The sequence below is a fragment of the Maribacter stanieri genome, assembly GCF_900112245.1.
GTDB classification, from domain to species: domain Bacteria; phylum Bacteroidota; class Bacteroidia; order Flavobacteriales; family Flavobacteriaceae; genus Maribacter; species Maribacter stanieri.
The window spans coordinates 692,059-749,729 of the sequence record NZ_FOYX01000002.1; the positions used below are offsets into that span (position 1 = coordinate 692,059).

47 protein-coding genes (2 of these 47 only partly in view) are annotated in these 57,671 nt (G+C 35.2%); 17 read left to right on the forward strand and 30 right to left on the reverse strand.

What is annotated here, in order from left to right; all coding sequences use genetic code 11:
• The 5 genes from pta to BM296_RS13535 form a co-directional block, all read left to right on the forward strand.
• A protein-coding gene (gene pta / locus BM296_RS13515) for a phosphate acetyltransferase (RefSeq protein WP_091903647.1) crosses the window boundary here: on the forward strand, positions 1-648 show its 3' end. It extends 1,446 nt beyond the left edge of the window; the window shows 648 of its 2,094 coding nt (coding positions 1,447-2,094); its start codon lies beyond the left edge, outside the window; it ends in the stop codon at positions 646-648.
• Between the two features lie 10 nt (positions 649-658).
• Positions 659-1,843, forward strand: coding sequence for an acetate/propionate family kinase (locus BM296_RS13520; protein WP_091903648.1), 1,185 nt, complete (start codon positions 659-661; stop codon positions 1,841-1,843).
• A 208-nt stretch (positions 1,844-2,051) separates the two neighbouring features.
• On the forward strand, positions 2,052-2,381 hold the full coding sequence (locus BM296_RS13525; RefSeq protein WP_027067647.1) for a YtxH domain-containing protein: 330 nt from the start codon (positions 2,052-2,054) through the stop codon (positions 2,379-2,381).
• Positions 2,382-2,384: 3 nt separating this feature from the next.
• Entirely contained in the window at positions 2,385-2,729 is a 345-nt protein-coding gene (locus BM296_RS13530) for a phage holin family protein (protein ID WP_091903650.1), read from the forward strand.
• A gap of 2 nt (positions 2,730-2,731) precedes the next feature.
• Positions 2,732-2,989: a DUF6327 family protein gene (locus tag BM296_RS13535; protein ID WP_027067649.1), complete on the forward strand. Its 258-nt coding sequence runs from the start codon at positions 2,732-2,734 to the stop codon at positions 2,987-2,989.
• Positions 2,990-3,159: 170 nt separating this feature from the next.
• Here the strand turns inward: BM296_RS13535 and BM296_RS13540 are convergent, their stop codons facing one another.
• Positions 3,160-4,257: a site-2 protease family protein gene (locus BM296_RS13540; RefSeq protein WP_091903814.1), complete on the reverse strand. Its 1,098-nt coding sequence runs from the start codon at positions 4,255-4,257 to the stop codon at positions 3,160-3,162.
• Positions 4,258-4,371: 114 nt separating this feature from the next.
• Here BM296_RS13540 and BM296_RS13545 point away from each other — a divergent pair, with 114 nt between their 5' ends.
• Positions 4,372-5,307 carry a 1-phosphofructokinase family hexose kinase gene (locus BM296_RS13545; RefSeq protein WP_091903652.1) on the forward strand — a complete coding sequence of 312 codons (936 nt, stop codon included), beginning with the start codon at positions 4,372-4,374 and terminating at the stop codon, positions 5,305-5,307.
• Between the two features lie 37 nt (positions 5,308-5,344).
• Here the strand turns inward: BM296_RS13545 and BM296_RS13550 are convergent, their stop codons facing one another.
• The 6 genes from BM296_RS13550 to BM296_RS13575 form a co-directional block, all read right to left on the reverse strand.
• Positions 5,345-6,649 (reverse strand): TolC family protein, encoded by a 1,305-nt coding sequence (locus BM296_RS13550; protein WP_091903654.1) that lies wholly within the window; start codon positions 6,647-6,649, stop codon positions 5,345-5,347.
• A gap of 1 nt (position 6,650) precedes the next feature.
• Complete coding sequence (locus tag BM296_RS13555) at positions 6,651-9,731, reverse strand: efflux RND transporter permease subunit (RefSeq protein ID WP_091903656.1); 3,081 nt, start codon at positions 9,729-9,731, stop codon at positions 6,651-6,653.
• Complete coding sequence (locus BM296_RS13560) at positions 9,731-10,810, reverse strand: efflux RND transporter periplasmic adaptor subunit (protein ID WP_027067654.1); 1,080 nt, start codon at positions 10,808-10,810, stop codon at positions 9,731-9,733. The genes BM296_RS13555 and BM296_RS13560 overlap by 1 nt, the downstream gene beginning before the upstream one ends.
• A 356-nt stretch (positions 10,811-11,166) precedes the next feature.
• Complete coding sequence (locus BM296_RS13565; RefSeq protein WP_027067655.1) at positions 11,167-12,963, reverse strand: ribonucleoside-diphosphate reductase subunit alpha; 1,797 nt, start codon at positions 12,961-12,963, stop codon at positions 11,167-11,169.
• On the reverse strand, positions 12,964-14,238 hold the full coding sequence (locus BM296_RS13570) for a ribonucleotide-diphosphate reductase subunit beta (RefSeq protein WP_091903658.1): 1,275 nt from the start codon (positions 14,236-14,238) through the stop codon (positions 12,964-12,966).
• 418 nt (positions 14,239-14,656) lie between these two features.
• Positions 14,657-16,570, reverse strand: coding sequence for an endo-beta-N-acetylglucosaminidase (locus BM296_RS13575; protein ID WP_091903660.1), 1,914 nt, complete (start codon positions 16,568-16,570; stop codon positions 14,657-14,659).
• A 197-nt stretch (positions 16,571-16,767) separates the two neighbouring features.
• On the opposite strand from BM296_RS13575, the gene BM296_RS13580 reads away from it, so the two are divergent.
• Positions 16,768-17,127, forward strand: a complete 360-nt coding sequence (locus BM296_RS13580) for a hypothetical protein (RefSeq protein WP_091903662.1) — start codon at positions 16,768-16,770, stop codon at positions 17,125-17,127.
• A 2-nt stretch (positions 17,128-17,129) separates the two neighbouring features.
• Here the strand turns inward: BM296_RS13580 and BM296_RS13585 are convergent, their stop codons facing one another.
• The 8 genes from BM296_RS13585 to BM296_RS13620 are packed head-to-tail and all read right to left on the reverse strand — an operon-like array spanning position 17,130 to position 28,233.
• The gene (locus BM296_RS13585) at positions 17,130-17,768 is read right to left on the reverse strand and encodes a Pycsar system effector family protein (RefSeq protein WP_218157889.1); all 639 of its coding nucleotides are present in this window, start codon (positions 17,766-17,768) and stop codon (positions 17,130-17,132) included.
• A 9-nt stretch (positions 17,769-17,777) separates the two neighbouring features.
• Entirely contained in the window at positions 17,778-19,019 is a 1,242-nt protein-coding gene (locus BM296_RS13590; RefSeq protein WP_091903666.1) for a cation:proton antiporter, read from the reverse strand.
• A 10-nt stretch (positions 19,020-19,029) separates the two neighbouring features.
• Positions 19,030-20,979 (reverse strand): thiamine pyrophosphate-dependent enzyme, encoded by a 1,950-nt coding sequence (locus BM296_RS13595; RefSeq protein ID WP_091903668.1) that lies wholly within the window; start codon positions 20,977-20,979, stop codon positions 19,030-19,032.
• An 18-nt stretch (positions 20,980-20,997) separates the two neighbouring features.
• Positions 20,998-21,654, reverse strand: coding sequence for an NAD(P)H-hydrate epimerase (locus BM296_RS13600; protein WP_091903670.1), 657 nt, complete (start codon positions 21,652-21,654; stop codon positions 20,998-21,000).
• A 2-nt stretch (positions 21,655-21,656) separates the two neighbouring features.
• Positions 21,657-22,391, reverse strand: coding sequence for a hypothetical protein (locus tag BM296_RS13605; RefSeq protein ID WP_091903672.1), 735 nt, complete (start codon positions 22,389-22,391; stop codon positions 21,657-21,659).
• A 13-nt stretch (positions 22,392-22,404) separates the two neighbouring features.
• Positions 22,405-24,018: a glutamate synthase-related protein gene (locus BM296_RS13610; protein ID WP_091903673.1), complete on the reverse strand. Its 1,614-nt coding sequence runs from the start codon at positions 24,016-24,018 to the stop codon at positions 22,405-22,407.
• Positions 24,019-24,035: 17 nt separating this feature from the next.
• Positions 24,036-27,542 carry a hypothetical protein gene (locus tag BM296_RS13615; protein WP_091903675.1) on the reverse strand — a complete coding sequence of 1,169 codons (3,507 nt, stop codon included), beginning with the start codon at positions 27,540-27,542 and terminating at the stop codon, positions 24,036-24,038.
• Positions 27,543-27,552: 10 nt separating this feature from the next.
• Positions 27,553-28,233, reverse strand: a complete 681-nt coding sequence (locus BM296_RS13620) for a Crp/Fnr family transcriptional regulator (RefSeq protein ID WP_091903677.1) — start codon at positions 28,231-28,233, stop codon at positions 27,553-27,555.
• A gap of 330 nt (positions 28,234-28,563) precedes the next feature.
• Between BM296_RS13620 and BM296_RS13625 the strand changes: the two genes are divergently transcribed.
• The 10 genes from BM296_RS13625 (at position 28,564) to BM296_RS13670 (ending at position 37,657) form a co-directional block, all read left to right on the forward strand.
• Positions 28,564-29,040, forward strand: coding sequence for a nucleoside deaminase (locus tag BM296_RS13625; protein ID WP_027067661.1), 477 nt, complete (start codon positions 28,564-28,566; stop codon positions 29,038-29,040).
• A gap of 188 nt (positions 29,041-29,228) precedes the next feature.
• Entirely contained in the window at positions 29,229-30,098 is an 870-nt protein-coding gene (locus BM296_RS13630) for an AraC family transcriptional regulator (protein WP_091903678.1), read from the forward strand.
• Positions 30,099-30,185: 87 nt separating this feature from the next.
• A complete protein-coding gene (locus BM296_RS13635; RefSeq protein WP_091903680.1) occupies positions 30,186-31,508 on the forward strand; it encodes an L-fuconate dehydratase in 1,323 nt (440 codons plus the stop codon).
• A gap of 11 nt (positions 31,509-31,519) precedes the next feature.
• The gene (locus BM296_RS13640) at positions 31,520-32,293 is read left to right on the forward strand and encodes an SDR family NAD(P)-dependent oxidoreductase (RefSeq protein WP_091903816.1); all 774 of its coding nucleotides are present in this window, start codon (positions 31,520-31,522) and stop codon (positions 32,291-32,293) included.
• A 10-nt stretch (positions 32,294-32,303) separates the two neighbouring features.
• Entirely contained in the window at positions 32,304-33,161 is an 858-nt protein-coding gene (locus tag BM296_RS13645) for a fumarylacetoacetate hydrolase family protein (protein WP_027067665.1), read from the forward strand.
• Entirely contained in the window at positions 33,158-33,988 is an 831-nt protein-coding gene (locus BM296_RS13650) for an amidohydrolase family protein (protein WP_091903682.1), read from the forward strand. Before BM296_RS13645 ends, BM296_RS13650 begins: the two co-directional genes overlap by 4 nt.
• A gap of 34 nt (positions 33,989-34,022) precedes the next feature.
• Positions 34,023-34,802 (forward strand): L-fucose dehydrogenase, encoded by a 780-nt coding sequence (locus tag BM296_RS13655; RefSeq protein ID WP_091903684.1) that lies wholly within the window; start codon positions 34,023-34,025, stop codon positions 34,800-34,802.
• Positions 34,803-34,850: 48 nt separating this feature from the next.
• On the forward strand, positions 34,851-36,158 hold the full coding sequence (gene fucP / locus BM296_RS13660) for an L-fucose:H+ symporter permease (protein ID WP_091903686.1): 1,308 nt from the start codon (positions 34,851-34,853) through the stop codon (positions 36,156-36,158).
• A complete protein-coding gene (locus tag BM296_RS13665) occupies positions 36,159-36,494 on the forward strand; it encodes an L-rhamnose mutarotase (RefSeq protein WP_027067669.1) in 336 nt (111 codons plus the stop codon).
• The gene (locus BM296_RS13670; protein WP_091903688.1) at positions 36,491-37,657 is read left to right on the forward strand and encodes an alpha-hydroxy acid oxidase; all 1,167 of its coding nucleotides are present in this window, start codon (positions 36,491-36,493) and stop codon (positions 37,655-37,657) included. The genes BM296_RS13665 and BM296_RS13670 overlap by 4 nt, the downstream gene beginning before the upstream one ends.
• 71 nt (positions 37,658-37,728) lie before the next feature.
• Here the strand turns inward: BM296_RS13670 and BM296_RS13675 are convergent, their stop codons facing one another.
• From BM296_RS13675 to BM296_RS13740, 15 genes are all read right to left on the reverse strand, one after another.
• On the reverse strand, positions 37,729-38,925 hold the full coding sequence (locus BM296_RS13675) for a BT3233 family polysaccharide utilization protein (RefSeq protein WP_245787021.1): 1,197 nt from the start codon (positions 38,923-38,925) through the stop codon (positions 37,729-37,731).
• 4 nt (positions 38,926-38,929) lie between these two features.
• Positions 38,930-39,724: a gluconate 5-dehydrogenase gene (locus BM296_RS13680; protein WP_091903690.1), complete on the reverse strand. Its 795-nt coding sequence runs from the start codon at positions 39,722-39,724 to the stop codon at positions 38,930-38,932.
• Between the two features lie 4 nt (positions 39,725-39,728).
• Positions 39,729-40,568 (reverse strand): 5-dehydro-4-deoxy-D-glucuronate isomerase, encoded by an 840-nt coding sequence (gene kduI / locus BM296_RS13685; protein WP_027067673.1) that lies wholly within the window; start codon positions 40,566-40,568, stop codon positions 39,729-39,731.
• Between the two features lie 15 nt (positions 40,569-40,583).
• Entirely contained in the window at positions 40,584-41,333 is a 750-nt protein-coding gene (locus tag BM296_RS13690; RefSeq protein ID WP_143099074.1) for a DUF6250 domain-containing protein, read from the reverse strand.
• Positions 41,334-41,465: 132 nt separating this feature from the next.
• On the reverse strand, positions 41,466-43,322 hold the full coding sequence (locus BM296_RS13695) for an arylsulfatase (protein ID WP_091903694.1): 1,857 nt from the start codon (positions 43,320-43,322) through the stop codon (positions 41,466-41,468).
• 57 nt (positions 43,323-43,379) lie between these two features.
• Positions 43,380-44,798, reverse strand: a complete 1,419-nt coding sequence (locus BM296_RS13700) for a hypothetical protein (RefSeq protein WP_143099075.1) — start codon at positions 44,796-44,798, stop codon at positions 43,380-43,382.
• 40 nt (positions 44,799-44,838) lie between these two features.
• Complete coding sequence (locus tag BM296_RS13705; RefSeq protein ID WP_091903697.1) at positions 44,839-46,371, reverse strand: glycosyl hydrolase family 28 protein; 1,533 nt, start codon at positions 46,369-46,371, stop codon at positions 44,839-44,841.
• Between the two features lie 139 nt (positions 46,372-46,510).
• On the reverse strand, positions 46,511-47,503 hold the full coding sequence (locus BM296_RS13710) for a sulfatase-like hydrolase/transferase (protein ID WP_218157890.1): 993 nt from the start codon (positions 47,501-47,503) through the stop codon (positions 46,511-46,513).
• 21 nt (positions 47,504-47,524) lie between these two features.
• The gene (locus BM296_RS19785; protein ID WP_218157891.1) at positions 47,525-47,950 is read right to left on the reverse strand and encodes a sulfatase-like hydrolase/transferase; all 426 of its coding nucleotides are present in this window, start codon (positions 47,948-47,950) and stop codon (positions 47,525-47,527) included.
• Positions 47,951-47,986: 36 nt separating this feature from the next.
• The gene (locus BM296_RS13715) at positions 47,987-49,444 is read right to left on the reverse strand and encodes a sulfatase-like hydrolase/transferase (RefSeq protein WP_091903698.1); all 1,458 of its coding nucleotides are present in this window, start codon (positions 49,442-49,444) and stop codon (positions 47,987-47,989) included.
• 8 nt (positions 49,445-49,452) lie between these two features.
• Positions 49,453-50,928 carry a sulfatase family protein gene (locus BM296_RS13720; protein WP_091903700.1) on the reverse strand — a complete coding sequence of 492 codons (1,476 nt, stop codon included), beginning with the start codon at positions 50,926-50,928 and terminating at the stop codon, positions 49,453-49,455.
• A gap of 15 nt (positions 50,929-50,943) precedes the next feature.
• The gene (locus tag BM296_RS13725) at positions 50,944-51,666 is read right to left on the reverse strand and encodes an SGNH/GDSL hydrolase family protein (RefSeq protein ID WP_091903702.1); all 723 of its coding nucleotides are present in this window, start codon (positions 51,664-51,666) and stop codon (positions 50,944-50,946) included.
• A 12-nt stretch (positions 51,667-51,678) separates the two neighbouring features.
• Positions 51,679-53,340, reverse strand: coding sequence for an FAD-dependent oxidoreductase (locus tag BM296_RS13730; protein ID WP_218157892.1), 1,662 nt, complete (start codon positions 53,338-53,340; stop codon positions 51,679-51,681).
• Positions 53,341-53,348: 8 nt separating this feature from the next.
• A complete protein-coding gene (locus tag BM296_RS13735) occupies positions 53,349-56,159 on the reverse strand; it encodes an endo-acting ulvan lysase-like protein (protein ID WP_218157893.1) in 2,811 nt (936 codons plus the stop codon).
• Positions 56,160-57,671: the 3' portion of a PDZ domain-containing protein gene (locus tag BM296_RS13740; protein WP_091903705.1), read on the reverse strand. 438 nt of this gene lie beyond the right edge of the window; the window shows 1,512 of its 1,950 coding nt (coding positions 439-1,950); its start codon lies off the right edge, out of view — the gene reads right to left on this strand; it ends in the stop codon at positions 56,160-56,162.

Genomic DNA, 57,671 nt, shown 5'->3' on the forward strand with positions numbered 1-57,671 from the left:
ATGATGGTGTACAAAGGTCATGCAGACGGCATGGTGTCTGGCGCAGTGCATACTACCCAACACACGATTCGACCAGCACTTCAATTCATTAAAACTAGACCAGATGTTTCAATAGTTTCTTCCATTTTCTTTATGTGTTTACCTAATAGGGTAACTGTTTTTGGAGATTGTGCCATTAATCCTAACCCAACAGCAGAACAATTATCTGAAATTGCTATTTCCTCTGCCGCAACAAGCGCAGCTTTTGGTATTGAGCCAAAAATAGCCATGTTATCTTATTCATCTGGTGCTTCCGGAGTTGGTGAAGATGTAGATAGGGTACGTAAAGCCACCGAAATAATTAAAGAAAAAAGACCTGACCTTAAAGTAGAAGGTCCTATTCAATATGATGCCGCGGTTGATGCTAAAGTAGGACTAAGTAAATTACCAGATTCTGAAGTAGCCGGACAGGCAAGTGTATTCATATTCCCTGATTTAAATACAGGTAATAATACCTACAAAGCTGTACAACGTGAAACCGGAGCTTTGGCAATAGGTCCAATGTTACAAGGGCTAAACAAACCCGTTAACGATTTAAGTCGTGGTTGCACCGTAGATGATATTTTTAACACCGTAATTATAACTGCAATACAAGCACAAGGATTTTAAACCAATTTTCATGAATATTTTAATTATCAATTCCGGTAGTTCTTCTATAAAATATCAACTTTTAGAAATGCCTTCGGCAAAGATTATTTGTCTTGGATCAATAGAACGTATTGGGAGTAAAGAAGCTATTTCATCCTATAAAACAGACCACGTTAAAATTGAGAAAATTTATGAAATTAAAGATCATAAAGCGGGCTTAAAACGAATTACGTCCCTTCTACTCGATAGTGAAAAAGGGGTAATAAAAAGTACAGATGATATTGATGCTATTGGGCATCGTGTTGTACATGGCGGTAGTAGCTACACAAAAACTACTTTAATAAATGAGGAAGTAAAGAACAAGATTAAAAACCTTTCTCCTCTAGCTCCATTGCATAACCCCGCTAATTTAGAAGGTATATTAATGGCTGAGGAAATATTTAATACCTCTAAGCAATTTGTTGTTTTTGACACCGCTTTTCATGGAACAATTCCCGTTAAAGCAAAACAATATGCAATACCAGGGGAATTGTATAAAGAAAAAGGAATTCAGGCTTACGGATTTCATGGTACCAGCCATAAATATGTATCTGAAAAAGCTATAGAATATCTAAAACTCAAAAAATCAAAGCTCATATCGATTCACTTAGGAAATGGATGCAGCATAACCGCAATTAAAGACGGAAAAAGTTTAGATCATAGTATGGGCTTTGCTCCTTCTAACGGACTTGTGATGGGTACCAGAAGTGGAGATATTGACCATTCTATCATTTTTTACATGGTAGACACTTTAGGCTATAGCATAGATGATGTTAAGGAACTCTTGAATAAAAAGAGTGGTATGCTAGGTCTTACAGGTTATAATGATTTACGTGATATTGAAAGCGAGGCTAGTAAAGGTAACAATGAATGTATTATTGCTTTAGAAATGAATGCTTACCGCATTAAAAAATATATTGGAGCTTATACAGCTATTATGAACGGTTTAGATGCTATAATTTTTACAGCAGGTATCGGTGAAAATTCAAGCTTAATGCGTCAATTAGTTTGTAAGGATATGAGCTATTTCAATATTCATTTAGATGATGCTAAAAATGATTTAAGATCATCTACAATTCGTGAAATAAATACAGAGAATTCTAAAGTAAAAATATTGGTGATTCCAACTAACGAAGAATTAGAGATTGCAAAGCAAGTTTATAATTTAATAGCCTAAATACCACTAAAATTATCTTTTCGGGTACCATTATTTCACCTCTATTCTTAGGCTTGTCATCAGGTCTATGACACCACAATCATTCTCATAAACAGCAATTTACCTAAAACATAAATTGCTGAATATGATGTATGTCATATCCAAATCGTTTTTTAGTACTTAAATTTATTATGGAATTAGAATTTCATAATAACTAAAAACAAATATCATGCAAAACGATAGTGGAAATGTATTACTAGCTCTTTTAACCGGAGCTGCAATTGGTGCAGGTATAGGTATTCTCTATGCTCCAGAAAAAGGCATTGAAACCCGTCATAAAATCAAAAGAAAAGTAGAAGATACTAGTCATGATTTAGCTGAACGTGTTTCACATGCAAAAGATGAACTTACTAAAACAGCAAATGAAAAGAAGGATGCTTTTGACAGAAAACTAGATGAAGCTATTTCTACTATGAGCTATAAAGCGGATGATATTATTGACAAGTTAGAACGTAAACTTGAAGATTTGAAAGCTAAGAATGCTCAACTAAACAAATAAGCCATGGCTTTTGAAGAATTGAAAAATGACCTCATGGGGCTAAAAACCGAAGTGGGGTCATATATTGAACATAGCGATGAATACTATAGGCTTAAAATTTTTAAAGTCCTATCAAAGAATATCACAGGTTTACTAAAATTTATTCTAATTGGCGTAAGCTCACTTTTTGCATTGCTTTTTGTTTCATTCGCAGCATGTCTATGGCTTTCCGAGGTATTGAACAGTTATTTTAGCGGGTTTATACTAGTAGCTGGCTTTTATATTCTTATCGCTATACTACTCTATCTTTTTAGAGAACAGCTTAATAGACCCGTACTTAAAAAATTATCTAAATATTATTTTGACTGATTATGAGTAATCAATACCATTCTTTTAAAGAAATAGATGAGCGATTGAAGGTTCTTAATCTAAGGCGTCAAATTGACGAAGAGAGCATTAAACTACAATTCAATCAAACCAAAACTGATCTAGTTCCACGTCAAATAAGACAAGGTCTAGGAATCAATTTTTCTCAAAACAAAACTGTAAAAAGTTTGTTAATCACTTTCCTATCAGGTAAAGCACTAGATTTTATTCGTAGCAAACGAAAGCATAAAAATGAAGATTAGCATCTATTCAGTATTTATTTATTACTGAATTTTTTTTTATTAAAAAACTGATAATTTTAAAACAGGAAGATTGAAAAATCTAGGGAAATAATTCTCTTGAGAAATTCTATCCTTTATATTCCATTTATTCTAAAGGTTAATATAAAATAGATTAGTTAGTGACAGTATATTTACTCAACCTTGTCTAAGCTCGAAGTTTTAATTAGTATAAATTCGCTGATATTCGTTGTATCTATAGCTCCAACAAGCAGACCGTTTTCCACTACTGGGTAAAAATTATTCTTTTCTTTACCTATCATTTCCAATACTTTACTAATTTTCATTGAAACATCTACGGTCTTAAATTTTCTCTGCATAATATCACCAACTATCATTGATGGTGTCTTTGCATTTTTAATAACATCTTTTTGGGTCAGAACACCTATAATTTTCTCGTTCTCTACTACTACAAAGTCCTTTTCATTACCTGCTAGTAGAATAGTAATTACTTCTTCTACACTATTGTTAGCTTGTAATTTTGTGATATTAGTTAGTGTAGCCTCTTTTACCAAATGTCCTTTTAGCAAATCTCCCTGTTTTACCATTTGATTCTCACCGTATGCACCAAGAAATATAAAAAGAGCAATTAAAATTAAAAAGGGATTAAAAAATAGACCTAGTACGAAAAACACAAAGGCTAAACCTTGTCCAATACTTGCAGCAATATCAGTAGCAGAAACACGACCGAGTTTAAAAGACAAAAGTGCACGTAAAACGCGACCTCCATCCATCGGAAAAGCAGGAATTAAATTAAAAACTACCAACATTACATTGGCTACAAAAAGGTAAAATAAAAAGTTTTGAAATGTTGCCTCATAAAGCATCTCCTCTAGGACTATTGAATCGAAATTGAAATAACTTCGTACAGGTACAACTAAAAAGAGCAACAAAGCAATAACCACATTTACCGCCGGACCTGCCAATGCTATTAATAATTCTTGAGCAGGTTTTTCTGGCATTTTTTCCAATGTTGCTACTCCACCAATTGGCAATAACAAAATATTCTTGGTATTTATACCAAACTTCTTTGCAGTCAAGGCATGCCCTAGTTCATGAAGTACCACACAAAAGAAAAGGACTAAAATAAGTGCTTCATTTAAAAGAATTCTATTTAGACCACTACCCTTCTGTATTTCTAGAAATGCTACCCAAATAAGTAACAGCGTAAATGTCCAGTGAACTTCTATATCAATGCCTGAAATTTTTCCTATTCTGAAAACACCTTTCATGTCTATTAATTTTAAACTAAGGTATTTGAGAACATGGTTTTTACAAATGATATTTGTCATAGCAGTAGCTAATTCATCAAATTATATTTGATACAAATCATGAATAATATTAGCATGAATAAAATTATAACTCTTACTGTAAATCCCGCTATTGATAAAAGTACCACTGTGCAAGGAATACGACCCAACAGCAAATTAAGATGTAACACCCCTGTATTTGAGCCTGGTGGCGGCGGAATTAATGTTTCAAGGGTAATTCAAGAATTAGGAGGTACATCTCTGTGTATGTATTTGGCCGGTGGACCAACGGGAACACATCTGCAAAATCAACTAACAGATCTGAATATTGTACAGCAAGTAATACCTATTGATGGATGGGTACGTGAAAACCTTGCTGTTACCGATACCATGAATAACGAACAATATCGTTTTGGAATGCCAGGTCCTATAGTTCAAGAAAGTGAGTGGAAAAACACCTTAGTACAATTAGACGCTATACTATCTGAAAATGATTTCTTGGTAGCAAGTGGAAGCCTTTCCCCAGGAATGCCAGCTGATTTCTTTGCACAAGTTTCTAAAATAGTAAAGAAGAATAAAGCCAAATATATCTTAGATACTTCAGGTGATGCTTTAATAAAGGGTGCTAATGAAGGAGTTTACCTTTTAAAACCTAATTTAGGTGAGTTAGCAACACTATGTGGACTTAATGAAATATCATATGTTGAACTTGAAATTGTCGCCAAGAATTTCATTAAGAACAACCCTTGTAAGATTTTAGTTATTTCAATGGGACCTAAAGGAGCAATGATAGTAGCAGATAATAAAATAGATTATATAAAAGCACCTATTGTCTTTCAAAAAAGTACCATTGGTGCAGGTGATAGTATGGTGGCCGGTATGGTCTTAGCTTTAGCACTAGGTAAATCCATACATGAGATGGCTTCATTTGGTGTTGCTTGTGGTACTGCGGCCACAATGACCGAAGGCACACAACTATGCAAAGCAAAAGACGTAAAAGAGCTTAATAGATGGATTCTAGAGAACTCTTGAATGTTAAGTTTCTTTAAATATAACCTCTAGTGTTTTTCTAAACATCTAAATTACCAGATAATTGTTTTAAAATTATCTCCGATAATTTTGCTTGAAACTTAGCATTGCTAAAACGAACCTTGGCATTAATATAATTTAATTGTGCGGTTCTAAACTCTAGAGTGGGTATGATACCAATTCTATATTTTTCAACAGTGATATCTAAGTTCTCCTTTGCAATTGCCTCATTGTTACCTTCTAGCTCAATAAGACTGATGTTCGTTAAATAGGTTTGATAAGTTGTATTCAAAAATGACAATAACTCTTGTTGCTGCTCTTCAATAGCAACTTCTGCATTTTGTAATTCTAACTTGCTAATTTTTTCATTCCTATTTTGTTTGAAACCATCAAAAAGATTCAATGTAGCCCCAAAACCATAATTAAAACCTCTAGAATTTGAACTAGTTGTAAAACCAAGACTAGATTCTGAACTTCCAAAATTATACCCGGTAGTTGCATAAATGGTAGGGTATCTTGCCGCACGTACTTGTTTTAGCTCCAACTCACTTATTCGTTTGCTAATACGTTCTGCATTCAATTCAGGATTATTGGTTACTACCTCCGTTTCCAAATTAGGCAATAGCAAACTATCATCTACAAAAATTTCTGGTACAGCTATGAAATCTGTCTTTAAATCTCTTGCTAATTGTCTATTCAATTCAATCTTGGTATTGGCATACAATTCCTTTTGACGTTGCATCAATGTTTGATCCGTATTTAAATCTACTTGTGCATTTAGCACTTCTAATTTTGAAGCTTTACCAATTGTAAAACGGTTCTGAGCCAGTTCTACACGTTGTTTTGAAATTAGAATAGTACTATCTAAAGCAGATAATTGCTGTTGCTGTTGCACCAAGTCGTAATACGTTATCATCACCTCTCCTACCTTGGTAAGAATCACCTGTTTCAATTCTTGCTCACCTAAATTTTGATTCTGCTTTAGTTGCTCATAATTAGCGAACATACTTAAGCCATCAAATAAAGTCCAGTCTAATGCTACACCATATGAAAGGTTATTATTCTTGGCATTGTCTTGTTCAACTTGCGAACCATCAGAGCGGGTTTGTGAAAGGTTTTGAACACTATTGGTATCATCAATACTAGCTTCTAAAGTTGGTAGCATACCCGCAAAACCAGGACTTACCGATAGAGAATCTATTTTTAGATTATTACCTGCGGTAATTATTTGATAATTATTCTCAACTGCGGTTTTAACTGCATCTGTAATAGTAAGTACCTCTTGCCCAAAACAATTAAAGGCAATTAGACATACTATAATCGTTATGTATTTTAAATTGTTCATGTTATAATGTTTCTAGCGCTTTAAATTCTGGTCTTTCTACTTTCTCTCTTGACCATAACATATAAAGTGCTGGTATAACAAATAAGGTTAGCATTAATGAAAACATGGTGCCGCCAATAATTACTACACCCATTCCTATTCTACTTGTAGAGGCTGCTCCTAATGACAATGCTATAGGCAATGCACCTAATGCAATAGTTAAACTGGTCATTAAAATTGGTCGTAATCTAGATTCTGATGCTTTTAAAATAGCTTCTCTTTTCTCTAGACCTTGCTCTCGTAATTGGTTTGCGAACTCTACGATGAGTATACCATTTTTGGTCACTAGACCAATAAGCATTATGGTACCTATTTGACTGAATATATTCCAAGATTGTCCAAATAACCACAATGAAAATAGTGCGCCGGCAACTGCCATTGGCACTGTTAAGATGATAATAAATGGATCAATAAAGCTTTCAAACTGTGCGGCAAGTATTAAGAATATAAGTAATAAAGCCAAGCCAAAAGCAAACAATGTATTAGAACTACTCTCCACAAAATCTCTAGACTCTCCTCCTAAATCCGTTGTAAAAGATTCATCTAAAACTTTATCTTTTATACGCTCCATGGCTTCAATTCCATCATTAATGGTTTTTCCAGGTGCTAAATTCGCAGAGACCGTGGCAGACATGTAACGATTATTATGGTATAACTGTGGCGGACTACTATGTTCTGATGTTTGTACCAAATTATCTAACTGGATCAATAAGCCATCTTTATTCTTTACGAAAATGGAAGTTAAATCCATAGGTGCATTTCTATCTTCTTTATCAAATTGCCCAATAACTTGATATTGCTTCCCGTTCATTAAAAAGTATCCGAAACGTTGCCCACTTAATGATAATTGTAATGTTTCTGCGACGTCAATTACAGAAACACCTAAAGTCTCAGCTTTTTCGCGATCAATGGTCACGTAAATTTCTGGCTTATCAAATTTTAGATTTACATCTACAAATGAAAAGGTTGGTTCCTTCTCTGCTTCCGCCATAAAAGCTGGGATATTCTCTTCTAGTTTTTTAAAATTTTGAGCTTGTATTATAAATTGTATCGGAGGACCTCCCCTTCTGTTTACTGATATTGTAGGTCGTTCAGATACGTTTGATTTTCCACCCACGTATGCTTTAGCCCATCGTCCTAAATCTTCGGCAATTTCATGTTGTGATCGCTCTCGTTCACTAGGATCTACCAAAGCAATGTTTGCCCTACCACTATTTACAGATGATGAACCAAAACCAGGCGAAGTCAGCACTAAACTTACTTTTTTCTCAGGAACGGAATCATTGATTAATTCTGTAATATCTGTCATTAAACGGTCCATATATTCATATGACGACCCCTCTGGAGCATTTACATTTAACCGAATAAAACTACGATCATCATAAGGCGCCGTTTCTTTTGGTAGTAGAATATAGAATAAAGCAATAAGACCTAGACAACCAACAAGTATCGGAAAACTTAGCCATTTGCGTTTCATAAAAACACGTAACGATTCTGCGTAAGAATGATTCATTTTTAAGAAATACTTCTCCGTTACGTTGTAAAATTTTGATCGCTTCTGCTTTCCTGGCTTAATAAGATAGGCATTCAGCATTGGTGTTAACGATAATGATACAAATGCGGATATGAGCACTGCAGCACCAAGTACAACACCAAACTCCCTAAAGAGCCTACCAACGAATCCTTCCAAGAATATTACCGGTAAGAATACCGCTGCCAATGTTATGGATATAGAAATAACCGCAAAGAATATTTCGTTTGATCCTTTTATAGCAGCTTCAATAGGGCTCATGCCCTCTTCTACCTTCTTATAGATATTTTCTGTTACTACTATACCATCATCCACTACAAGTCCTGTAGCTAAAACAATAGCCAATAACGTCAGTACATTTATAGAATATCCAAATAGCCACATGACAAAAAATGTAGCAATTAGAGAAACAGGGATATCAATTAATGGTCTCATTGCCATTGACCAGTTTCTGAAGAAAACAAAAATTACTAGAATAACCAATATGATGGAAATTAGCAATGTCTCGGCAACCTCTGTTACCGCTCTTCTAACAAATACGGTATCATCTATTACTATATTTAATTTAAACCCTTCGGGTAAGTCTTTTTTAAGCTTTTCATACTCCTCATAAAAGGCATCGGCAATTTCTAAATAGTTTGTACCAGGTTGAGGAATAACCGCTGTGGCCACCATTGGCTGACCAGAATCACTCATTTTGGTTTCCATGTTCTCCCCTTCTAACGAGGCTTGACCAATATCACTTAAACGAACCAATTTTTCATTATCGGCCATGATAATGATATTATTAAATTGTTCTTCAGTATTTAAATTACCTATGGTCTTTACGGTTAATTCGGTATTATCACCAGTTAATTTTCCAGATGGCAACTCTACATTTTGAGCCAATAGAGCGCTTCGAACATCGGCTACCGTTAGACCATATGACGCTAATTTTAAAGGATCGATCCATAGGCGCATGGCGTACCTACGTTGACCCCAAATTTGCACGCTACTTACACCTGGTATAGTTTCTATTCTTTGTGCAATTACATTTTCGGCATAATCGGAAAGTTCCAGTATATTTTTACCGTCACTCTGCACGGTCATGGAAAGTATACGTTGCGCATCGGCATCTGACTTTGAAACCACTGGTGGTGCATCTAAATCATCGGGCAAACTTCTAACCGCTTGGGAAACCTTATCCCTAACATCGTTGGCTGCATCTTCTAAATTCTTGTCCAAATTAAATTCAATACTAATAGAACTTGAACCTTGAACACTTGAGGAGGTAATATTTCTAATTCCATCAATTGAATTAATGGCTTTTTCTAATGGCTCTGTAATCTGAGATTCAATAATATCTGCATTAGCGCCCGAATATGTAGTTCTTACCGATACTTGGGCGGGATCAATGGAAGGAAATTCACGGACACCTAAATATGTATACCCTATAATACCAAATAGCACTATAGTAAGGTTCAATACAATGGTGAGTACCGGTCTTTTTATACTTAAAGTGGATAGATTCATTATTCTGCAAAATGTTTTTCAGGTTGCTCTAAATCTATATTTACCGGTGTTCCGTTTTTTAAGGCCATAACACCATAGGTTAAAATGGTATCGCCAGCCTTCAAACCTGTTAGTACACGTACTTCATTACCTGTACGAGCGCCTATTTTTACGTCTATCTCCTTTGCCATTCCATGGTCTGAAATAAATATACGTTTTCCATTTTGAACAGGTATCAGCGATTCTGATGGTACCATTAATGCATCATCTATACTTTCTAACGGCAACATTACATTTGCATAGGTGCCAGGGTATAGTTTCCCTTCTTTATTCTCTGCTATTGCGCGCATCTTTAATGTTCTTGTTGCTATTTCAACTTCTGGTTCAATAGCATAAACTTCCGCTTCATACTCGGCTGTTGAATCTGAAGTAGTAAAAGTTAATTTAGACCCTATAGTAACTTGAGAAGCGTATTTTTCTGGAATTGAAAAAGTAATTTTTAATTTACTGGTGTTGATCAATTTGGCTATGGGTGTAATTGGTGTTACATAAGTTCCTTTAGAAATGGCCCTTAATCCTATAGTACCTGAGAAAGGTGCCCTAACTATTGTTTTGGATAATTGCGCTTTTATAAGTTGAGACTCTGCACTTGCAGATTGAAAATCTGCGCTAACAATATCATACTCTTCTTGGCTAATAGCTTGTTTTTCTAGTAGTAATTTAGCGCGACGCTCATTTTCAGATGCTAACTTTTGAGCTGTTTGTACCTTAGATAATTGAGCTTGTAATTCAATATCATTTACCTTAAATAATATTTGCCCTTGATTTACTTTAGCACCTTCTTGAAAGTTAATACTTTCTACTACTCCAGATACTTCACTTCTAATCTCTATTTGTTCATTGGCTTCAACGGTACCGGATAGCGAAATGTTATCGTTGAATTTCTGGGGATACAGAACCAATCCTTTAACTGTTGTTGCTTTGGTTGTTTCTGATGATGATTTTGGTTCTCCTATTTCGCTATTTGCATTAACGCGGTAGACAATTAGCGCGATAATTCCAATTAGCAAAACACTGTAAACAATGTATTTTGTTTTCATAGGGTTTGAGGATGGAATTTGGTTGTTTGGTTACTAACAAATCTAAACCTAATCACCAATTTTGGGTATATATTAAGTCATATTTAACAAGGTTTTAGCACCTTTACCCTCTCCTTTAACAGAAAACATGATTTAATGCAAACGAAGCATTTCTATTTGACAACAAAAAAATAAAAAGGATTAATTAAACTGAAAATTTAACATAATCTTCCTATTTAATAGGGTTGTAATAAATTCAATAATTTGCTTGCCTTCCCCATTAAAACAAAAAAATCTGGTGTATTAGAAAAGTAATGATACTTTGCTAATACACCAGATGCACTATATATTACAACTATTTCTAGTTTCCTAAAGTCTTATGCTTCACAACTAGCACAATCTTTCTTTTGCTTAAATTTTTGTGCTGCATTCATACTATGTTGGTAGTACAATGATTTCAAACCTAATTTCCAAGCAGTCACGTGAATTTTATTAATCTCTTTCACCGGCATGTCTGGGTGAACAATAATATTCACTGACTGACCTTGATCAATATGATTTTGTCTGTTTGCCGCCTGATAGATAATATCCATCTGATCAATTTCAGAATATGTTTTAAATACATCTTTCTCCAAGTCTGAAAGGAAATCTAAATGTTGTACAGATCCATCATAATCACGGATACTATGCCATACTTCTGTAGTATTCATTCCTTTTTCCTCTAAAAGCTCTACTAAGAAAGGATTTCTTATCGTAGTTTTTACTTTTGCAATATCCTTCACATATGTATTTGACCAAATTGGCTCTATACCCTGAGAAACCTGACCTAATATGAATGCAGAAGATGTAGTTGGTGCAATAGCGTTCAACGTAGCATTTCTTCTTCCATATCCTTTTAATACTGCAGGCTCACCAAATTTATCGGCTAACTCTTCTGAAGCAGCATATGACTTTTCTTTTATTGTTTTGAATATCTCACTATTCAAGTTATATGCTTCTTGACTATTGAAAGGCAACAATTTAGATTGTAATAAAGAATGCCATCCTAATACACCTAAACCTAATGCACGGTTATCTTTTGCAAAGTTATAAGCACGCTCCATGAACATGAACGTTTGGCGATCCTCACGACTTTCAGAATCACGGTATGCTTCTAATTTTTCACAGAATTCAGTAATTACAGCATCTAAAAAGAATACCATTGTTTCTACAGCATCAGTATCTTTCCATTTATCATAATGAAGAACGTTTACAGAAGATAATACACATACAAACGACCATTCGTCACTTGATGGTAACATGATTTCTGTACAAAGGTTACTTGCATGAATTTTGTGTCCTTTTTCCTTGTATACATCCGAAGCACCGTTGTTCGCATTATCTTTAAAGAAGATATATGGGTACCCCATTTCACCTCTTCTCTGTAATACTTTTGCCCAGATAGAACGCTTTTCATTATCACCATCTACCATTTCTTGCATCCACTCATTGGTAACCGTAACACCATGAGTAAGCTCTTGAATTGGGTTACCTTCGGTACCTATCTCTAAGAATTCTTTAATATCTGCATGCTCTACCGGTAAGTATGGTGAAAAACGACCACGACGAACAGAACCTTGGCTTACTACATCTACCATAGATTCAAAAAGCTGCATAATATGTACAGCACCTGAAGCTTTACCATTATTTTTTACCTCTGCCCCTCTATGTCTAATGTTACCAAAGTAACCAGATGTACCACCACCTAATTTAGACATCATACCTACTTCAGATTGAGTATATAGAATATTACCCATATCATCAGATATGTTAGAACCAAAACAACTAATTGGCAATCCTCTTTCTTTTCCGAAATTAGACCAAACTGGTGATGCCAATGAGTAAAAACCTTCACTCATGTAACCGTAGAACTTGTCTGAAAAACCAGGCATGTTCAATATTTTTTCTGCTCTATCAGCAATTTCACGAATACGAGTTTCTGCAGAAACCCCTGGTGATAAATATCCAGAACCTAGAAAGTTACGGCTATCTTCATTTAACCATTTAAAACCTTCTTCTTTGTCCTTAACTAAACTTTTTAAGGCTTCTTTTCTAGCTTGTACCAGCTCGTTAGAACCATTCAGTTTTGTTTCTTCTTGTATGCTGCTCTCTAAATTAATTTTTGAATCGTTCATTTAAAATAAGTCGTCACTGGTTATACTTTGTGTTCTTTTGCTATAGTTGATAGAGCGTTTTACGAAGAAATCGCCATGTTTTGTTCCGATAATTTCATCATCGAACCATTCTGTTTGCGATAGTAATTCTTCGTCAACGTCAAATATTTTTTCGATTCCAATACTTTCTATAGAATCGTTAAATCTCTTTTTAATGAATTCTTTCACTAATTTCTTAGGTAAGAAATCAATTTCACCTGCCTCAAAAATCCAATCTATAATATCACTTTCCGATAAGAATGCCTCTTTACACATTTCTTGTACCGTACCGTGAAATTCTTTATTAAACCATGTTGGGTTTTCATCCTTAATAATATTTATGATATCAATACCGAAATCTCCATGAATCTGCTCTTCTTTAGAAGTAGCCTCTACTACATTAGAAATACCCTTGAACATATTCTTGTGCTTATTAAAAGCCATGATTATCAAGAACTGAGAAAATAAAGACACATGCTCTATAAATAAGGAGAACAATAAAACCGACTCTGCATATTCTTGATTGTTCTCACTCTTAGAATTCTTAAGAGCTGTCTCTAGATAATGAACCCTTTTCATGATTACAGGCTTCTTCTTCAAGTTTTTAAACTCTTCGTTCAACCCTAAAATCTCTAATAAATGTGAATAAGCATCATGATGTCTAACTTCACTTTCAGCAAAAGTTGCACCTACCGAACCAATTTCTGGCTTAGGCATTTTATGATAGATATCTCCCCAAAAACTTTTAACTGCAACCTCTATTTGAGAAATTGCCAACATGGTGTTCTTTATCGCATTTCTCTCAATATCATTTAACCCTGTTTTAAAATCTTGAATATCACTTGTAAAGTTGAATTCTGTATGGATCCAATATGAGTGTCTTATTGCCGATACATATTCATATAATGCCGGGTATTCATATGGCTTAAGATTAACACGCTTTTCAAAGATATTAGACTTTCTTCTTTGTGCTTGTTCATTTCGATAAAGGATATACCCCTTGGCTACATCGAAATAACCACCTTCCATTAATTTATTTTCCACAAAATCTTGAACCTCCTCTACTGTAGGAATATAATTTGCATCCACTTGCTTTCGTTCTAAAAGAGCTAAATGAACATTATTTGATATTACTTCAGCTTCACCAGGACCACCATGTTCAACAGCCGTCATAGCCTTTAAAATGGCATTAGTAATCTTGTGTAAATGGAAGGGTTTTGTAGTAAAATCCCTTTTAATGACTTCGGATATTTTCATGTTAAAAAAAAGTTAATGATATACTTTATTAGAGAGGTATAAAGGTCAAAAATAAATCGTCTTGATTTCATGTTTTACCAATTAAGCTTTTAACATGGTTATCAACAATTGTATTTTTAGACCAAAAACGAAGAAATCAAAAAAAGCAATAAACCCTTTTTAAAAATTTGATTTTCAACTACTTAAAACCCTATATCTGAAGAAAAATATGAGATCAAGATTAAAAATTATCCTTAAAAATTATTTTGAGAATTATTTTTTTTATGATTGATCATATGAAAATATTAAAAATAACGTACTATTAAACTTAAGCTAAATTTTAACAAATTCAATCTTAAATCTTAACAGGTTTCCTCTCAATTAAATAGCAGAATCTACATGAACCGAAGCATCAGATCTTCACCCGCTTATTCAAGTTTTAGTTTTTAGAAACTACGAGTACTTTACGTACTATTTTTCCTGTTTCACCACCTAAATTGACTGATTGAATTATTAAATTAATTTTTCCATTTTTTGTAGGTATTTCAGGAATATAGAAATCTTGTGACGGTGTTTTACCTAACCACACTTTTTCATTATTGGCATTTAAATAATAGATATTATGATAAACATTTTCTTGAATTTCATTAAAATGAATATACAATTCAGCCTTATTATCTTCTACAAATGTCTCTGCAATAAATGATGAAGTAGTCGGTTTTAATTCTTTCTTATTATATAAAGATATCTCCCCAAGAAATGCACTACCCTTTCCTTTTGTTATTATTCCTATTTCTGAAATTTGTACTTTTTTATTTCTCTGAACAGAATAAGTACCTGTACTCCATGTACTAGTTTTCTTAATTGGAAAAGTTACTATTTCTCCATTAGATAATTTGCAATACAGTTCCAAACTTAAATTGTCGGTGGTTTTTGATACAACCTGAACTTTTACAGATTTGTCAAGTTCAATTTTTGTTTTGTATAATGGAATTTCGGCATCTTGAATACCTTCAAAGAACAAACTGCTACCACCTACATAACTATCATTAAAATTAATTGTAGCCTTAACTTTTGTACTATCTACTTGAAATTGCCATGTTGGCAATACATCTTGAATACTCAGGTTATGCCATTCCTTATTAGAAATGGTTTTCCCATTCTCATTATAGAACTTTCCTAGACCGTAATTAAAATTCGATTTAAATGGCAATTCATTTATTACGCTACGGGGAGTAAAATAATCTGAGAAGCCCAACCAAGTACTTTTTCCAAATCTTGTTTCTTTGGTAGGTCCGCCATTCCAAAACTTTTGCTCATTACTATATACATCTTCCGGAGTCTTTGTTTCTGATATATCAAACGTAGAATTAGACCAATATAACCCAACGGAAGTATTATTAGGTTGTCCATTTTTATATAACATATCCCATTTTACTGGAGTCTTATAACTTTTAGATTGAATATCTATACCTGCAAACAATTCCCACTCACTTCTTCCTAACTGCTGCGCCAGAGCTTTACTATCCTCTAAATTAACTTCGTTATACCGGAAGTTAATAAAGAATACATCAGACATATTGATATCGTCATTCTGGAAATACATTTGATTATGGTTATTTAGCTCATCTTGCCATATTACCCTAGAGTCATCAATCATAGCATCATACCAAACCAATTTTAAGGTGGATTGTTCTCTGTAATACTTTATAAACTGCTGCATTAACTCGCCCACATCTCCTTTTAAATCATATGTTTCTTGATTTATGAACCATCCATCAAAATTATAAGTATTTTCTACTTCAATAAGTTTATCTGCTACAGGAAAGCTGCCATCATCATTTTTCACAAGAAACTCATAAACCCATTCCTCTTTACCTCCATATACATTAGGCGGAAAAAATACAGTACCTATACTCTTCACTCCATTTTTATGTGCAGCATCTGTCCAAAAAGCGGTTGGTGGTACAATGATTCCCTCATTTGCTGAACCTCCCCATTGCACAAAATAATCTATGTATTGCCAGAATGGGAATGCATATTGTTTAACGGTAGAAAAACCTTGAGATGGATGAAAGTTGGTTGTATGTGGCGCCATTAATGCTATGATACCCGGAATCTCTTGAGTATCTGCATTCAAATTAATACTATCATTTACAAAACGATTTGCCAAACCAACATGACTTACATTAAACTTAGCGTCCCTATCGTTTTCAGGTGACCATTTTAAAAGTTCTTCCACAAACCAATAAGAAGAATATGGTTGGTTTTTCTTATACTGTTGTTCTTGTGCCTTGATGTTAAATCCGCACCAAAAAAATAATATTACAAAATACATGGTTACTTTCTTCATGGTCGTTGTCAGTTTAATTTAAAGTCTAAAGATTGTTCTTTTCTGAAGAATCTACAACTCTACTGGAATTATACAAAGTTCAACTTTAGATGAAAAAGAATATTAAAACATATTCGGAACATATAAAGTGTAGACTTTACTATAAGGTGACCTAAAAATGAAATTTTCAATACTTTCGCCATTTAATTGAATGCCATATGAATATTGAAGAATTAGTTGGTTCGTATACTATTATTGGAAGCAACCAAGACGGGGAATCGAATGTATACAAAGGGATGCTGTTATTATCTCTAGATGATAACAAGAGAATTATAGCAAAATGGACTATTAATAAAACGCAGAAACAAACAGGCACAGGATTCTTTAAGAATAATATTCTGGTTATAAACTTTAGATATTCTGGTGAAGATCAAAATGTTTATAAAGGTGTTGCCGTATACCAGTGCCTCAGCAAAGATATTCTAGACGGTTTTTGGTCTGAGAAGCATGGAAATCCGCTTTTCTTAGGAGAAGAGCGTTGTTTTAGAATTAAAACGAATATTGAACTATTAGATTAAGACTACATAGCAAACATGATATGGCAAGCAATAAACCCTATCACCGCCAAAATAATACCTACTAAGAATATATGAAAAGATATTCTTAGTAGTTTAAACTTTCTATCTGTAGTCTTCCCTAAATGAAACGTATCTCTTGCAATGGTTTTGTAAAGTTCGTCTCCCTTATACATTAAACTCGTTAGCCCTTCGGTATACTCTTCTTCATTCATGGTATTAAAATTACCGTAGAACAAAAGGTTATTAGTCCCCTTATCTCCGTGCGTAAGTTCTGGTCTGGTAGCAAATACCGCATATGCTATGGAAATGAGATTAGTTCCCAACATTATAATTGCCGGATATATAAGATGCGGGTCTTTATCTAACTGACTTAATACGGTTCCCAGGATTATTGATAAAATAAGTGCGTTGATGGAAATAAGAATATTCGATTTTCTATCGATCATCGCGTTCAAAGTATACTGATTTTTAGATACCAAACGAAACAAAGTTTCTGCACCACGTTCTGAACGAGGTTCAACTTTTGCTAGTTTCTTCTTCAGTTCTTTTAGTTTCTCTTTATCAATACCCAATTCGGCAATCAATTGCTTATCAATCGCTTTTTCCTGCTTTTTTATTACTTTTTCTGATTCATCCATCATTAAATAGTTTTACTCGCTATATATTTTCTTTGCTACTTTACCAACACTTAATCCTTGTACGAGTACCGACACCAGTACAACAACATAGGTTATGTACAATATTATTTCTGCGGAAAGGTCTTCTGATAAACTAAGTGCCAGCGCTATTGATATACCACCGCGCAAGCCTCCCCAAGTTAAAATAGCCACTGTTTTTATAGGTTTACTTTCTTCATGTTTTAGTAAGCTATACGGTAATAATACCGATATAAAACGAGCCAAAAGTACCACGAATATAGACAAGAAGCCTAATGTTAGATATAACGAATCAAATTTAAGAAGGTGTATCGACAACCCTATTAGAACGAATAGAATAGCATTAAACACTTCATCTAGAACTTCCCAAATATTATTCAGCATTTTGCGGGTCATTCCTTTATTTGATGCTATATTAATTTTATTACCAATGACCATACCCGAAACCACCATAGCCAAAGGTCCAGATACATGAAGTATTGAGGCTATTGCATAACCGCCTATGACAATGGCTAAACTTATTAAAACTGCCAATTGCGGATTTTCATTAATAGATTTAATAACTCTATATCCTATATAACCTAAAATCAAACCGTAGACAATTCCACCAACGGCTTCCATTAAAAATAGCTCGCCAATTGCACTACTTACGGATTCATTGCTATTTTCATCTAAGCGTGCTACAATCAACAAACCAGAAAACACAACAACACCAATACCGTCATTAAACAATGATTCGCCTTCAATTTTTACTCCCAAACTTTTCTGAATATTTGCCTTTTTCAAAATTGACATTACCGCTATGGGGTCTGTTGGCGAAATTAATGCTCCAAAAAGTAAAGCATGTATTAGTGGTAATTCTATACTTAAAGATTGAGCAAGATAATAGGTTAAAAAACCGACTATTATAGTGGAAATAAGTACTCCGAATGTTGCAAACAATAGTATGGATTTCCGCTCTTTTTTTAGATCATCTATATTAACATGTAAAGATCCTGCAAAAAGCAAGAAACTCAACATACCGTCCATTAACAGACTTCTAAAATCTGTATTGATTACCACATCGCAGAAGTAAAGATAAAATGCAGGAAATATATTTTGAGTCAATGTAATTAAAACGACCGTTGACAAAGCTAAAATCATTAACCCTATGGTTGATGGTAACTTTAACCACTTATAGTTAACGTAACTAAAAAAGGCGGCAATTAAGAATATGATACTAAATGATTGAAACATGTTTTCTTATTTAAATCAAACTAGCGTCAGTGATTATTTCCAGTAATGCCGGACCATCGTATGCTTTTAGTTTTTCTAAAGCAGGTATTAATTCTTCTATTTTGGTAACTCTAATACCAAGTGCTCCACAATTCTCTGCATATTTTGAAAAATTAGCATTGTGTAATGAAGTTTTCCAAACATCCAACTCAGCCGCTTTTTGCTCCTTTGAAATTTTACCGATTTCCGAGTTGTTTAAAAGCACATGCTTAATGTTCATATTGTATTTCACCAAAGTCATCATATCACCTAAATACTGACCAAAGCCACCATCACCGGAAACTGACCAAATAGGTCTTTCGTTTCCTTGAGCAGCCCATGCTCCCATTGCCGCTGGCAACGCAAAGCCTATAGAACCTAAGTAACCGGACATTAATACAGATTGATTTTTAGGTTCAAAATAACGACCAAAAGAATAGGTATTGTTACCAACATCTACGGCAATAACAGCGTTTTCTGGCACTACTTTGTTCATAGCATCAAAAACGGCTATTGAACTTAAACCAACTGTACTTTCATCTTGTAACCTACTTGATTTTTCTTCTTGCCAAATCTGCCATCTTTTGGCAATTTCTGGGCGTCTATCTACCGTATTTATTTTTCCTTCGGTTTGTTCTTCTATAATGGTCAAGGTTTCAGAAATCTCTCCCCATAGGGCAGCATCAACTTTATGAAATTTACTTAGAGCTGCTGGGTCATAATCTACCTGTATAATAGGTTTTTTAGGCGTAATACCTGTATGATTAGAAAACGATGCTCCAAAGACAATCAATAAATCACTTTCGTTCATAAACCATGAAGCTATGGGCGTTCCACTTCTACCAAGTACTCCACAACCTAATTCATGATGGTCAGAAATTTGCCCTTTTCCTTTAAAGGTGGTGATTACCGGACATTTTAATTTTTCAGCAAATGCGATTATAGCATCCATTTGAAAACGAGCTCCATGTCCTACTATAATTGCAGGTCGTTCTGAATCTGTAATCATACCTACTGCTTTCGCTACCATTTGTCTTGGCGGTGAAATATTAAAAGGTGTAATTCTATCTTCTGGAGTCTGTGCCTTTTCGTTATCTGGCTTTGGCATAAAGGCTACCTCATCTGGGAAAGTAACATGAGACACATCTCTATTAATCAATGCGCTTTTAATCGCCAAGCTCATTAATTCACTATGCTTAGAGTTTTGTTGTATACTATGGTTAAAATTGGCTACGGTTTGAAAAGCACCTACCAAATCCACCTCTTGAAAGGCACCTGTTCCCAGTACTTGTGTATTTACCTGACCAGAAATAGCCAGCATTGGTGAACGATCTACCTTAGCATCCCACATACCTGTGAACATATTGGTAGAACCCGGACCTGCAATACCAAAGCAAACTGCGGGTTTCCCCATTAGTTTACCATAAGCAGATGCCGCAAATGCTGCAGCACCTTCGTGGCGTATTCCAAAAAATCTAAAATTTCCTTTTTCTTCTTGACGCATCATGGCATCGGCAACCCCTAGGTTTGAGTGACCAACCATACCAAAACCAGTATCAACACCCCAATTTATCATGGTTTCTATCATCACATCAGAAATAGTTTCTGCGTGCTTGTCTTCCTCTTCAATACCCACAAAAATTTCATCGCCTTCTTCCTTTGTTGGAAATGTTTCAATACCATCATCAAAACCACCTGGCGGCACACCGGTACATGGGTCAAAATCCCAACCGTGCCACGGGCAACGTAACAATCCATTTTCAATAGAACCTTCGCCCAAAGGACCACCTTGGTGCGGACACTTATTATCTAGTGCAGAAAATTTGCCTTTAAAATGTGTTAAGCAAATACCTTTATGAGCAGCAGTAACGGTCATTACACGACCTTCTGCCAATCTCTTTTTATTATCTAACACTTTATGCCAAACTACTTTCTTTTCCATGGGTCGGTTCTTTTTAGGTTATTTAATCTTTATCAATTGGTGTTCTTTAAAATTTGGCATTTTTATATTAAAATGCTCATAAACCGATTTTGGAATTCCTAAATCAGCCATAAATACTCCTACTTCGCTTGGTAATTTTTCTAAAATAATTTTAGGAGCTGCCAAGGTCATTACTTGGTTTGCCTTAAACCCTAACAATTCTCCATCTGTAGATATACCCACAGGAATATCCAATGAAATTCTATATGCCGATGATGCGTTGGCTAATGCAATACTTTTTACAAATGCCTCTGAAAGAGGCAATCTTTGAGAGAATCCGAGATAGGCATCTACCCAAATATCAGTGGTTTCCAGGATGCCTTCTTTTGCCCCAAATAGCAATGCTCTTTCTAATTGTGCTTTTGGCAGGTCTTTGGTAATAGGTACAACCAAATCTAAATTCACATTAAATCCCCAAGCAGCAAGTCTACGAGCAGCTACTAGTCCGCCGCCGCCATTGTTTCCATTACCAACGCCAATAGTAATTACAGAGGTCTCAGTTGCTTTTTTTGCGATTAATCTTGCTAATTGAAGCCCTGCATTTTCCATCATCAATTCAATGGACAGGTTGTATTTTTCAACTGCCCAATAATCCATTTCTTTAAAGGCTTCTAAGGAAAGACTGGTTACCTGCATATTTACTTTTTATAGGTGTTAATAGCTTCCGTAAAAAACTGTACCGCTTGTTCTTCATTAATATTTGTAGCTGGTAAAACTGCTCCTTTGAATCCTTCATTTTTCCACTCGCCTAATGAAAGTGAATCAAACTTAGAAGTATCTAAACCACTATGACCTTTGTATCCGCTGATATAAAAATAGTGTTCAGTGACCATCGTATCGGGTACAGCTAAACCAAAGCCTATAGACAAATCATCAGAAATTACAACATAAGCACCCGAATCAAAATGATGGGGCCAAATACGAATGTCTGATTCTAAACCATTTACGGCAAGTGTTTTTTCTAAACTAGATTGCGTCAGGGATCTTAAATCCGCAAGTTCCTTTAATTTAGACCCATCTAGTACAAAGGTGAAAGAATCATCAATTGAATATGGCAGGTCGTAATGAAAATCATAGGTATATGTCTTACCCAAAAATGAATCTGCAGAATTCGTTAACCATTCCAATACTTGTTGATGGGTTTTTCCATCCAATGCAAAAGAAGCTTTGTTCTTAGGAGAATCCCACTCCAAAGAAAAGGTGTTGTAGTTTAAAGTAAGAACGTCTCCGTCTGTTGATAACGGGTGCGTTTCAAGACGTTGTTTATCAATTGACCATCCAAGATTAGTGTGACTATCATCTGCCTTCTTCTCTACAAAACTTATTCCTGCTGCAGCTAAATATTGTGCTGCTAAATGCATCATTTTTTCCATTTATATTTTGTTTTTAGGGGTTAACACCACCATAATTAATTCCTGTTAAACGATGCATATCATGATTAAAAGTAGATAGATCTTCAAAATTGAATTTTGAGATATCATCATGACCACAAGCTCTTGCAATAACTTTTATAAGGTTATTTGTGGCATCAAAATAGTTATGTAATTGTTTCGCTGAAGAATCTATAATCAACCTACTACGCAAAGATTCTTTTTGAGTTGCAATACCCACCGGACAGTTGTTACTACCACAAGCACGCATACCCAAACAACCGATTGCTTGCAAAGCCGAGTTTGATACGGCAATAGCATCCGCACCTAACATAAGTGCTTTACCAAAATCTTCTGCAATACGTAAACCTCCTGTAATTACCAAGGTTACATCTGTAGCACCTACTTTATCTAAATATTTTCTTGCTCTTGCTAAAGCAGGTATTGTAGGTACATTAATATTATCTCTTAATATGGTTGGTGCTGAACCTGTTCCCCCACCTCTACCATCTAAAATGATATAATCTACACCTACATCTAATGCAAACTGAATATCTTTTTCTATATGACTGGCTGCAATTTTGAATCCGATTGGAATACCACCCGTACGCTCTCTTACTTTTTCTGCAAAAGATTTGAAGTCATCTACACCATGAAAATCTGGGAAAGTTGCCGGTGAAATTGCCGTCTCGCCTTCTTTTAAACCTCTTACCTCAGCAATTTCCTTACTTACTTTAGCACCTGGCAAATGCCCCCCTGTACCTGTTTTAGCACCTTGTCCGCCTTTAAAATGAAAAGCTTGAACTTTGTCTAGCTTATCCCAAGAAAATCCAAATTTTGCCGAAGCCAGTTCATAAAAATACTTGCTGTTGTTTTCTTGCTCATGAGGTAACATTCCGCCTTCTCCTGAGCAAATACCTGTACCTGCTAACTGCGCTCCTTTAGACAAAGCTATTTTAGCTTCTCTAGATAATGCGCCAAAACTCATATCACTCACAAAAAGGGGAATATCTAAATGTAAAGGCTTCTTGGCTTTAGGACCAATAACCACCTTTGTTGCCACTTCATCTTCATCTAACAAAGGTCTGCTTGCCAATTGGGCAGGCAAAAATTGAATATCGCTCCATTTTGGCAACGTATTTCTATCCACTCCCATAGAAGCCGAGAATCCGTGATGACCCAAGTTTTTTAATCCATTTGTGGCTAATTCTTTTATATACCCTGTATACGGTTCTGTTTCTTCAGGGTGGGTATCTGCGTAAGCACCTAAATAAGCATCTCTATTAAATGGCTGCGGACTGTCTACTAAATAAGCATCTATCTCTTCTTCATCTACAAAAAGACTATCCCCTTCTATTTTAATAGTAAACTTTTGTAACACCTCTGCATTATTGTATTCAGAAACTCCGGTATCTACTCTATAATCCCAGCCGTGAACACCACAAATAAGGTTATGACCATCTACATGACCATCTGACATTAGCGCTCCTCTATGCAGACATCTACAGTACAATACAGAAATATCATCATCAAATTTTACAATAACTAAATCCAAACCATTGACTAATGCGTGTTCTGGTTTCTTGTTTTCTAAAGTGCTTACTTGAGCAATTGCAATTGGTTTTTTCATTGGTTGTAATTTTTTAATTAAAAAGAAAAGCCTAGTGCGAAGACTACACGCCCCCCATCTACACTATTAAAATATCCCAGATTCAGCGTAAATGCTTCAGCCCCTATAAGCCAAGCTGACGCACCTACCGAATTATGCCATTTATTAGAAGTGTCATCTTCAACCCAAACCCTACCATAATCGAAACTACCAGTAAGTCCAAATCTAAACGGCACAAGGCTAGTTCTTAACCCTCCTAAAGGAAACCTTAAATCTGTATTCTGATAAAAAGATTGTTTTCCCGTAAATCTTTCATTTCTAAATCCTCTTAAACTTTTGATACCACCAATAGTTGCTGCATGATAGAACTCAAAATCATCACCAATCAATGCTTCACCTGCAATCTTGGTTGCAAAAACGATACTTCCGCTTTTGGTTAATTTATGATCAATGACCAATTGTGGTTGTATGTATGCAAAACTATTATCTGCGTCGGTATTATCTATATTCGTTTTATAACCTATAGTCAAACCTGCATCTAGTCCTAAAGTAGGGAAAGCGGCACTGTTTTTATTTTTGAAATTATAAGCAGTTTCTACACCTGCATAGGTTTGCCCATCAAAAATTGTATTAGTCTGTGGTAGTTGTGCTACAAAACGATCCTCTGTATTATCAACCTCAAAAGATTCTATTAAAGGTTTAAAATAGAAAGAACCTCCGTTAATACCTTCCCATTGCAATGACACTGCTGCTTTAAATTTACTAATTCTAATTCTATTAAAATCTAAATCTTCCTCATCAGCATCATAGAGCGTTTCATTTCCAAAACCGAAGAAATTCTCTGAAAAACTAGGACTTGTATATAAACCTTCTAAACCAAAATTCCAGTTATGAAATATATTTGAGAATTCACCTTTATACGACAAATCGAAACCTGACGTACTGGTATAATATGCTGCATTGATACTGTGTTTATACGTAAATGGATTGCGTTGTAAACTATATGATGTATGATTGCTTATCACTCCTAATTTCACTCCGTCATCCGGATTAAATGCTATGATAGGCAACAACTGATTAAAATTATATTTTACTTTTTTATGATCGTAATTATTTAATTCATAATCATTTACCAACCATTTTTTAGATCTTTTATTTACAATGGTATTCTCCTTATCCTTGTAATCGTATAATTTTACTTTTCGAGTATTCTTAAAATCGTAAGTATCATTTTTCTTCCCTCCTACTATTTTAACTTTTATAGGATGATCTCCTTCTCCTTCTACCGTAAAAGTATCTTTACCATCTAACCCGAAGAGCCAAATTTCTTTGGTAATTTCGTTTGAAAATGTATGATTCAATAGACCTAAATCTTTACGGTCTATTTTTACCGAAGTCTTTCCATCAGCTAGCCTTGTTATTGTAAAATCATCTGCTTTTTGTGTTCCAGTAACTACTTGAAATTTATTCAAATGAAGGTAATACGCTTTTGAAATCTTTTTAAGATTATCTCGTCTGCCTTTTAATTTCTGCTTTATATCATCGATAACAGGTCCTTTTATTTCTTCGGGAATTGCTTCAAAAGCATTTTCAATATCAGCATCTGATAGTTCTTTTTGAATATGATCAGTTTGCTTCTCCCATTCTTCCCATCCAGAGGCATGAATAAAAGTTAAGTCTAAATGATACGGAGACGTTGCAAACCATTTTACACTTCTAAGGTCTTCATCATAAGTTTGCATTTTACGCAACCCTGGTATTACTCTTGTTAGAAAACTGATTAAAGTACCGTCGTATTTTGAAAATGCTTGATCCCTGTCTCTAGGTATTGGACTGCAATACTCCGTTCCGTCTTCATTTTTATAAAGCGCCCAGCGCCATTGGTCTTCATGACGGTCCCAATCTCCCAAAAGCATATCGAATATTCTTGCACGGATATAAGAAGGCTCATCTACTACCGATTTACCCGATCTGTTTATTTCCTGTAAAACATCAGCGGTACTTAATATTTTCAACGGTTTCCCAAAACTCTCTGCTTCTATTTGTGTGTCGCCCACATGCTCTTCAATCATGTATAACTCATCGCCAAACTCGTCATTATAAACACCTAGGGTTTCTTGTTTAGGAATGTAATATAAAATAGGATTGGTATGATTGACACTAACCGCATCAGACAACTCACCTATAACAAAAGGAGTATATGGGTTTGAAGTTGTATAAAAATCGGCTAAAAATTTATCTACGGTTGTACCGTCTAAAACATCGCCAATATAAGTTTCTTGAAAAGCATTCGCTTGTAAGAACTTTATGGTACTCTTTTTTAAAGCGCGCATAACATACTGCTTACCCCCTTTATCTTCTAATCTAAGTGATTTTGATTGTTGCCCTCCTCCTCGTTTCAAAGGAGTTAAACCGCCCATCAAAGTATCTAAGAAAACAACTGGCGCATCAACTTCTTTACCATAGAAATTACGATAATGTTCACCCCAAAGCGCTTTATAGAATCCACTTTTAGTAGCAGCTTCTTTAGTATAAATAGCCGCTGATTTAGTTGTTCCTAGATTTTTATCGAAGTTGTACACTTCTAAATCTTCAGTTTCGCTCTTTAGAACCGTCGTCTTAAAAATCTCATTAAAAGTGCCGTTTTCTAAAGCATAGTATTTTGCTAATACACTACCGTTAGTAGTAATATCTAGACGTACATAACCCTTTTTTGCAATAGAAAAATCATCTTTTTCTCCATTTTTTACTGCTTCAAGTTTACCGGCTGCTCCACTTATAATTTGAGGTACATTACCTTTTATATACTGTAAATTTTCACTTTGACCTGATAAAAAGATAACGTTATCTGCACCGACGGCAATTGTCTTTAATCTGTTTCTAAGTGATCGGTATTGCTTATTTTGAAATTCTTGTGTAGAGAATCCGCCAATATTACTAAGAAAACCTTGTTTACTATATGTTTTTGTTGGGTGATGTATTGCAACAAAAACGATTTTGCCTTGTGCTTTTTTTATGCGATTTTCAAATTCCAAAAAGAATAAAGTTCTATTCTGTATTTCAGATTCTTCATTAATATAAATGTGATCGTCCCAGTTTTCTAAAAACCATTGAGAATCTACCGTAATCAATTCTACGTTTTCTCCCAAATCTTGATGCTTAATAGGTTCTGCATCATCAGGTGAAAATTTGGCTTGGCTATTTTTCTGGATATACTTTTCAATATCAGAAACACTTTTATACCCATTTACCCACTCTTTATTACCAGGAATAAAAATGACATCATTTCCTAAATTTGATAATATAGACAACTGCTTATCCAATGATTTTTCTATTTCAGTTTTAGGTGCAGCGTTTCCTAATATTAATACGGTAGGCTTATTTACTAATTGCGATTTTTTTGAAATCTCAGTGAGCACTTCAGTATCAGAAACATTCCATGTGTTGGCTGTAACATAAATGGACTGCTCTATTTCTTGAGAATAAACAGTACTCGTAACTAATACTAAAAGGAAGATTAGGAGAAAATGGGTGAACTTTTTCATTACAGTTGGTTTACTTAGTGTTTGTACTTAAAGTGGTTTGTGAATATGATATAAATTTTGAATCATAATCAATGACGTTGTCTTTACGCATTGTACTTAATACGTTATTGACCGTCTGTCTAGAAGTGTTGGTTAAGTTGGCAATATCTTTATGAGAAAGAAGATTCTTTGCCACTACCCTTTCCTTATTACTTTCACCGAACTCTTCTATGTAAGCTTTAATAAATTCAGAGATTCTTGTCTTACTGTCTTTGTATAACAGGTCTTGAAGTCTTGTCTCTAATTTTCTAATGCGCAGACCATATATTTTTAGCAAGCCATTTTTTAAAGATTTATGTTCTTCCATCAAATCTTCCATCATATCAGATTCGATATAACAAATAACAACGTCTTCTAGAGCTATGGCAACCTCTTTAGAGGAGCTATCTTTATCATAAATGGATAATTCTCCAAAAATATTTCCCTTCTTAACGACATACTTTACAATGTCACTTTCTGAGTCCATAATTTTAACAGATCCATTTTTCAAAAAGAAAATGCATTTTCTATCTCGTGCTCCTATTTCAATGATACTGCCTTTATCTACATGATCCATTTCTAAAAAATCACATAGTTTCATCATAGAAGGCATCCCTAACTTTTTAAAAAGGCTAAATCCTTCTAGGAACCAATATTTAGTTATTGCTTTCAAATTATAATTTTAACAGAAACCAATATTACTGATTATCAATTGTATACAGAAGCTATAAATTTAACAGAGTTACTTCATACGACAGTTGAATAGATTTTATGGAGCTGCAAATGCAAAAGATATTACCTAATCAATAATGCTCCTAAATCTTTTTAAAATTGGTCGGTTTTAACATTCAGTCGTATTATTATCCTAATCTTTCATAATTATTTTAACATTCCCCTAAAAAATATCTTTCATGTTCAAAAAACACTAGCCCTAAAATTGTATATAAATGACGTAATTTGCACCCCCATTTACTCAATAATATATTATTAGAATTATAGAAATATGACGAAAGATCACGAGTTTTTTATGAGAAGAGCCATTGAAATGGCCGCAAAAGGAATGAACTCTAATGCAGGTGGCCCTTTTGGTGCTGTAGTTGTAAAAGACGGAGAAATTATTGCCGAAGGTCATAATAAAGTAACCTCTACAAATGATCCTACTGCACACGCAGAAATGGTTGTTATACGAGATGCCTGTAAAAAATTAAGTACTTTTCAACTTACTGATTGCATTATTTACACCTCTTGCGAACCTTGCCCTATGTGTTTTGGTGCCATTTATTGGGCTAGACCAAAAGCAGTTTATTATGGTTGTGATAAAGCAGATGCAAAAGCGATAGATTTTGATGACCAGTTTATTTATGACGAATTGGAAGTGGACATGCAAGACAGACAAATTCACTTTAAACAAATGTTACAAGAAGAAGCTGTTGAAGTTTTTAATAACTGGGCATCTAAAAACGACAAAACAAGATATTAGGATGTAAATACATAAAGTTTTAGACTTTGTGTAATGTTTATTTTTTAAAGATTAGGGCGAAAACAACAATGTTGTTTTCGCCCTAATCTTTTGTATATAAGTACAAACAATCTGCTTAAACGCTCATTCTAATATTAGATATTTTTTATACATTCAATATAGTTCGTATTTTGTACTAAATTCATGAAATGAAACTTCATTTACTAGATAGGTCAAGTACAGGAAATACTTCAATTACTGTATCTCAAAATAATTATAAGAACTTTTTAAAGGTTTGGCATTTTCATGAAGAATTAGAATTGGTCTACATTATAAAGAGTACCGGAACCAGATTTGTAGGTGATAGCATTGAAAAATTTCAATCTGGTGAAGTAATATTAATAGGTAAAAACGTACCACATATGTGGTTAAATGACGAGGCATATTTCGAAGAAAATTCAAGTCTTACCGCTCAGGCGGTGTCAGTGCATTTCAAAGATAACTTTGTAGGCAAAGAGTTTTTGTCATTGCCAGAAATGCAACCTATATCTCATCTTTTAAAAAAAGCGGCCCAAGGAATTAAATTTAACAACGTTACTGATAATATAAAAAATGAGTTACTTAATTTAAGTAGTCTTAATCCTGCTATCAAAATAACAAGAATAATTGAAATTTTAAGTAAACTAGAACAGACGCAACATTACACTTTATTATCTAGTAACGGTTTCATCAATACTTTTCATCAAACGGAAAACAAAAGACTAAATACTATATATGAATACGTTTATCAAAACTTTCATACCCCTATAAGTTCTAAAGACGTTGCTGAATTAGCCAATATGAACGCTTCTGCATTCAGTAGGTTTTTCAAAACCATACATCGTAAACCATTTACTAGATTTTTAAATGAAATACGAATTGGCTTTGCATGTAAAATGTTATTGGAAAACAAAGAGAGTATTACATCAATTGCTTATGCATGTGGTTTTGGAAATATTTCCAATTTCAATAGACAGTTTAGAATTATAAAAAATGAATCTCCTTCCTCCTTTTTAAGCCAACATAAAAAACATTTATAATCATAATGCAAAAAAAGTATCGAATTTGGTATTTTATTAGGTGGTTTTAAGGTGTTAGTTGAGATATTTTTGATTAAAACTAAATCAATGTCAAATTCTATCATAATTACTGATGTAATAGCGAGGGACATCCGTTTTCCTACAAGCAAATCTTTAGATGGTTCAGATGCTATGAACCCAGATCCAGATTATAGTGCTGCATATGTCATTTTAAAAACAAATGCCCCTGAAGGCTATGAAGGTCATGGACTCACCTTTACTATAGGTAGAGGTAACGAACTTTGCACCCAAGCCATAAAGTCTCTTTCTCATCTGGTTATTGGTAAATCTTTAGAAAGTTTCACTGCAAACATGGGAGCTTTTTGGAAAATGATTACCGGTGATAGCCAATTAAGATGGTTAGGTCCAGAAAAAGGGGTAATCCATTTAGCTACTGGCGCTATTGTAAATGCTGTTTGGGACTTATATGCCAAAGTCGAAAAGAAACCACTTTGGAAACTTTTAGCAGACATGACCTCTACGGAACTGGTTTCATGTATTGACTTTACATACATTACCGATGCCATTACACCACAAGAAGCCTTAGAAATGTTATCTAAAAAAGAGGCTACTAAACGAGAACGCATTGCTCATTTAGAAGAAAAAGGGTATCCGGCTTACACTACCTCTGCCGGTTGGTTAGGTTATTCTGATGATAAAATGAGACGTCTTTGTAAAGAGGCAAAGGAAAGTGGTTTTAAGCATATGAAAATTAAGGTGGGATCAGATCTTAAGGATGATATGAGACGCGCCGCAATTATTCGTGAAGAAATTGGCGATGATTTAAAGCTTATGATGGATGCCAATCAAAAATGGGATGTTGATGAAGCCATTACCAATATGGAATCACTTAAAAAATTTAACCCTTGGTGGATTGAAGAGCCTACAAGTCCTGATGATATTTTAGGACATGCTAAAATTGCCAAGGCAGTAAAACCAATTGAGGTTGCTACTGGCGAACATTGTCAAAACAGAGTTATCTTTAAGCAACTAATGCAAGCAGGTGCTATTGGTATCTGTCAAATAGATAGCTGCAGAGTTGGTGGGGTAAATGAAATTTTAGCCATTTTATTAATGGCCGCTAAATTCAATATTCCTGTTTGTCCACATGCGGGCGGTGTTGGTCTTTGTGAATATGTTCAACATTTATCCATGATAGATTATATAGCTATCAGTGGAACTATGGAAAATAGAATAATTGAATATGTAGATCATTTACATGAACATTTTTACGACCCTGTTGTTATAAAAAATGGAGCTTATATGCCTCCAAAATTACCAGGTTATAGTATTACAATGAAAGAAGATTCTTTAGATACCTATACTTTTCCCGATGGTGAATTTTGGAAAAAAGAATTACAGAATATTTAAATATAATATACATGAAGTTTAACCTAAAAGGCAAAAATGTAATTATTACTGGCGGCGGTAGCGGCATAGGAAAGGCTATTTCTACCACTTTTGCCGCACAGGGCGCTACAGTTCATATTTTAGAACTAAACGCGGATAATGCAGAAAGTACCGTCAACGTAATTAAAGAAGAAGGTGGTAACGCTTTTGCCTATAATTGTAACGTAGTCGAGCAAAAACAAGTTACCAATATCATAGATAAAATTACAGCTAAGCATAACGTATCTATTTTAATCAACAACGCGGGGATTGCTCATGTTGGAAATATTGAAAAAACGACAGAAGCAGATTTAGATCGCATATATGAAGTAAATGTAAAAGGTCCTTATAATTGTATGTATGCCTTAATACCAAAGATGAAAGAAAATGGTGGCGTTATTATCAACATGGCATCAATTGCTTCAAGCGTAGGTATAGATGATCGTTTTGCATACTCTATGAGTAAAGGAGCTATGCTTACCATGACGTATTCTGTTGCGAAGGATTATGTTAAGGATGGTATTCGTTGCAACAGTATTTCCCCTGCTAGAATACACACTCCCTTTGTTGACGGATTTATAAAAAACAACTATCCTGGGCAAGAAGAAGAAATGTTCGATAAATTATCGGCAACCCAACCAATTGGCAGAATGGGTAAACCCCAAGAAGTAGCTGACCTAGCCCTTTACCTGTGTTCTGACGAGGCTTCATTTATTACAGGAACAGATTTCCCAATTGATGGGGGATTCATAAAACTTAACGGATAAAATATATAGCATGAAATTAATACGATTTGGAACAATAGAGAATGAAAAACCAGGTGTAATCCTTGAAAATGGAGAATGGGTAGATACTTCTAGTTTTGGAGAAGATTATGATGAACAATTTTTTAATAACGATGGCTTAAGCCGACTAAAATCTTGGCTTGATGAAAAAGCAGAAAATCTACCAAAAATAGACAAGAGCACACGCTTGGCTCCTCCCCTTAAAAAACCTTCTAAAATTGTTTGTGTTGGTTTAAATTACGCAAAGCATGCAGCAGAAAGTGGAATGAAAGTACCAACCGAACCTGTTTTATTTTTTAAGGCCACTTCTGCCATTGTAGGTCCTAATGACGATGTAATTATTCCTAAAAACAGTAAAAAAACCGATTGGGAAGTAGAGCTAGCAGTAGTAATAGGTAAAAAAGCCAGTTATGTAGAAGAAGCGGATGCCATGGATTATGTTGCAGGTTATATGCTGCATAATGATTATAGTGAAAGAGAATTTCAATTAGAAAAAGAGGGACAATGGGTAAAAGGAAAAAGCTGTGACACATTTGCTCCTATTGGTCCATTTTTAGCTACTAAAGATGAAGTTGCTAATCCACATAACTTAGATCTATGGCTAAAAGTAAATGGTGAATTATTACAGAATAGCAATACTGAAGATTTAGTTTTCAATGTGCCTGAATTGGTTAGTTATATTAGTCAATACATGACACTTTTGCCAGGTGACATCATATCAACAGGAACACCCTTTGGTGTAGGCTTAGGATTCAACCCTCCAAGATATTTAAACCCTGGTGACGTGGTTGAATTAGGTATAGAAAAACTAGGTAGTTCTAAACAAGTAGCCAAGGCATATACAAAATGATAATTGACAGCCATCAACATTTTTGGAAGTATGATTCGGTTAGAGATAGTTGGATAGATGATACTATGAAAATCATTCAGAGAGATTTTCTACCTGCTGATCTTGAACCCATTCTTAAAACAAACAATGTTGATGGTTGCATTGCAATACAGGCAGACCAGTCTGAACAAGAAACTGTATTTTTATTGGATTTAGCTAAAAATAACAAGTTCATTAAAGGTGTTGTTGGCTGGGTAAACCTTAGTGATACCGGTGTTGAAAATCGCTTAGAATATTTTAGTCAAAATACACTCTTTAAAGGGGTTCGTCATATTTTACAGGCGGAAAAGGATGACTTTATGCTTGACCAAACGTTTCTTAATGGAATTAATAAGCTAGCACCCTTAAATTTAACCTACGACTTATTAATTTATGCACATCAATTACAAAATTGTGTAACCTTAGTTTCAAAATTTCCGAATCAAAAATTTGTACTTGATCATATAGCAAAACCCTCCATAAAATTTGGGGAAATAGAAACTTGGAAAGCAGCTATTAAAACACTGGCAGCATTGCCCAATGTGTATTGCAAGTTTTCAGGTTTAACCACAGAAGCAGATTGGCATAATTGGAAAACTGAAGATTTCATCCCATATATAGATGTGATTTTTGAAGAATTCGGGGCGCATCGTATCATGTATGGATCCGATTGGCCCGTATGTCTATTATCTGGAAATTATTCAAAAACAAAAGAGATAGTGACTACCTATATTAAGAAATTATCCAGCCAAGAACAACAGCAAGTTATGGGGCTGAATGCCATAAATTTTTACGGAATAACTATTTAAATTATATCTATCTAAAAATAAAACATACCAAACCATGGATTTAAAATTGAAAAATAAAATTATAATCGTTTCCGGAGGTTCATCTGGTATTGGTAGAGGAATAAGTATTAGCCTTGCCAAAGAGGGGGCAATTCCCTACATCTTAGGAAGAAACAAAGCCAATATCGTTTCAGTTATTTCAGAGATTGAAAAAAGCGGTGGCCAGGCTGGTTATGCTTTTGCCGAGCTTACAAACCCAGAACAGTGTAAGGAAACTGTTGCTAGTTGTATTTCTAGATTTGGAAGAATAGATGGCTTGGTCAACAATGCAGGAGTAAATGATTCTGTAGGCTTAGAAGAAGGTAACCATGATGACTTCATGAAATCTATCTCAAGAAATCTTACGCATTATTATATGATGGCACATTATGCATTGCCAGAACTAAAAAAAAATAAAGGCGCTATTGTAAATATTGGATCTAAAACTTCGGTAACCGGACAAGGGGGAACTTCTGGATACGCTGCGGCAAATGGTGGTAGAAATGCACTTACTAGAGAATGGGCAGTAGAACTTTTACCCTACTCCATTAGAGTTAATGCTGTAATTGTTGCGGAATGCTATACGCCTTTGTATGATAGATGGATAAACTCTCTACCCAACCCTGAAGTAAAATTAAAGGGTATTACAGAAAAAATTCCTTTAGAAAACAGAATGACCACAGTTGAGGAAATTGCAGATATGGTTGCATTTTTATTATCTGAAAAATCTAGCCACACCACTGGTCAATTAATATTTGTAGATGGTGGTTATAGTCATTTAGATCGTGCATTATAACATTACCCTAGATTATAAATTAATTACCTAATTCTAAACCAACCACCAATGTCGAATATTGATAAAAAACCAATAGTTTCTAAAAAAGCGCTTTTGCCTTTTATTTTAATAACATCATTATTCGCGCTATGGGGATTTGCAAATGCCGTTACCGATCCAATGGTACAGGCATTTAAAAAAGTTTTAGAACTCTCTAACTCACAAGCAGCTTGGGTACAAATGGCTTTTTACGGAGGGTATTTCTGTATGGCGTTACCTGCAGCACTGTTTGTTAGAAAATACTCTTACAAAGTGGGTGTACTTATTGGTTTGGCTTTGTATGCCACAGGAGCGTTACTTTTTTATCCTGCTGCCATTACAGAACAATTTTGGTTCTTTTGTTTGGGATTATATATTTTAACTTTTGGTCTAGCATTTTTAGAAACTACTGCTAATCCATATATATTAGCAATGGGAGACCCAAAAACAGCGACTCAGCGATTAAATCTGGCTCAAGCTTTTAATCCTATAGGACTTTTATTGGGGCTTTTGGTGGCGCAACAATTTGTACTAAAAAATCTACAATCAGACGATATTGAGAATTATAGTGCTTTATCAGAATCTAAAAAAGCACTCATAAGAACATCAGATTTAATGGTTATAAGAGACCCATATGTTATTTTAGGGCTGGTAATACTGGCTATTTTAGTACTTATTGCAGTTAGTAAAATGCCACAATCTAAAGGTGATGGCTTCATACCCAGTTTAAGCCATACTTTTAATTCTTTGAAGAAAAACAAAAAATACGTTTTTGGTGTTGTTGCGCAAATTTTCTACGTAGGAGCACAAATTATGTGTTGGACCTATATTTACCAATATGCAGAAGCTATTGGCATGGATAGCGAAACTGCTGCCAATTATCAAATTGTAGCTTTTATTTTATTTTTAGTGGGTAGGGTTATTGGTACATATCTTTTAAGATTTATATCCTCAGGTAAACTACTTTTAATTTACGCCTTTGCTGCTATTTTAGCATCACTCGGAACCATGTTTTTAGTGGGCGAAATAGGACTTTACTGCCTGGTAGCCATGTCGCTATGCATGTCGGTTATGTTTCCTACCATTTACGGTATTGCTTTAGAGAATTTAGAAGAAGAAGAATCAAAAATTGGCGCGGCCGGTTTAGTTATGGCCATTGTAGGTGGGGCTTTAATGCCAGGGTTCCAAGGAAAAATTATTGATATTGGCGGATTTGGTGTGAATGACACTCAAATTCTAGGATTATCTGAAGTAAATTTCTCCTTCATTTTACCTTTAATCTGTTTTGTAATCATCGCTTTTTATGGGCAAATGACCAATAAATACTATCAGAACTAAATGGAAAATAAAAAATATTGTTTTGCTTTAGATTTAAAGAATGATGCTGTTCTTATAAATGAATATATTACACACCATAAAAAGGTATGGCCAGAAATTATTGAAAGTATCAAAGATTCTCACATTGAAAAACTAGAAATTTATCTGGTTGAAAATCGGCTATTCATGATTATGGAAACCAATGTATTATTCTCTTTTGAGAAGAAACAAGAAGCAGATAAAAATAACCTTAAAGTCCAAGAATGGGAGAATTTGATGTGGAAATACCAAAAAGCTATACCAAATTCCAAACCTGGAGAAAAATGGCGATTAATGAACAAAATATTTGAATTATGAGTAAAGCCAAACTTACCATAAACAACAACTACCCTTCTGTTACCGACTTACGAAATAAAGCAAAGAAGAAAATTCCAAAATTTGCTTTTGAATATTTGGACGGTGGTTGTAATGAAGATGTAAACCTGATAAAAAATACTGCAGAAATAAGAGAGGTAGAATTATCTCCTAGTTACCTAAGTAAGCACACAGGTTCTGATATGAAAACCGAGTTATTTGGTCATACATACGATGCTCCTTTCGGTATTGCACCAGTTGGTCTACAAGGTCTAATGTGGCCAAACGCTCCAGAAATTTTAGCCAAAGCTGCATTTGAACATAACATACCGTTTGTATTAAGCACGGTATCTACAAGTAGTATTGAAAGAATTTCTGAGATAACAGAAGGCCAGGCTTGGTTTCAATTATATCATCCAACGGAAAATAGATTACGAGACGACATGATCAATAGAGCTGCACAGGCAGAATGTCCAGTTCTCGTAATTTTATCAGATGTACCTACTTTTGGTTTTAGACCACGAGACATTAGAAATGGTTTGGCTATGCCTCCAAATATGAGTGTAAAAAATATACTCCAAATTCTAGGTAAACCAGAATGGGCTATGAAAACGCTAATTCATGGGCAGCCTAATTTTGAAACACTAAAACCCTATATGCCTAAAAACTTAGATTTAAAACAACTAGGCAAGTTTATGGACCAAACCTTTACCGGTAGATTAAACGAGGAAAAGATTAAGCCTATTCGCGATATGTGGAAAGGCAAATTAGTTCTAAAAGGTGTAGCGTCTGAAATGGATGCTGAAAAAGCTATTCGCTTAGGATTAGATGGTATCATTGTCTCTAACCATGGCGGAAGACAATTAGATGCAGGTGAATCTACAATTAGACCATTGACCAGAATAGCAGAGAAGTATGGCAATCAAATTAAGGTAATGATGGATAGTGGTTTGCGCTCTGGTCCAGATATAGCCAGAACTATGGCCTCTGGTGCAGAGTTTACTTTCTTAGGGCGATCATTTATGTACGGAGTAGCCGCCTTAGGAAATGAAGGTGGCAACCATACTATCTCATTATTAAAAACCGAATTGCAACAGGTGATGGAACAGGTTTGTTGTGAAAGAACATTAGACTTTCCTAATCATCTTATTAAGAAAATAAACTAATAAAAACAGATAATCTGTATACTTAAGTATGAGTAAACAAACTCAAAAAGCATACAGATTATCTGAATATTTTATTGCACTATTTCTACTTGTAATGGTGTATTTATCTTTTTAGCAAATTGCTTTAAATAGTTGTTCCATTCTTCTTTTGAACTAAATTGTTTACTTTTTTTCCAGCCAAATCCTGTATAATACACTGCTTCACCGTCAACTACTTTTAGTTGTGCGTATAAGTTGCTTAAATCTTTGGCATCGGTTACATACTTATCATATCCCAACATAGCGCTTGAAGGAACTACAACACCAGTTCCTAATTCTGAGCCAAAATATGGTTCCCAATAACTTACCCAACCTTCTTCAACATCTGTAGTTGTTTCCCCATCTTTTTCATGGAGTGTAAGACCTACAGACAGTGTTTCCGACCCGTCAATTTCAACCCTAAATTTTGATAAGTTACTTCCTCGATCCAAAGAAATATATTTCTTTTCCTTTATGGTTTTATCTCCTGCTTTCCATGGTGCATAAGTAATCCAAAAACTAGTTCTAATCGGTCCGGTTTCAATAGTTTTATAATCTGTAAAATTTCTTGAAAATTGATATGCAGTATCTACCTTAATTGCAATACCACCTACTCCTCTACTAGTACCCACATGAAAATTATCTAAACCTTCTCCGTCATCTTCATGATAAGACCCATCTGTCTCTAGTTCTTTTTTATACCACTTGTTAATGATAGGATAATCTACTCTTTTTAACCAAGCATCCATTCCACTTGACAATGTACCACCAGGTACATTGTCCTCTATCATTTTTTGTGCAACAGGACCATATGTTCTAAAAGCGACCCTATCATTTTCCCAAGCATAATCATCTGTACGTTCAGGAACGAATCGTGAATAACAGGTAGGAATCTCATCTGTTTGATCTTCAATATCTTTAAGACCAATAGTGAAAGATTTACTTGAATTCGCATCTATTATTGGCTGTAACAATAATACATCTGCAGTACCATCCCCATCAGTATCACTTAACTGTGAAACCAATTCTGAAGTAGTACCTACTTCACTGATTTTATATGTTTTTCCGGCTGTAAACTTAAGTTCTTCGTTTGATTTCAAAAGATCCAAATCAATTTCAACAGTCTCGAAAGAACGATTTATATCCAAATTATTAGTTACTTGAATTTGTAACGGTTTTTCGCTTGCACAACCCATCAAAAACAAGGTTAAGACAGCCATACAATACTTTAGAGAGTTTAGATTGATCATAATTTTAGCTTTCATTACTTGGTTTACCTATGCTAGCTAGAATACCACCATCAACATACAGAATATGTCCATTTACAAAATCGCTAGCTCTTGAGGATAAAAATATTGCCGCTCCCGCCAAGTCATCTGGATCTCCCCATTTTGCAGCTGGCGTTCTATTCAAAATAAATTCATTAAACGGGTGACCATCTACACGTATTGGAGCTGTTTGGCTGGTTGCAAAATAACCCGGTCCTATACCATTTACCTGTATGTTATGTTTTGCCCATTCCGTAGCCATATTTTGGGTCAACATTTTTAAACCTCCTTTTGCAGCAGCATATGCACCAACGGTATTTCTACCCAACTCACTCATCATTGAGCAAATATTGATAATCTTACCTTGTTTCTTTGCTATCATGGTTTTTACCACGTGCTTTGACACAATGAACGGACTCACCAAATCAACGTTGATAACTTCTTTGAAGTCTTCAACTTCCATATCTTCCAAAGGAGTTCGTTTAATTATCCCTGCATTATTTACAAGTATATCTATTGAACCAACCTTACTTTGAATGTCATTTATAGCTTTGATTACTTCTTCTTCATTCGTGACATTGAACTTAAATCCAAGTGCATCAATGCCCAAAGACTTATAATAATCTACAGCATCATCTATTTTAGATTGCGATGAATTACCATTAACTATCAATCTAGCACCGGCCATACCTAAGCCCTTGGCCATAGCCATACCTAAACCATGTGTACTGCCAGTTACAAGAGCAACTTTTCCTTTTAAATTAAATAGTTCCGTAGACATAATTTTATTTTAATTCTGTTATTGCTGCTACATCCATATCGCTGTAGTCTAAATTTTCACCCGCCATACCCCATATAAAAGTATAGTTAGACGTTCCTGAACCACAATGAATAGACCATGGCGGAGAAATTACAGCTTGATGATTATGCATCCATATATGACGTGTTTCTTGAGGTTGCCCCATAAAATGACATACTGCCTGACCTTCTGGAACGTCTAAATAAAAATAGACCTCCATCCTACGGTCGTGAACATGAGCCGGCATCGTGTTCCAAACACTACCTGTTTTCAATTTTGTCATTCCCATTTGCAATTGGCAAGTGGTAACCACACCACCAATAATCATTTGGCTTACCGTTCTATGGTTTGCTGTTTCTAAAGACCCTAATTCTAATTTATTAGCCTCTTCTAAACTTACCTTTTTGGTTGGATACGTTGTATGTGCTGGAGCCGAATTGATGTAGAATTTAGCAGGGTTATTAGCGTCATCGCTCTTAAAAACGACATCTTTAGCTCCCATGCCAATATATAAAGCATCTTTATGCCCTAGACTATAAGTTTTACCATCTACCTCAACAGAACCGCTTTCACCAACGTTGATTATCCCCATTTCTCTTCTTTCCAAGAAAAATTCCGCTTTTAGAGGATCAATACTTTCCAATTGCAAAGCTGTTTCAGGAACTGCTGAACCAGCAATATATCGATCGTAATGCGTATAAGTAAGATTGATCTCTCCTTTTTTCATAAGGTCATCAATCAAAAACTCATTGCGTAAAGCTGTAGTATCATATTGTTTAACTGCTTCTGGACTAGAAGCATATCTCGTTTTATACGTTGTAGACATTTAATTATATTTTTATTATTGTTTTAATCTGTACACTTTAAAATTATCAATGGTCATATGGTTATTGACCGTTCTAAATCCGAAATAACCACTAGTATATGGATCGTCGTCAAATAGGTCAATCATTTTAACTCCGTTCCTATAATATTGAATTACATTATTGTAGGCAATAATTCTAATATGATAATTTTTGTTGGGCTCTAAAAGATACTCGTTTTTAGTAAAATCGTGCTCTTTTAACAATGGTCTTTCTCCATTACCTACATACCTTCTAAATCTCGTTTTTGTATTATCATGACCACCCACACCCATATAATACAGGCGTAAATTATCGTAGTTAGAAAACTTACCATGTCTAGATGCCGATTTTGCGAACAAATTTTCTGGGTTCTCAACATCAGTTGCCATCCAAAAACAATTCATGTCAGAAACCCGGTCATTAGCACCTCCTTCATCTATGATATACGTATCATACTCAATCATAATAGGTCCAGACAGCTCTTTCTTATACCAAATTGTACAACCAGCAACATCATCTATTTCTAGTTTACTGTCTTTTAAGATGCTGCTGCCCCCTTCCATTTGTTCCACTTGCCAAGCATCTAAGTTATCATCAAAATCTTCTTCGTATAACAACTTGGCATTTACCTCTAAAGAATCAGTTAACTCCAGTACTTTTAACGTTGGAGTACAACTATAATTAAAAACCACAGTGTACAGCAGAAATATTGATGATTTTAAATAGTTACTGTTCATTAGACTCATGACTCTTATTATAGATTAACTCCGATACTATGCAATATGGGATTTTAGCTCTAATTTAATTATAACTCATAGTTCATTTTTGATAAATTATGAATCAGGATAAAATTAAATTCTAAAAATCAAGCACTTAGCCTATTCTAGTTTTTCTACACTAACAAAATAAGCTCCCAAGGTTTCTTTATCCTCTAATGTAAACCAAGTTTGAAGTTCTGTATCTCCTTTGGTCAAATCAACAGTAAATTCTGCATATTCACGGGTAGGGTCTACATCGATCTCCTTATCAACCTGTTGCACTTTTAATCTTGCCTTAGTAATAGGTAAAGATTTACCTGGCTTACTTGCGGACACACTAGTACCTTCTTTTGCAGGTCTTATTGCTGCTTCTGCATTTAATGCCAATTTTGTTTCCTCTGGCCATCTTCTAAGTTTAACTGAATACGTACCTGCCTCAACAACTTTTAAAGCCCAATATCCATTATCCATATATCCTGTACGAATATGTCTTTGATGCCACGGACTATCACCATCTGTATGCCAATCATGACAATATAACTTTGCGGGATTTTCTTTTTCATGCCCAACATAGATACGTGGTAGTTCTTCATAACCCGGAAGTAAATCTTGCCACCAAGTATTGTAAGCTTCCTTGAACTCCGCAATTTTCTCAGGATGATTTTGGGCAATGTTTAGCCGCTGTTGTGGATCAGTAGCCAGATTATATAATTCAGTACTATCAATCAATCGCCATTTTCCTTGCATTAAAGAAGTTCTGCGCCATGGTTCTGGAATTTCGGTACGTTGAGAGTTAGTAATGACAATTCTATTATTGAACTCTTCTGTTTCTCCATTTATAAGCGGAAGTAAACTCTTACCGTCAAAATTGATAGCCGAATCTACTTCTAAATCGCACATCTCTACCAATGTAGGTAATACATCAAAATGTGCAGTTAGTTCATCAATATCTTTCCCTACGGTTATACCTCCATTCTTCCAATGAATAAACAATGGTACCCGGTGTCCACCTTCATACTTACTTGCCTTGACCCCACGCATACCGGCATTGAAGCCTTTCTTTATAAAACCGTCTAATCTATGCCCGTCGGTTTTAGCGCCTTGAGCCGTACCGTTATCCGTTGTAAAAATCAAGATGGTATTATCCATAAGTTCTGACTTTTCTAAATAAGTAACAAGCTTGCCCACATTCTCATCAATATTCGCAATCATACCATAAAACGCAGGTAAAGGAATACTATCATTATCCTTATAAGGCTCTATATACTTATCGGCTACAAAGTAGGGCGAATGAGCCGTATTCGTTGGCAAGTAACAAAAGAAGGGTTGATCTTTATTTTTTTCGATATGCTTAATAGCTTCATTAAACCAAATATCTGTGCTATAACCTTCAAATCTTTTAAGCTCTCCATTATGAACATACATATCGTCAAAATAGTCGTTATCCCAATAATCCATTGTTTGCTCCATACCACCGCCACCGTGCGATAGTACTTCGTCAAAACCTTTGTCTTGTGGTCTAAAAGGATAATTATCCCCTAAATGCCATTTTCCGAACATGGAGGTTGAATACCCATTATCCTTGAATATTTGAGCCATAGTCGTTTCAGTTTCCAATAACATGGACCTACCATTTATGGTATGCCAAACACCTGCCCTATTTGCATTATGACCTGTTAATAATGCTGCTCTTGTTGGTGCGCAAGTAGGATTTACATGATAATCTGTAAATCGTGCGCTTTGTGAATGAAGCTTGTCTAAATTAGGTGTTTTAATATATGGATTACCCAATGCGGCAATATCACCGTAGCCTTGATCATCTACCAATATTAATATAACATTGGGTTTACTCTTTTTATCTGTGGTGATTTGCTTTTTCTCCTGACATGAGAATAACAAAGATGTTATGACAATAAGTAGTGATAGAGAAAAATAATCATGGTTTCTGAAGGTTGATTTTGTTGCTATTAAAAACATAGGTCTATAATTGTTTTTATTCTTTAATTAGTTTCATACGAGGGATAAATTATCCTCTTAATCTTTTAAAATTTCCTTGAAGAACAGATGATTATTTTGTCCCTCATCTAATACCTTACCTGCAGAAATACCTTTACAATTACTACTATTATCATCTAGCACTACAGGGTACTCGGTTAAGTTGTGGAGTAAAATATTTGAAGCAGAATAGTTTTCGTCTTTTGCAAGTAAACCAATGGTTCGGTTATCGCCACCAATGTTAATTTTAAGGTTTTGATCTGGATTAGGATTCGCATTTTTAAGCGTAATTTTATGATTACTCCCAATTATTATAGCCGCATGACCGCTACCATTATATGATTTCCCTTCATAAGGCAATAAGGTGATTTCCGCATTCATACCACTATCGGTAATGTAATCTACACCTAATGCCGGTCCATACTGTGTATCGGCATAACTATCTACAATATCTCCAGTGCCAATACAAAAACCTCTTTCGCACCCTATAACCGTAGTACCACTTACATATTTAGTTCCTGTTGCATGTGTCAACGTTACCCCAGCCCTCATATTTTTTACCGTGCAATTTATGATTGTTGGGTTCGAAGTTCCGCGGTTATACTCCACACCGTCAATTATAGTTTCTCCACCATTATATGCTCTTATACCTCCTTCGCCCAGGCTCATCATATACCCTGGTGGTAATTTATACCCAAAATATGTCATGAAACCGGCTTTATCGCCGTCTGAACCTGTACCATTTTCAGCAAGCATATCATCTGTAGATCGCATGGCACCTTCTATATAACAACCTTCTATTAAAGGCACATCTGCCGCCTGCATAAACAAGGCATGCCCATAAGATCTGTGAATAATTGTACAGTTTTTTACATGATTCTTATAACCCCGAACCAAAAAGGCAGAATGCTTAAAATGAGGGATTACATTTTTGCCTCCTTTTCCAAACGTTTCTCCATAACCATACGGGTAAGATCCTTTGGTACTTAAGTGTAGACCTTCTATTTTATTATTTGCACCATCCATAACTACATTACAAGCTCTTCTTGTTGGGTGATCATGTACCGAGCCTACATCTACCAAAGTCAAATTTTTGATAACATTCTTATTTCCGACTACCTGAAGTTCATAAAACTCATTATACTCTTTAAACGCCGTCAACACCTCTGTTTCTACATTGACAGTGACACCGGTAAAATCATACACACTATTGTTACCACTAAATAACAACAATACCAAAGCTTCATGATCATCGATTGTAGTGTGAGATTTAAATGTACCGTTTTTAATATTGTTTACCGTAATGGTATATGTTCCTTCCTTTAGAACCACGTTCACATTGTCCTGCGCTAAATAAGGCACTAATTCTGCTAAAGTCGCCACCTTTGTTTGTGCATAAATTGCCATACTTAATGGCATTAAAAGGATAAATGCAAAATATTTTAATTTATGAGTCATACTAGTTGTTATTTAATAAACCTTACTGTCAATGCTAATTTTATTCAATATTAACATCCTTGACAAAATCATTCATAATGACATTGTCAGTTGCTACTTTTTTACCATCGATTATCACATTGTCAAATATCACCTGTTCAATAATATGTTTATTATCGAAGCCGATAAGTTCTATACTCGCATGGTCTTTAATGATATACGGTTTCCAATCGGGTCCGTCTTGAAAGCCGGTTAGTGTGGTATCAATTGGAGCTGAAGTTGCTGTAATATTTTTAAAAGTCACATTTTTAATGTGACCGCGTTCTTCGGTTTCCGTCCATCGTGTTTTTCCTATCCAACAAGATATTAATCTACGGGCTTCCTCAATTCTAATATTATCAAAAGTGATGTCACTTATTACAGCATCATCACAATGATATACCCGTAAAGCTGTTTCTCTACCAACATCGTGAATTACGTCGCAATTTTCAAAAAGTACATTACTGATATTCTCGTGAACCTCTGCGCCAATGCTAAAAGAGTGAGCCAATTCGTTCCAGACCACACATTTTCGTGTGTGAATATTGTTGACCTCGCCGTATCCACCAAAGGACTTTATGACAACGGCATCATCAAACGTTCTCATAAAACAATTTTCAACCAAAACATCCCTACTGCTAGTGATATCTACACCATCTGCATTACCTCGCCAACCAATAATTTTAATATTATCTACATGTACATCGTCACTACTTTGAATAGGAATTGTCCAATGGCTAGGATCAAAAATGGTTACACCCTCTATTTTTACTTTTTCGGCTTTATGCGCCAAAATGGTGTATCGCCTTTCTTTTTTTGGAATGCCACTTTGATCAATAATGCCACGACCTTTTATACTTACATTCTTTCCTTCTAAAATAAATGTTGGTTTTTTTCTTAATTGCCCTCTAATTTCAATTTCCTCCTCTATTTCTGGAACCACACAATTTATATAGGCTCCACCCGCAACATACAAGGTCTGCCCCTCAGTAACTGTAATTTGTGATACATTATGAATTCCCGGTCCAAAATAAATGACATTAGGGTCATTGGGATCGGGTATATTTTCTTCAAACGGATTGGCTAGAATATGTAAAGATTCATGCCACTCTCCATTAATTTCAATAGTTACATGACCGGGTTCATCTAATTGAAAATCAACGATATTTCCTTTAAAATTCGGTTTTATCTTATACGATGTGGGCAAAATCTTTACCGATTCCACTTTTTCATGATATGCAATAGAAATTGATGCATTACCCTGCATATCAAAAGAAGCGATAGACGCTTTACCGAACTCACCCTGTAAAGGGTTCAACCTTGGTATGGGCTTAGACGGTGGTATTTTAGTGGAGTAAACAGGAACATCTAAGCCATTTACCGCTACCTTATATGTTTTAGCTAATTGTATTTCATTTGGCGCAGGATAAACCTTAACCTGTGCTGCCAAAACCGATCCAAACAAAATTATAGGTAACCATATATTTCGCTTTAACATTTTATAGCATACTGCCATCTTTTGTTCAACAGCTATTAAAGACAAAATACCTACCATTTTTTCTGTATTGATAATTGTCTACTAATATCAATTCTTTGAACTTATAAGGCTATAAATCTATGCTCCATGTATATAAATTATATTGCAAAGTGATTATAACCTATAGCTATACACTTACTAACTAATGGGCTATGTATCAATCAGCGAAAACAAAAGCTTTTATTCCCATTTTGCCAATGATTAATTTTTTTAGACGCCGTACGGTCTCTGGATGATAATCTGCGATATTGAGCACTTCACCTTCCGGTGTATTATGGTCATACAATTCTACTTCTCCGCTTTTATGTTGAACCAATCTGTATTGATCTGTTCGTATAGTAGTGGTATGTGCCTTAATTGCTACAGCTTCATGACCACTTGTCTTGGGATCTTTTAAAATGGGTATTAAAGATGTTCCTTTGGTAAAATTCGGAGTGGGCAAATCCGTTAATTCGCATAATGTTGGAAAGACATCGACCGATTGTACAATGGCATCACTCATCTCTCCCCTATTCTCCATCGTTGGGTCATAAATGATTAACGGAGACCTAAGGGATTCTTCAAATAAGCTATGTTTTCCCCAAATGGAGTGTTCCCCTAAATGCCAACCATGGTCTCCCCAAAGGACAACGATGGTATTTTTATCTGCACCGGTTTCCTTTAATTTTTGAATAATATCACCAACATGTTTATCTGCATAGCTTACACATGCCGCGTAATACTTTTTAAGTTCTAGAGCGAAGTCTTTATCCTTTCGAGGGTCCTTTCCCCATCGGTTATAATTCATAAATTCTCCAGAGCCGTGCCATGTTGTCTTCCCTTTTGGTTTTTCAGGATGTAATGCTGGCGGAATTTCTACATTCTCATAAAGATCTAAATAATGTTTTGGAACTCCGAATGGTAAATGTGGTTTTATAAGTCCAATGGCTAAAAAGAAAGGTTTATCCCCTTTTACCAATGCATCAATTTGTCGCAGACCTTCCTCTGCAATATACCCATCTGGATAACTTTTGTCATTTCCGTCAACAGCCTCTATAATATCCCTATTATCTGGTGTTCGCACCTTTCCGTTTGCCAGCCCATGCATGGCACCTTTTGGACTCTCCCATTCGGCAACTGGCATTATATGTTTATCCCATGCATTTGGCATTTCTGAAATATTGCTATCATCCTAGTTGTCGCCACCTCTTCCTCCAGGATGATGAGAAACTTTACCTACGGATACCGTTGTATAGCCATTGTTCCGGAACCATTCTGGCATACTGGGTGCTATACTCACATTTTCATCATTTACCCCTTCTGCTCTTTTAAATAAAGATTGATTGGATTCTCCCCTGTATTCTAAGCCATATTGCCCTGTTAGAAAAGCATATCGCGAAGGTCCGCAACTGGGCGCATTTACATAATGCCTACTAAAACCTCGGCCTCTCGCATTAAGGCTATCAATATTTGGGGAATGAATATAATTAGCTCCGAATGAATTTAGTTCTGGTCTTAGGTCGTCAATGAAGATGATTAGTACATTTTTATCCTGAGCAAATGACATAGCACTTCCATAAACCCAAAAGATAAAAGCTGCTATTACATATTTACTCATTATTATTACTTTACCGTTACATCCTTGTTTTTATATTTACTCTGATTTCACCCATATGTGACTACCTTCTAAAAGAGAATTATATTCGGTCTTTAAAAGCGATTTCATTTGAATAAACAACTCAGGTTTCTCATCAATTAGATTAACAGATTCGGCTTGGTCTTCCATTAAATTATACAATTCAAAATCTGTAAGTTGACTAGACTTTATCAATGTTTCATTACCCTCATATACATTCATTATCTGCGGTAAATATTCGCCTTCATTCTTTAGGCGAGCCAATATTTTATAATCTCCATGGCGCATTGCAACTTTGTGCTCGTTGAGCGCATTATAAAAGCCCCATAATAAGGGCGTAGACCTTTTAAATTTCCCTGTCTTTAATAATGGAAGAAATGATTCACCATCCAATTCCCTATTAGGCAATTGTGCTCCAGTAATTTCTGCAAGCGTTGGTAAAAAGTCTAAGGCTGATACTACGGCATCCGTAGTTCCATTGAACATTGGTTTCCCTATCCAATTTACTATTCCCGGTACGCGAATACCAGCTTCTGTTGTCCAAAGTTTTCTCCCCTTTAACCCTCCTGTTTGACCAAATGTTCGTTTAGCACCAGGGTAGCGTGTAAATGTTTCCGGACCATTGTCAGAAGTAAAAATTACAATTGTATTATCAGCTCCATTTTCTTTTAAATAGTCTAATAACCTGCCTACTGCTTTATCGACATTGGCAACATTGGCAAAAAATTCTGCTTCTGCCAATCCGTTGGAATATGGCAAGTACTCTTGCACTAAATCTTCTGGTGAAGCAACCGGTTCGTGAGGTTCATGAAACGTTACTTGTAAATAAAATGGATTGTCTCCCTTTCTATTATCTAACCAACTCATAGCTTCATCTACCACCAATTGGCAACTGAAACCTTCTTGCTGCCCGACTTTCTCTCCGTTTCTAACAAAATTCTTTGGGTTTTGATGACTTGGCGATGCATTGTTGTGAGTAGCGTACCAATGGTCGAACCCAAAATAATCGGGTTGTGGTTGTGCAGGATTATTAAACAAAGAGCTACAGTGCCATTTACCTACCAATGCAGTTTCATAACCTACAGTTTTTAACATTGCGGGCAATGTTTCTTCACCTTTTTGCAAATGGACTTGATCTCGCAAATCTTCACTTTTTTTAGGACCAGGTATAAAATCGTATACTCCAGCTCTATTTGGACTACGTCCCGTTAAAAGACCAACTCGGGAAGGGGAACAAACCGGTGCTGCTGAATAAAAATTGGTCATTTTAATTCCCGTTTCAGCCAGTTTATCAATATTAGGCGTTTTAATGAATGGATGTCCATAAGAGGATAAATCTCCATACCCTAAATCATCACATAGAAATACTACAATATTTGGTTTTTCAATAGTCTCTATTTGTTGTCCCCAGCTATTGTTGACACTCAATAATACTAGTATTACAACTGATGCTTTAATCGCTATTTTTTTGTACATAACTGTTCTTATTTAGCTTCTTGATTCCATAATCTAAAAGGGTCTCCGTAAGTTTCCATTTCTTCTAAAAGTAGTGCCTCCATTTCTACCAACTTATCGGCATATTTAGGGTTCTCTGCCAAATCATTTAGCATTTCCGCTGATTTATTGTGTTGAGCTATATATTCATTTGGATTTTCAGCTATATTGAATAATTGCGTTTCTTGAACCTTACCATCTAAAACATCATACTTGATCAACTTCCAATCTCCTTTTTTAACCGTTCTCATACCTGGTGTTGAACCACCTGCATATACCCCATACATTACATCTCTCAAACTTTCTTTTTCACCCATTAGCACAGGCTTAAAACTGGTACCCTGAACTGTTTCGGGAATATCTATACCAGCAAGGTCGCACAGTGTAGGTAATACATCAGACAAGTAAATATTTCCCTCTACTCGCTGATTTGCTTTTATACCAGGCCCTTTAACTATTAATGGTACCCTCCATGAGTGTTCATACAAATTCTGTTTGCCCATTAAACCGTGGCGGCCTACAGCAATACCGTGATCAGATGTATAAATAACATAGGTATTATCTAACTCGCCCATAGCCTCTAACTTACTTAAGACTTTATTTAGCTGAATATCTATATTTTCTGAACAGGCATACTCTCTACCTATCTCATTCCTTACCGTGATTTCATCCCTATTTTTCCATACTCCACTAACATTTTCTTCGTCACGTAATTCTAAATGACCATGATGAAAAGGATGTTTATTTAAATAATTATCTGGTAATGGCGGTTGCTTATCATTAGCAGTCGGAAGACTATATTTATCAGTATGGTTTGTTGCCCCATACTTTTCCAGTAATTCTGGCGTACCGTTTCTAATATCATGTGGATGAGAAAATCCGAAGTAAATAAAGAACGGATCTTCTTCTTTTACGGCACTTCTATCATCTAAATAAGAAAGTACTTGTTCTGCATGCCATGCACTACCAGATTCTTCTGTTCCTCCCCTTTTTGTAGCATCTTTGACAACTGTAAATTGCTTATTTGCTTGTGGATATGAATTTCCCACCTTACATGTACGCATGGTGTTATACCCTGCTCTATTAAAAACGGCACCTATAGTATTTTCTTCTAAATTTTCTGGGGCAGTAGGGTTTACATATCCCTGCATAGAGGGCAAACTCCATACCGTTCTACCACTCATAATCATATGTCTAGAAGGGGTACAGACCGCACCTACCATGGCTCCCATATGCCTTGCGTTTTCTACAACCATACCATCGTTAGCCAATTTGGTGATTGTTGGCGCATCTAATGACGACGTTGAATCATAGAACTTAAAATCGAACGGCGATTGGTCATCAACCAGTACAAATAAAAAGTTAGGCCGCTTTTGTTCTTTTGGTTCTTCTACTTTCTTATTCTCTTTACAGCCAAATAATGTTATCACTATTAAACTACTTAGAAGTATATATTTTTTTCTCATGGACTTAGTTTTGTATTAGTTCTTTGAAGGTTTTGCTAAAAGTTGTGATAGTATTGCGGGATAACTTTCACCAATGCTCTCTCCAGGGTTTTCAGCGCCTGAACCATATGTAATACTATCTCCAAAACAGATTATTTTCATTTTGTCGATTTTCTTATAATTCGCTTTAATATATTGATAGATTACAGTTGCAATAAAACGATAACCTAAGGATGTTGGATGTACACCGTCTTTTCTACCACTATTACTTATATTCTGTATAAAAACATCTCTGTTATGAACCGGTAATCTCATTTGTTTAAAAATACTGTGTAGGTCCAAAAATTCTATTTCTTCTTCTATGGCCAGGTGCTCCATTATTTTAGCAACTGCATTTAGTTTTTGATTTGGAGTTTGCTCATATCTTTCCCTGTCATGACGTTGAAATAAATACACACTATCAACAGTTGGTGGCGACACCAATAATACATCTGCTCCTTCATTTTTAATTGTGCCCACTATGCCCTTTAAGTGTTTTTCATATGCACTATAGTCTAGCATTTTTTTAGAATTGAGCATATCGTTGGTACCCACCATAACAATTACCAAATGTGCCCCTCTATTCAATACATCAGTTTCAATTCGTTTTTCTAAATCTATTGATGTATTACCTGCCACGCCCTCATTGAAAACTTGAGCAAACGCATCTTGAAAAGATATCATCATAAATAAAAGCAGTAAAAAATACTTTAAATTCATGCTTCGTCTTTTTTAATAACTTAAAACTTGACCATCTTTTAGTAACTTATTTTTCAACGAATCATAGTCTACCTCATGAATTTCTTGGTCTTCATTAATTGCCATGCCTGCCAAAGTCCCTGCGCTTTGCCCTAAAATCATAAATACCGGTTCCATACGAATAGAGCCAAATGCAATATGAGAACTTGAAACTGCCGCCGGTACTAACAAGTTTCTACATTCTTCTTGTTTGGGTAGAATCGTGCCTAAATGTATTTGATATGGCGCATCTGGTTCTATACCAAGATCTCCCTCATTCTGCACATAACCTTCTTTGGTAATATATCTTTGTACATTATGAGAATCCATAGCATAAGACCCCATGCCTATTGGCTTTAACACTTTACTCTTACCCAAAATTTCATTATCGGTCATTACAAATTCACCAATCATTCTTCTTGCTTCGCGTACATATATCTGATATGGCCAATGACCGTTGTCCGTAAATTCGTCTTTGGCAAGTCCCCATTTTTTAATACTAGTTCTAAATCTTTCAGGAACACTTTCATCATGACCCCAGAAGTAAAGTAAGCCTTTGTGATAATCAATATGTTCCTTTAATATCTCTTTTCGTTTTTCATAAGATGCTTCGGGGTACTCATAGTTCATTCCAATATTATCAGAACTAAAAGGACCTACATTATTGACATCTCTTTTCTTATTAGGTATTTTTCCTCCTCCAAACATTGAGTGTCTTCCGCCCTTAAATATCCTTCTCAGCAGCTCATACTGAGCTGAGTCATAATTTTCAGGTTTCTCGAAAGGAACAATATTGCCTTCAGCATTAGTAGTACATAATCTATAATTATAGGCTTGTACCCCATTATCCCCAGATCCGTTTTCACCTATGCGTCCCGTAGCTATTCTAGGAAGCACACCACTTGTAGAATCACCTGGTATGATATACGGACTAATATTTAGCTCTTGAAAGTTATGGCTATGATGATATACCCCTTTTTGTACTCCATTCCACTGTTCGTTATAAACACTATTAGCTTCCCTACCTACGTGATAATTAACTCCGGCAGCTGCCATTAAATCGCCTTCATATGTTGCATCTATGAAAATTTTAGCTTCATAAATTGTGCCGTCTAACATAGCTATTGAAGTTATCTTCCCATTCGCAACTTTAACGCCTTTTTCTCTATCTAACCACTTATCCCTGTGTATGGAAATATTATTTTCCCTTATAAAATTTTCGAAAATCTGTTCAGCAACATGCGGTTCAAAAGTCCACATTGTTTTAAATTCATCATCTATTGCTGTGGTACCTTGACCTTCGTTACCATATTCTTCCCTTGGTTGCCAATTCCAAGCATCTTTATTCTGATAATGCTTATAAACTTCTTGATAAAATTCTTTTGAAATTCCTCCAATCACCTCTTTATTACCTAAATCTGTAAATCCTAATCCGCTTGATGATAATCCGCCAATATGCTTCTCAGGACAAACAATCAGCACCGATTTATTCATTCTAACCAGTTGTACTGCTGAGGCTATTGCTGCAGAAGTACCTCCGTATATAACTACATCAGCATCTAAACTTTTGACATCATTATGCATACCATAACTAAATTGAACAAGCGCTAATACAACTACTATATTATATTTTATCAGTTTACTTATTTTCATCATTATATGTTTTAATTGATAGAGATTACCCTTAGATCACCTGCCTTAAACTGTTGTTCTTTATTATCCTGTGTTATGGTCACAGCAACTTCGTTATGCAACCACAATTCACCATCTTTTTCCTTTAGTACTACATTCCCAAATTCGTTCGCTGAAATGTTGAATCCTTTAACGGCTGCTTCTTTCCCATTTCCTATAAATATCACCCAATCTCCATTTTTTTCATTGGCAATCAATGTATAGGTAGCATCGGTAGACATTTTATTATAGGTTACTTTTTTATGATTAGCTGATGAAAAAACAACATCTTCACGACCAGATTTATGAGTGATATTTAGTCCAACAAACTCAGTATTTCCATTTTGGTCTTCAAAGCTTGAAATATTAGCTATACTTTTTCCTTCTGCGGAAGTAAAGGGTTCGTAAACCGATACAAAAGGTTTTTCCCAAGCAGCACCATGCTGTCTTGCCGCGAAGGTTAAATAAGGTTCTTTATCTACTTTGTATGGTATTCCATGATTTCCTCTAAAGGCTTTGTTGGGAGGTGATTTTATAGAAAAAACCTCACGCCCCTCTGTACCTTTCATCCATAGATTCATAAATACATCATCTTCCCCTTCTGGCATATCAATCTTCCATTCTGCTTGGTAGTCCTCTTCTAATTTAACCGATTTTTTATCCCACATATAATCCAATGCATATAGATGTCCGCCTGCAAATGCCATTTCTTCACTTGGCATTAATTTTAATGGGTTACCATCGGTATCCATTATACTCATAGATTGACCTAGATTATGGTAGTAATAATCATGAAATTTATCTCCTGCTCGTTGTTTTTTTGAACGGAAAACATCAATGTAATACCCAGTTGTTTCTCCTGTTTTTACAATACTAACTAAACGAGATTGATCACTACGGGTTTCCGGTTCTAAGAAGAAAACATCCGAATAGGTGATATCGGAATAAAAACCTTCTTTTTGCTCAGATTTTGGATACTCGCCCATAACATCAAAAGCATGGTAGCTTAACATTTCGGTATATGATGAAGCTCCGTCGACCATGACCGTATTATGTGCTGGAAACTGAGAGTAGTATTCCAAATAAATTGGCTCAAGATAATTAGCTCCCTTGCCCGGGTCTGCACCTTGAACAAAGCCTTTTCCGTACAATTCCATATTTATACCATTAGCATGCATATGATTACCTAAAGAGCCGTTTAAAGAGACCATCATCCCATCTTTACCGGTGCCCATTCGCTGTACATGCCAACTAACATTTGGGGCATTAAAGGTCTGTGTGATATAATCTTCTAATTTATGCTGCTTATATTTTGGATTTAACGACAAAGGCTTGCTTGCGAAAAAGGAAGAAATGCTTTTTGAATTTGTACCCCTATCTTTCCCTGATTGTTCTGCATCATCCGCAAATAAGCGATATAACCCGGTAAACTCATTTTCCAAATTGTCATCCCCATTTTTCTGGGCAATTCGAATCATATCTCCTATTGCCTCGGTACTTATTGGTCCATAGTATGAGTCGCCAAATGCAACTATCTGATTATTTGGAAACAGGTACTGTGGCATCATTTTTACAGCTTTACTCATAACCGGCGTGTACGGTAGAATATTATGATTAAAAGTATTGTCAAAGTCTCTAATAAAATGGGTAAGACTACTAGTAACCCCAAGTGAATAACTAGGGCATTCATTCCAAACCCCGTTACTTTCATCATATCCGTAATCTATAAACTTAGATAACGACCATTGCCTTGCCGAGGTAACGTTTAAAATGTAGTCAATATAGTATTCACGCCCTTTTTTATCTTCATAATTTTCATTATCCTGCAACACCATTGTCGCTTTTAAAATGATGTTTGCTTGATGAAGGTTCCAATTGTTCTGCGGCACTCCATTTTTAATTACCTGATCTGTCCATCTTTTAATAGTCTTGTCATACATCGCAATATTTTCTGGATGATTTGCCTCTATATAACCATGTAAAAAATCATATAGAATGGATACCTCTCTCAAAGCTTTTTCGTGTATAACTTGAAAATGTGTGAAACCTACAAGGGTTTGTATATGTCCATTCAATAAATCTATAGGTTCGCTGCGGTAAGACATACCCTCCATATAGGTGTGGAAGATGTCATACGCGAATTTTGAAAAACGCTCATCATTTTCCAGCCAATATAGAAAAGCGGCATCTCTAGCTAGCCCAATAATATCTTCATTAATAGAAACAATTATATTACCCGTTTTAGACGGTTCTGCCCACTCAAATGGATGTCCTTCTTTTGTTTTATTCGGTAAATACAATCCTCTAGGGTCATCCATATAAGGTTGTATATCTTCTAATCTAGGCTTGGCATATGGTGTTGCAGAATTACGTGATCCTGTAAACCTAACCGTAGGTACAGGTGCTTCCCCATCTGCATGAGAATAATCCACACCATTCACATATACATTGGTAGCTTTGGTTTTCCAGTACATCTGTAAACGAGAAACCATCCATTCAGCATCTGAAACGTGGCGCTCTACATGATTATCAACTTTGTCATGCAGACCTTCTAAAACTTCTTTTGCCCAAGCTTCTTTTTTAATGGTTTTCTGTAAATCCTTTTTTTCTAAATTGGTAATATATATTCTTGGATATCCTTGTTCTAAATTGGTTGGTAATGGAATTTTTGTAGTATTCTGTGCAATACTATTAAGAGTAAACAAACAGAAAAAAAATACTAAACTGAATGTTCTAGCAATAATCCCTGAATCAATTTTAGTTTTTGTAACCATTCTTGTCTCTTGGTATATATATTTAATCATTTATAATGGTGTATACGTAATCGTTAATTTCCCTTCTTTAACTTTTTTACCAGCTTCAATTCCTATTCTGTATGCAGGTGCGCCTTCCCTTAAATGTGCTACAGGAACAATCACATCTTTTATACTGACCGTAAAACCTTCACTCTGAATTTCAGCTTTTACTTTGTGATTTTCCGATTCTAAAATTACCGTAGTATCATCTATAATTTTATAAGTGTTCAGTGTCATTATAGAGGAACCAAAACTTACGTGTTCCGTTGCTTTAAATTGATCTTCAATAGTAATAGTGCCCATACCAGATTTGTCGTTTGTGATGGTTCTGGTCAAAGTCTGTAGCATAGGTAGCTCGTAGGCTGGTAAAATATTCATTACTACTTCGTCTCTAACCTCTGTGAATTTGGTTTCGGTTATAATACCTTTAAACTCAATACCATTAGATTGCAATTGATTATTAATCATTGGAACTGGATGCCCCCATGAACTTCTAGCTTTATTGTCAGGTGAAAATGCGCCTGCCCTATAAGATGGTGCTCCTATATCGCCAGTTATCATATCGGTATCTAAAAAAATCTCGTAAGTACCTACATCGCTATGGTTATGGTTCTCTGCATTATGACCTGCCTTTACTGCTATGGAGAAAGGTGTATCTTGTTTTCCTCTAGATATCACCATTCCAAAATCATTAAAATAGGTATGACCAGACATTTCAGAAATCATTATATTATTACTGACTTCAAACATTTTTGGCTTCTGCCAAGCAATTAATTGCTCTGCTGCTTCTTCCATTCTAATTTCGGTTGGCATCATAGCTCCGTAATAACTTGTAGACAAAACATAGGCAAAATTGCTTCCTTTGCTTGAGATTGAAGAAACACCATCTGCAAAAGGTGCACAAGTTCCATTCTGAATTTCAAAGCTTTGAGGAAATCTGCCTACATTCTTCAACTTCTCTGCATTATTGAATGCGAATAAATCAATTTTTCCTTCTGTATAATCGTATAAAATTTGTGCCAAATATAAATAATGACCAAAACCATAGCCCCAATATCCTAAACCTTCTGAACAATACCCATCATCACCAAAACCACTTAAATAATAATTCATGCTGTTTAAAGCTGAACCAACTACTGCAAGTCTTTCGTCATAATTTTTAGAGTTTGTTATGGTCGCTAAAACTGATCCACTTGTACAAACTGAGTTCCAATTGCTAGTACTCTTTATCCATTTGTTGTTCTCGTCTAAATATTTGGTACTTTGTAAATAGGAATCAATAATTCGTTTTTGCAGTTGCCTATTAATTTCTTCTTTTAATTGCTGTTGCAGTTTATCTTCTAACAGATAATTTGCCAATGCCAATACAGACCCAAACTTACGTGCTCCTAAATCTATTGATACGCGGCGACCTTCTAATACACCATTATTTTTATCATCATGATTTGGATGCAACCACGATTTCATACCTAATATGGAATAACTATAAGTTTCTATTTGAGGTAAAAATCGACCTTCATT

Excerpts from the sequence above, each read along its gene's own strand:
- BM296_RS13640 (WP_091903816.1), top strand. The coding sequence starts at position 31,520 with ATGAAGTTTAACCTAAAAGGCAAAAATGTAATTATTACTGGCGGCGGT.
- BM296_RS13605 (WP_091903672.1), bottom strand. The coding sequence starts at position 22,391 with ATGGAAAAAATGATGCATTTAGCAGCACAATATTTAGCTGCAGCAGGA.
- BM296_RS13725 (WP_091903702.1), bottom strand. The coding sequence starts at position 51,666 with ATGAATTTAAAGTATTTTTTACTGCTTTTATTTATGATGATATCTTTT.
- BM296_RS13655 (WP_091903684.1), top strand. The coding sequence starts at position 34,023 with ATGGATTTAAAATTGAAAAATAAAATTATAATCGTTTCCGGAGGTTCA.
- BM296_RS13630 (WP_091903678.1), top strand. The coding sequence starts at position 29,229 with ATGAAACTTCATTTACTAGATAGGTCAAGTACAGGAAATACTTCAATT.
- fucP (WP_091903686.1), top strand. The coding sequence starts at position 34,851 with ATGTCGAATATTGATAAAAAACCAATAGTTTCTAAAAAAGCGCTTTTG.
- BM296_RS13635 (WP_091903680.1), top strand. The coding sequence starts at position 30,186 with ATGTCAAATTCTATCATAATTACTGATGTAATAGCGAGGGACATCCGT.
- BM296_RS13690 (WP_143099074.1), bottom strand. The coding sequence starts at position 41,333 with ATGAGTCTAATGAACAGTAACTATTTAAAATCATCAATATTTCTGCTG.
- BM296_RS13625 (WP_027067661.1), top strand. The coding sequence starts at position 28,564 with ATGACGAAAGATCACGAGTTTTTTATGAGAAGAGCCATTGAAATGGCC.
- BM296_RS13535 (WP_027067649.1), top strand. The coding sequence starts at position 2,732 with ATGAGTAATCAATACCATTCTTTTAAAGAAATAGATGAGCGATTGAAG.
- BM296_RS13600 (WP_091903670.1), bottom strand. The coding sequence starts at position 21,654 with ATGCAGGTAACCAGTCTTTCCTTAGAAGCCTTTAAAGAAATGGATTAT.
- BM296_RS13710 (WP_218157890.1), bottom strand. The coding sequence starts at position 47,503 with ATGCCAAATGCATGGGATAAACATATAATGCCAGTTGCCGAATGGGAG.
- BM296_RS13675 (WP_245787021.1), bottom strand. The coding sequence starts at position 38,925 with ATGATCAATCTAAACTCTCTAAAGTATTGTATGGCTGTCTTAACCTTG.
- BM296_RS13590 (WP_091903666.1), bottom strand. The coding sequence starts at position 19,019 with ATGTTTCAATCATTTAGTATCATATTCTTAATTGCCGCCTTTTTTAGT.
- BM296_RS13665 (WP_027067669.1), top strand. The coding sequence starts at position 36,159 with ATGGAAAATAAAAAATATTGTTTTGCTTTAGATTTAAAGAATGATGCT.
- BM296_RS13735 (WP_218157893.1), bottom strand. The coding sequence starts at position 56,159 with ATGATTAAATATATATACCAAGAGACAAGAATGGTTACAAAAACTAAA.
- BM296_RS13670 (WP_091903688.1), top strand. The coding sequence starts at position 36,491 with ATGAGTAAAGCCAAACTTACCATAAACAACAACTACCCTTCTGTTACC.
- BM296_RS13610 (WP_091903673.1), bottom strand. The coding sequence starts at position 24,018 with ATGAAAAAACCAATTGCAATTGCTCAAGTAAGCACTTTAGAAAACAAG.
- BM296_RS13540 (WP_091903814.1), bottom strand. The coding sequence starts at position 4,257 with ATGAAAGGTGTTTTCAGAATAGGAAAAATTTCAGGCATTGATATAGAA.
- BM296_RS13680 (WP_091903690.1), bottom strand. The coding sequence starts at position 39,724 with ATGTCTACGGAACTATTTAATTTAAAAGGAAAAGTTGCTCTTGTAACT.
- BM296_RS13565 (WP_027067655.1), bottom strand. The coding sequence starts at position 12,963 with ATGAACGATTCAAAAATTAATTTAGAGAGCAGCATACAAGAAGAAACA.
- BM296_RS13575 (WP_091903660.1), bottom strand. The coding sequence starts at position 16,570 with ATGAAGAAAGTAACCATGTATTTTGTAATATTATTTTTTTGGTGCGGA.
- BM296_RS13700 (WP_143099075.1), bottom strand. The coding sequence starts at position 44,798 with ATGACTCATAAATTAAAATATTTTGCATTTATCCTTTTAATGCCATTA.
- BM296_RS13555 (WP_091903656.1), bottom strand. The coding sequence starts at position 9,731 with ATGAATCTATCCACTTTAAGTATAAAAAGACCGGTACTCACCATTGTA.
- BM296_RS13585 (WP_218157889.1), bottom strand. The coding sequence starts at position 17,768 with ATGATGGATGAATCAGAAAAAGTAATAAAAAAGCAGGAAAAAGCGATT.
- BM296_RS13695 (WP_091903694.1), bottom strand. The coding sequence starts at position 43,322 with ATGTTTTTAATAGCAACAAAATCAACCTTCAGAAACCATGATTATTTT.
- kduI (WP_027067673.1), bottom strand. The coding sequence starts at position 40,568 with ATGTCTACAACGTATAAAACGAGATATGCTTCTAGTCCAGAAGCAGTT.
- BM296_RS13580 (WP_091903662.1), top strand. The coding sequence starts at position 16,768 with ATGAATATTGAAGAATTAGTTGGTTCGTATACTATTATTGGAAGCAAC.
- BM296_RS13705 (WP_091903697.1), bottom strand. The coding sequence starts at position 46,371 with ATGGTAGGTATTTTGTCTTTAATAGCTGTTGAACAAAAGATGGCAGTA.
- BM296_RS13715 (WP_091903698.1), bottom strand. The coding sequence starts at position 49,444 with ATGTACAAAAAAATAGCGATTAAAGCATCAGTTGTAATACTAGTATTA.
- BM296_RS13730 (WP_218157892.1), bottom strand. The coding sequence starts at position 53,340 with ATGATGAAAATAAGTAAACTGATAAAATATAATATAGTAGTTGTATTA.
- BM296_RS13550 (WP_091903654.1), bottom strand. The coding sequence starts at position 6,649 with ATGAACAATTTAAAATACATAACGATTATAGTATGTCTAATTGCCTTT.
- BM296_RS13615 (WP_091903675.1), bottom strand. The coding sequence starts at position 27,542 with ATGAAAAAGTTCACCCATTTTCTCCTAATCTTCCTTTTAGTATTAGTT.
- BM296_RS13595 (WP_091903668.1), bottom strand. The coding sequence starts at position 20,979 with ATGGAAAAGAAAGTAGTTTGGCATAAAGTGTTAGATAATAAAAAGAGA.
- BM296_RS13720 (WP_091903700.1), bottom strand. The coding sequence starts at position 50,928 with ATGAGAAAAAAATATATACTTCTAAGTAGTTTAATAGTGATAACATTA.
- BM296_RS13520 (WP_091903648.1), top strand. The coding sequence starts at position 659 with ATGAATATTTTAATTATCAATTCCGGTAGTTCTTCTATAAAATATCAA.
- BM296_RS13525 (WP_027067647.1), top strand. The coding sequence starts at position 2,052 with ATGCAAAACGATAGTGGAAATGTATTACTAGCTCTTTTAACCGGAGCT.
- BM296_RS13645 (WP_027067665.1), top strand. The coding sequence starts at position 32,304 with ATGAAATTAATACGATTTGGAACAATAGAGAATGAAAAACCAGGTGTA.
- BM296_RS13545 (WP_091903652.1), top strand. The coding sequence starts at position 4,372 with ATGAATAAAATTATAACTCTTACTGTAAATCCCGCTATTGATAAAAGT.
- BM296_RS13560 (WP_027067654.1), bottom strand. The coding sequence starts at position 10,810 with ATGAAAACAAAATACATTGTTTACAGTGTTTTGCTAATTGGAATTATC.
- BM296_RS13650 (WP_091903682.1), top strand. The coding sequence starts at position 33,158 with ATGATAATTGACAGCCATCAACATTTTTGGAAGTATGATTCGGTTAGA.
- BM296_RS13530 (WP_091903650.1), top strand. The coding sequence starts at position 2,385 with ATGGCTTTTGAAGAATTGAAAAATGACCTCATGGGGCTAAAAACCGAA.
- BM296_RS19785 (WP_218157891.1), bottom strand. The coding sequence starts at position 47,950 with ATGAGTAAATATGTAATAGCAGCTTTTATCTTTTGGGTTTATGGAAGT.
- BM296_RS13570 (WP_091903658.1), bottom strand. The coding sequence starts at position 14,238 with ATGAAAATATCCGAAGTCATTAAAAGGGATTTTACTACAAAACCCTTC.